The 57,671-nt window shown below is 38.8% G+C and carries 60 protein-coding genes (2 of these 60 running past the window's edge); 39 read left to right on the top strand and 21 right to left on the bottom strand.

The window, feature by feature from the left end:
• From AC27JP_RS06700 to AC27JP_RS06685, 4 genes are all read right to left on the bottom strand, one after another.
• Window positions 1–692 carry the 5' portion of an ABC transporter permease gene (locus tag AC27JP_RS06700; RefSeq protein WP_487113247.1) on the bottom strand. It extends 1,723 nt beyond the left edge of the window, so 692 of the gene's 2,415 nt are visible here — the first part of the coding sequence; its start codon is at window positions 690–692; the stop codon falls past the left edge of the window.
• A complete protein-coding gene (locus AC27JP_RS06695; RefSeq protein WP_487113245.1) occupies window positions 685–1,404 on the bottom strand; it encodes an ABC transporter ATP-binding protein in 720 nt (239 codons plus the stop codon). Before AC27JP_RS06695 ends, AC27JP_RS06700 begins: the two co-directional genes overlap by 8 nt.
• Before the next feature lie 49 nt (window positions 1,405–1,453).
• Window positions 1,454–2,725, bottom strand: a complete 1,272-nt coding sequence (locus tag AC27JP_RS06690; protein ID WP_487113244.1) for an efflux RND transporter periplasmic adaptor subunit — start codon at window positions 2,723–2,725, stop codon at window positions 1,454–1,456.
• Between the two features lie 189 nt (window positions 2,726–2,914).
• Window positions 2,915–5,104: a winged helix-turn-helix domain-containing protein gene (locus tag AC27JP_RS06685; protein WP_487113242.1), complete on the bottom strand. Its 2,190-nt coding sequence runs from the start codon at window positions 5,102–5,104 to the stop codon at window positions 2,915–2,917.
• Window positions 5,105–5,369: 265 nt separating this feature from the next.
• Here AC27JP_RS06685 and AC27JP_RS06680 point away from each other — a divergent pair, with 265 nt between their 5' ends.
• Complete coding sequence (locus tag AC27JP_RS06680; RefSeq protein ID WP_487113240.1) at window positions 5,370–6,125, top strand: type 1 glutamine amidotransferase domain-containing protein; 756 nt, start codon at window positions 5,370–5,372, stop codon at window positions 6,123–6,125.
• Between the two features lie 4 nt (window positions 6,126–6,129).
• Here AC27JP_RS06680 and AC27JP_RS06675 read toward each other — a convergent pair whose 3' ends face one another.
• Complete coding sequence (locus AC27JP_RS06675; RefSeq protein ID WP_487113238.1) at window positions 6,130–7,023, bottom strand: LysR family transcriptional regulator; 894 nt, start codon at window positions 7,021–7,023, stop codon at window positions 6,130–6,132.
• 95 nt (window positions 7,024–7,118) lie between these two features.
• Here AC27JP_RS06675 and AC27JP_RS06670 point away from each other — a divergent pair, with 95 nt between their 5' ends.
• The 3 genes from AC27JP_RS06670 to AC27JP_RS06660 all read left to right on the top strand — a co-directional run bounded on the left by AC27JP_RS06670 (window position 7,119) and on the right by AC27JP_RS06660 (window position 10,654).
• Entirely contained in the window at window positions 7,119–7,718 is a 600-nt protein-coding gene (locus AC27JP_RS06670) for a short chain dehydrogenase (protein WP_487113236.1), read from the top strand.
• Between the two features lie 279 nt (window positions 7,719–7,997).
• Complete coding sequence (locus tag AC27JP_RS06665; RefSeq protein WP_487113234.1) at window positions 7,998–8,456, top strand: (2Fe-2S)-binding protein; 459 nt, start codon at window positions 7,998–8,000, stop codon at window positions 8,454–8,456.
• On the top strand, window positions 8,453–10,654 hold the full coding sequence (locus AC27JP_RS06660) for a xanthine dehydrogenase family protein molybdopterin-binding subunit (RefSeq protein ID WP_487113232.1): 2,202 nt from the start codon (window positions 8,453–8,455) through the stop codon (window positions 10,652–10,654). The genes AC27JP_RS06665 and AC27JP_RS06660 overlap by 4 nt, the downstream gene beginning before the upstream one ends.
• Here AC27JP_RS06660 and AC27JP_RS06655 read toward each other — a convergent pair.
• Both AC27JP_RS06655 and AC27JP_RS06650 read right to left on the bottom strand, forming a co-directional pair.
• Window positions 10,646–11,125, bottom strand: a complete 480-nt coding sequence (locus tag AC27JP_RS06655; RefSeq protein ID WP_487113230.1) for an XdhC family protein — start codon at window positions 11,123–11,125, stop codon at window positions 10,646–10,648. The two genes, AC27JP_RS06660 and AC27JP_RS06655, sit on opposite strands and share 9 nt — an antisense overlap.
• A gap of 56 nt (window positions 11,126–11,181) precedes the next feature.
• Entirely contained in the window at window positions 11,182–11,685 is a 504-nt protein-coding gene (locus AC27JP_RS06650) for an XdhC family protein (RefSeq protein WP_487113228.1), read from the bottom strand.
• A gap of 165 nt (window positions 11,686–11,850) precedes the next feature.
• Here AC27JP_RS06650 and AC27JP_RS06645 point away from each other — a divergent pair, with 165 nt between their 5' ends.
• From AC27JP_RS06645 to AC27JP_RS06615, 7 genes are all read left to right on the top strand, one after another.
• The gene (locus AC27JP_RS06645; RefSeq protein ID WP_487113227.1) at window positions 11,851–11,967 is read left to right on the top strand and encodes a LysR family transcriptional regulator; all 117 of its coding nucleotides are present in this window, start codon (window positions 11,851–11,853) and stop codon (window positions 11,965–11,967) included.
• Between the two features lie 57 nt (window positions 11,968–12,024).
• On the top strand, window positions 12,025–12,741 hold the full coding sequence (locus AC27JP_RS06640; protein WP_487113225.1) for a substrate binding domain-containing protein: 717 nt from the start codon (window positions 12,025–12,027) through the stop codon (window positions 12,739–12,741).
• Between the two features lie 230 nt (window positions 12,742–12,971).
• Window positions 12,972–14,201, top strand: coding sequence for a hypothetical protein (locus AC27JP_RS06635; RefSeq protein WP_487113224.1), 1,230 nt, complete (start codon window positions 12,972–12,974; stop codon window positions 14,199–14,201).
• Window positions 14,202–14,272: 71 nt separating this feature from the next.
• Window positions 14,273–14,959 carry a response regulator transcription factor gene (locus tag AC27JP_RS06630; RefSeq protein ID WP_487113222.1) on the top strand — a complete coding sequence of 229 codons (687 nt, stop codon included), beginning with the start codon at window positions 14,273–14,275 and terminating at the stop codon, window positions 14,957–14,959.
• Entirely contained in the window at window positions 14,952–16,307 is a 1,356-nt protein-coding gene (locus AC27JP_RS06625) for a sensor histidine kinase (RefSeq protein WP_487113220.1), read from the top strand. The genes AC27JP_RS06630 and AC27JP_RS06625 overlap by 8 nt, the downstream gene beginning before the upstream one ends.
• A 96-nt stretch (window positions 16,308–16,403) precedes the next feature.
• Complete coding sequence (locus AC27JP_RS06620; protein WP_487113218.1) at window positions 16,404–17,006, top strand: hypothetical protein; 603 nt, start codon at window positions 16,404–16,406, stop codon at window positions 17,004–17,006.
• A 32-nt stretch (window positions 17,007–17,038) separates the two neighbouring features.
• The gene (locus AC27JP_RS06615; RefSeq protein ID WP_487113216.1) at window positions 17,039–17,431 is read left to right on the top strand and encodes a hypothetical protein; all 393 of its coding nucleotides are present in this window, start codon (window positions 17,039–17,041) and stop codon (window positions 17,429–17,431) included.
• A gap of 108 nt (window positions 17,432–17,539) precedes the next feature.
• Here the strand turns inward: AC27JP_RS06615 and AC27JP_RS06610 are convergent, their stop codons facing one another.
• Window positions 17,540–18,358 (bottom strand): hypothetical protein, encoded by an 819-nt coding sequence (locus tag AC27JP_RS06610; protein WP_487113214.1) that lies wholly within the window; start codon window positions 18,356–18,358, stop codon window positions 17,540–17,542.
• Complete coding sequence (locus tag AC27JP_RS06605) at window positions 18,351–19,070, bottom strand: 4'-phosphopantetheinyl transferase family protein (RefSeq protein WP_487113212.1); 720 nt, start codon at window positions 19,068–19,070, stop codon at window positions 18,351–18,353. Before AC27JP_RS06605 ends, AC27JP_RS06610 begins: the two co-directional genes overlap by 8 nt.
• Before the next feature lie 157 nt (window positions 19,071–19,227).
• Here AC27JP_RS06605 and AC27JP_RS06600 point away from each other — a divergent pair, with 157 nt between their 5' ends.
• Genes AC27JP_RS06600 through AC27JP_RS06510 form a run of 19 tightly spaced genes read left to right on the top strand, consistent with a single transcriptional unit; the run spans window position 19,228 to window position 35,698 of the window.
• Window positions 19,228–19,962 carry a beta-ketoacyl synthase chain length factor gene (locus AC27JP_RS06600; protein WP_487113210.1) on the top strand — a complete coding sequence of 245 codons (735 nt, stop codon included), beginning with the start codon at window positions 19,228–19,230 and terminating at the stop codon, window positions 19,960–19,962.
• Window positions 19,955–20,728, top strand: coding sequence for a lysophospholipid acyltransferase family protein (locus AC27JP_RS06595; protein WP_487113208.1), 774 nt, complete (start codon window positions 19,955–19,957; stop codon window positions 20,726–20,728). The genes AC27JP_RS06600 and AC27JP_RS06595 overlap by 8 nt, the downstream gene beginning before the upstream one ends.
• Window positions 20,721–20,978: a phosphopantetheine-binding protein gene (locus tag AC27JP_RS06590; RefSeq protein WP_487113206.1), complete on the top strand. Its 258-nt coding sequence runs from the start codon at window positions 20,721–20,723 to the stop codon at window positions 20,976–20,978. Before AC27JP_RS06595 ends, AC27JP_RS06590 begins: the two co-directional genes overlap by 8 nt.
• A gap of 22 nt (window positions 20,979–21,000) precedes the next feature.
• Window positions 21,001–21,249 carry an acyl carrier protein gene (locus tag AC27JP_RS06585; RefSeq protein ID WP_487113204.1) on the top strand — a complete coding sequence of 83 codons (249 nt, stop codon included), beginning with the start codon at window positions 21,001–21,003 and terminating at the stop codon, window positions 21,247–21,249.
• Window positions 21,249–21,860 carry a COG4648 family protein gene (locus AC27JP_RS06580; protein WP_487113203.1) on the top strand — a complete coding sequence of 204 codons (612 nt, stop codon included), beginning with the start codon at window positions 21,249–21,251 and terminating at the stop codon, window positions 21,858–21,860. The genes AC27JP_RS06585 and AC27JP_RS06580 overlap by 1 nt, the downstream gene beginning before the upstream one ends.
• The gene (locus tag AC27JP_RS06575) at window positions 21,853–23,217 is read left to right on the top strand and encodes an AMP-binding protein (RefSeq protein ID WP_487113201.1); all 1,365 of its coding nucleotides are present in this window, start codon (window positions 21,853–21,855) and stop codon (window positions 23,215–23,217) included. Before AC27JP_RS06580 ends, AC27JP_RS06575 begins: the two co-directional genes overlap by 8 nt.
• Window positions 23,210–23,593 (top strand): ApeI family dehydratase, encoded by a 384-nt coding sequence (locus AC27JP_RS06570; RefSeq protein ID WP_487113199.1) that lies wholly within the window; start codon window positions 23,210–23,212, stop codon window positions 23,591–23,593. Before AC27JP_RS06575 ends, AC27JP_RS06570 begins: the two co-directional genes overlap by 8 nt.
• Window positions 23,590–24,321: a glycosyltransferase family 2 protein gene (locus AC27JP_RS06565; protein ID WP_487113198.1), complete on the top strand. Its 732-nt coding sequence runs from the start codon at window positions 23,590–23,592 to the stop codon at window positions 24,319–24,321. Before AC27JP_RS06570 ends, AC27JP_RS06565 begins: the two co-directional genes overlap by 4 nt.
• A gap of 1 nt (window position 24,322) precedes the next feature.
• Complete coding sequence (locus tag AC27JP_RS06560; RefSeq protein ID WP_487113196.1) at window positions 24,323–25,300, top strand: lysophospholipid acyltransferase family protein; 978 nt, start codon at window positions 24,323–24,325, stop codon at window positions 25,298–25,300.
• A 5-nt stretch (window positions 25,301–25,305) separates the two neighbouring features.
• Window positions 25,306–26,853, top strand: coding sequence for an HAL/PAL/TAL family ammonia-lyase (locus tag AC27JP_RS06555; protein WP_487113195.1), 1,548 nt, complete (start codon window positions 25,306–25,308; stop codon window positions 26,851–26,853).
• Complete coding sequence (locus AC27JP_RS06550; protein ID WP_487113194.1) at window positions 26,846–27,289, top strand: acyl-CoA thioesterase; 444 nt, start codon at window positions 26,846–26,848, stop codon at window positions 27,287–27,289. The genes AC27JP_RS06555 and AC27JP_RS06550 overlap by 8 nt, the downstream gene beginning before the upstream one ends.
• Window positions 27,276–27,911: an outer membrane lipoprotein carrier protein LolA gene (locus AC27JP_RS06545; RefSeq protein WP_487113192.1), complete on the top strand. Its 636-nt coding sequence runs from the start codon at window positions 27,276–27,278 to the stop codon at window positions 27,909–27,911. Before AC27JP_RS06550 ends, AC27JP_RS06545 begins: the two co-directional genes overlap by 14 nt.
• The gene (locus AC27JP_RS06540) at window positions 27,898–30,189 is read left to right on the top strand and encodes an MMPL family transporter (RefSeq protein WP_487113191.1); all 2,292 of its coding nucleotides are present in this window, start codon (window positions 27,898–27,900) and stop codon (window positions 30,187–30,189) included. The genes AC27JP_RS06545 and AC27JP_RS06540 overlap by 14 nt, the downstream gene beginning before the upstream one ends.
• 16 nt (window positions 30,190–30,205) lie before the next feature.
• Complete coding sequence (locus AC27JP_RS06535) at window positions 30,206–31,471, top strand: NAD(P)/FAD-dependent oxidoreductase (RefSeq protein WP_487113189.1); 1,266 nt, start codon at window positions 30,206–30,208, stop codon at window positions 31,469–31,471.
• Complete coding sequence (locus AC27JP_RS06530; protein ID WP_487113187.1) at window positions 31,456–32,064, top strand: DUF3261 domain-containing protein; 609 nt, start codon at window positions 31,456–31,458, stop codon at window positions 32,062–32,064. Before AC27JP_RS06535 ends, AC27JP_RS06530 begins: the two co-directional genes overlap by 16 nt.
• Window positions 32,064–33,236 carry a beta-ketoacyl-ACP synthase gene (locus AC27JP_RS06525; RefSeq protein ID WP_487113185.1) on the top strand — a complete coding sequence of 391 codons (1,173 nt, stop codon included), beginning with the start codon at window positions 32,064–32,066 and terminating at the stop codon, window positions 33,234–33,236. Before AC27JP_RS06530 ends, AC27JP_RS06525 begins: the two co-directional genes overlap by 1 nt.
• On the top strand, window positions 33,229–33,690 hold the full coding sequence (locus AC27JP_RS06520) for a hotdog family protein (protein ID WP_487113183.1): 462 nt from the start codon (window positions 33,229–33,231) through the stop codon (window positions 33,688–33,690). Before AC27JP_RS06525 ends, AC27JP_RS06520 begins: the two co-directional genes overlap by 8 nt.
• A 47-nt stretch (window positions 33,691–33,737) precedes the next feature.
• A complete protein-coding gene (gene fabG, locus AC27JP_RS06515; protein WP_085300181.1) occupies window positions 33,738–34,472 on the top strand; it encodes a 3-oxoacyl-ACP reductase FabG in 735 nt (244 codons plus the stop codon).
• Window positions 34,472–35,698 (top strand): beta-ketoacyl-ACP synthase, encoded by a 1,227-nt coding sequence (locus tag AC27JP_RS06510; RefSeq protein WP_487113180.1) that lies wholly within the window; start codon window positions 34,472–34,474, stop codon window positions 35,696–35,698. The genes fabG and AC27JP_RS06510 overlap by 1 nt, the downstream gene beginning before the upstream one ends.
• Here AC27JP_RS06510 and AC27JP_RS06505 read toward each other — a convergent pair.
• From AC27JP_RS06505 to AC27JP_RS06470, 8 genes are all read right to left on the bottom strand, one after another.
• Window positions 35,695–36,222 (bottom strand): PepSY domain-containing protein, encoded by a 528-nt coding sequence (locus tag AC27JP_RS06505; RefSeq protein WP_487113178.1) that lies wholly within the window; start codon window positions 36,220–36,222, stop codon window positions 35,695–35,697. The genes AC27JP_RS06510 and AC27JP_RS06505 overlap by 4 nt on opposite strands.
• 41 nt (window positions 36,223–36,263) lie before the next feature.
• Window positions 36,264–38,219 carry a TonB-dependent receptor plug domain-containing protein gene (locus AC27JP_RS06500; protein WP_487113176.1) on the bottom strand — a complete coding sequence of 652 codons (1,956 nt, stop codon included), beginning with the start codon at window positions 38,217–38,219 and terminating at the stop codon, window positions 36,264–36,266.
• A gap of 10 nt (window positions 38,220–38,229) precedes the next feature.
• Window positions 38,230–38,628, bottom strand: a complete 399-nt coding sequence (locus AC27JP_RS06495) for a QcrA and Rieske domain-containing protein (RefSeq protein WP_487113174.1) — start codon at window positions 38,626–38,628, stop codon at window positions 38,230–38,232.
• The gene (locus AC27JP_RS06490; protein ID WP_487113172.1) at window positions 38,628–39,116 is read right to left on the bottom strand and encodes a hypothetical protein; all 489 of its coding nucleotides are present in this window, start codon (window positions 39,114–39,116) and stop codon (window positions 38,628–38,630) included. Before AC27JP_RS06490 ends, AC27JP_RS06495 begins: the two co-directional genes overlap by 1 nt.
• Before the next feature lie 10 nt (window positions 39,117–39,126).
• The gene (locus tag AC27JP_RS06485) at window positions 39,127–39,984 is read right to left on the bottom strand and encodes an FAD:protein FMN transferase (RefSeq protein ID WP_487113170.1); all 858 of its coding nucleotides are present in this window, start codon (window positions 39,982–39,984) and stop codon (window positions 39,127–39,129) included.
• An 8-nt stretch (window positions 39,985–39,992) separates the two neighbouring features.
• Entirely contained in the window at window positions 39,993–40,544 is a 552-nt protein-coding gene (locus AC27JP_RS06480; RefSeq protein ID WP_487113168.1) for an FMN-binding protein, read from the bottom strand.
• Between the two features lie 88 nt (window positions 40,545–40,632).
• Window positions 40,633–41,619: a DUF6662 family protein gene (locus AC27JP_RS06475; RefSeq protein ID WP_487113166.1), complete on the bottom strand. Its 987-nt coding sequence runs from the start codon at window positions 41,617–41,619 to the stop codon at window positions 40,633–40,635.
• Window positions 41,620–41,768: 149 nt separating this feature from the next.
• Window positions 41,769–42,089 carry a hypothetical protein gene (locus tag AC27JP_RS06470; protein ID WP_487113165.1) on the bottom strand — a complete coding sequence of 107 codons (321 nt, stop codon included), beginning with the start codon at window positions 42,087–42,089 and terminating at the stop codon, window positions 41,769–41,771.
• Between the two features lie 192 nt (window positions 42,090–42,281).
• On the opposite strand from AC27JP_RS06470, the gene AC27JP_RS06465 reads away from it, so the two are divergent.
• From AC27JP_RS06465 to AC27JP_RS06440, 6 genes are all read left to right on the top strand, one after another.
• Window positions 42,282–43,046, top strand: coding sequence for a SapC family protein (locus AC27JP_RS06465; protein ID WP_487113163.1), 765 nt, complete (start codon window positions 42,282–42,284; stop codon window positions 43,044–43,046).
• Window positions 43,047–43,227: 181 nt separating this feature from the next.
• Complete coding sequence (locus AC27JP_RS06460) at window positions 43,228–43,857, top strand: helix-turn-helix transcriptional regulator (protein WP_487113161.1); 630 nt, start codon at window positions 43,228–43,230, stop codon at window positions 43,855–43,857.
• Window positions 43,858–43,956: 99 nt separating this feature from the next.
• Window positions 43,957–45,618: a hypothetical protein gene (locus AC27JP_RS06455; RefSeq protein WP_487113159.1), complete on the top strand. Its 1,662-nt coding sequence runs from the start codon at window positions 43,957–43,959 to the stop codon at window positions 45,616–45,618.
• A 33-nt stretch (window positions 45,619–45,651) separates the two neighbouring features.
• Window positions 45,652–46,278, top strand: a complete 627-nt coding sequence (locus AC27JP_RS06450) for a YjaG family protein (protein WP_487113157.1) — start codon at window positions 45,652–45,654, stop codon at window positions 46,276–46,278.
• 38 nt (window positions 46,279–46,316) lie between these two features.
• On the top strand, window positions 46,317–47,564 hold the full coding sequence (locus AC27JP_RS06445; protein WP_487113155.1) for a sensor histidine kinase: 1,248 nt from the start codon (window positions 46,317–46,319) through the stop codon (window positions 47,562–47,564).
• 3 nt (window positions 47,565–47,567) lie between these two features.
• Window positions 47,568–48,098, top strand: coding sequence for a response regulator transcription factor (locus AC27JP_RS06440; RefSeq protein WP_487113497.1), 531 nt, complete (start codon window positions 47,568–47,570; stop codon window positions 48,096–48,098).
• 325 nt (window positions 48,099–48,423) lie between these two features.
• Here AC27JP_RS06440 and AC27JP_RS06435 read toward each other — a convergent pair whose 3' ends face one another.
• The 3 genes from AC27JP_RS06435 to speB form a co-directional block, all read right to left on the bottom strand.
• Window positions 48,424–50,481: a TonB-dependent receptor gene (locus tag AC27JP_RS06435; RefSeq protein ID WP_487113153.1), complete on the bottom strand. Its 2,058-nt coding sequence runs from the start codon at window positions 50,479–50,481 to the stop codon at window positions 48,424–48,426.
• Window positions 50,482–50,659: 178 nt separating this feature from the next.
• Window positions 50,660–52,588: a biosynthetic arginine decarboxylase gene (gene speA, locus AC27JP_RS06430; RefSeq protein WP_487113151.1), complete on the bottom strand. Its 1,929-nt coding sequence runs from the start codon at window positions 52,586–52,588 to the stop codon at window positions 50,660–50,662.
• Window positions 52,589–52,597: 9 nt separating this feature from the next.
• Window positions 52,598–53,557, bottom strand: coding sequence for an agmatinase (gene speB / locus AC27JP_RS06425; protein ID WP_487113149.1), 960 nt, complete (start codon window positions 53,555–53,557; stop codon window positions 52,598–52,600).
• A 250-nt stretch (window positions 53,558–53,807) separates the two neighbouring features.
• Here speB and AC27JP_RS06420 point away from each other — a divergent pair, with 250 nt between their 5' ends.
• From AC27JP_RS06420 to AC27JP_RS06410, 3 genes are all read left to right on the top strand, one after another.
• Window positions 53,808–54,770: an adenosylmethionine decarboxylase gene (locus AC27JP_RS06420; RefSeq protein WP_487113147.1), complete on the top strand. Its 963-nt coding sequence runs from the start codon at window positions 53,808–53,810 to the stop codon at window positions 54,768–54,770.
• Window positions 54,760–55,617, top strand: a complete 858-nt coding sequence (speE, locus tag AC27JP_RS06415; protein ID WP_487113145.1) for a polyamine aminopropyltransferase — start codon at window positions 54,760–54,762, stop codon at window positions 55,615–55,617. Before AC27JP_RS06420 ends, speE begins: the two co-directional genes overlap by 11 nt.
• Window positions 55,618–55,812: 195 nt before the next feature.
• Window positions 55,813–57,405 (top strand): serine hydrolase, encoded by a 1,593-nt coding sequence (locus tag AC27JP_RS06410; protein ID WP_487113143.1) that lies wholly within the window; start codon window positions 55,813–55,815, stop codon window positions 57,403–57,405.
• A gap of 78 nt (window positions 57,406–57,483) precedes the next feature.
• Here AC27JP_RS06410 and rsmD read toward each other — a convergent pair whose 3' ends face one another.
• Window positions 57,484–57,671 carry the 3' end of a 16S rRNA (guanine(966)-N(2))-methyltransferase RsmD gene (gene rsmD / locus AC27JP_RS06405; RefSeq protein ID WP_487113141.1) on the bottom strand. 403 nt of this gene lie beyond the right edge of the window, so 188 of the gene's 591 nt are visible here — the last part of the coding sequence; the start codon falls outside the window, past its right edge; the stop codon is at window positions 57,484–57,486.

The raw sequence follows: 57,671 nt of genomic DNA, 5'->3' as shown, positions 1-57,671 counted from the left end.
TCTAGTTGTGGAATGACAGTAGGGTTAGTAATTTTTGCAAAAGTAATGGATGCAGCGTAATTCCAACGCTCAGCCCAATCAGGTGCTGGTAACTGACGATAGAAATTTTCCATCGGCACCAGTAACGTTAAAGGCATGGTATTAGGTGTGTAGGTTTTTTTCACCACACCGGTTATTTGGTGCTCTTCACCATTGATTGTCAGTCGATTGCCAAGTACGCCAGTACGACGAGCAAAGTACTTGAACGCTAAATCTTCATGTAAAACCAAACCATCAGGAGAGTTTAAAGCGGTTAAGCTGTCTCCTTCAAGCAATTCAAAATCAAAAAAATTAAAATAGTTATTATCAGCATATAACGCGCGTTCTGAAAAAACATTTTCTTGATGCTTAACCGAAATGGTTGACCTAAAGACTCGTGTTGTTTCATCAATTTGCTTGAAGTTACTATCTAGCGCAGCGGCCAAGGCTAATGTTGTTGATGCTTGTGGTCTTCTATCATCTCGTTGAAGATTAATACGATAGATATCTTTTGCTGCGGTAAATTGACTGTTAAAACTGCTTTGATGATCAACATAAAGTTGAATTAAAATAAAACAAGCAATACCGATCACTAAACCAGATAGTTGAATAAAGCTAGTGAGTTTATCTCGACAAAAATTGCGCCAAGCGACAATAAATAATAATTTAACCACAAGCCACCTCCGTTAGATCTGCAGCTAATGTTTCTTGTTGAACGGCTTGATCTTTTAGTATTCTACCGTCCAGTAGTTCTAGTACTCGGGTGCCATAGCAAACATGCTCTGGAGCATGGGTTACCATGACAATAGTTGAACCTTCTTGGTTGAGTTCCTGCAAAAGCGCCATTACTTGTTCCGAATTTTTTGAATCTAAGTTACCTGTGGGTTCATCAGCCAGGATAAGATCAGGTTGGGTAACAATTGCCCGAGCAATGGCGACACGCTGTTGTTGCCCACCAGACAATTTGGCAGGTAAATGCTTGCGTCGATGCGCAATGTCTACCCGTTGCAATACTTGCTCGACCAAACGCTTGCGCTCTTCTTTTGGTACCTTGTGGTAATAAAGTGGCAGTTCAATATTTTGTTCTACGGTTAGCTCATCAATTAAGTTAAAGCTTTGAAAAATAAAACCTATGTGTTGCTTGCGTAGTTTGGCTCTTTGTTTTTCACTACATTGATCAACTTGATGCCCAATAAAAGTAAATCCGCCTTGGTCTATGCTATCAAGCATGCCTAAAACATTGAGTAAGGTTGATTTACCACAACCAGAAGGCCCTAATATTGATAAAAATTCGCCTTTATTGATGGTTAAGCTCATGTTGTCGATGGCGACAGTTTCTACTTCATCACCGATAAATGAACGGCTGATATTGTTAAATGTGATCATGTGAATTCCTTAATTTTTTTTAATTCTGTTATTTCTTACTTGGCAGAGATTAATCTGCCGCAGAAAGGTTGAGTTGTTCGGCATCAGCAAAGCTGGCGTAGGATGAGGTGATGACTTGCTCACCTGCTTGTAAGCCAGACAGTACTTCGATGGTTTGTGGGTTTTTTCGACCAAGGCGGATATTACGCTTAGTTGCTGTGCTACTAGAGGAGTCAACAACAAACACCCAACTACCGGCAGTGTTTTGCATAAAACCTCCGTTGGCGATTTGCAGTTTTGATTCACTAGCAGATAAGTTGAATTTCAGCTGTAGGCTTTGACCAAGCCTTAATTGCTTAACTAACTTGGTATCAGATAAGAAAAAGTCGACTTTGAATTTTCCGTTGTCGATGCCAGGGTAAACTTTGGCAACCGTTAATTGGTGGCTTTCTTGATTTAGTATAAAGCTTGCGGTTTGACCTTTATTAACGCGGCTAACATAAAACTCGTCAACTTGAGCACTGATTTTATATTGTTGAATTAAGTCGACTTGCCCTAAGCGCTCACCGTTACGTTTAGACTCACCCACTTTGGCATCCAAAAAAGTTAGTTGGCCAGCACTGGGGGCACGTATGACTAATTTATCTAAGCTGGCTCTAGAAATTGATAAATTACTTTCTAAGGTTTTGATACTTTGCGCCAGCTGCTCAAGTTGTTGTGTTTGTAGCAAAGCTTCTTTTTCTTGGCTTTCTTTTACGGTTTCACGGTACTTTAATTGAAAAGCCAATTCGTCTTGAACATCTTCAAATGCTTGCGTAGAAATGAGCTTTTTACCTATCAGGGTTTTGTTACGAGCAAATTCTTTTTCCAATCTCAGTACTTCAAAATCTAGTTCAATAACATCACGTTTTAGCTTTAGCTGATTTTGCTCTAATGCTAAGCGGGTATTGCGCATGTTATTTATTTGCTCAGAAACCTCAGCTTCACGCGCTAGTACATTGAGCTGTAAGTTGGTATTGCTTAGTTTTAGGATCTTTTGGTCTTGTTCAACAATGGCACCTTCCTGAACAAACACTTGCTCAACACGGCCACCATCAATAGCGTCAATAAAAATCGTGTCTTCTGGTTCAACAACACCACGCAGTGGCAGAAACTCAGCAAAATCGGCTTGTGCGACTTTGCTGATAACTAAGTTTTGTGTGGTTAAGTTATAAGTTTTGCCTGTAGAGTTTGTTGTATTACTTGCTGCGTAAACAGCACCAGCGACTCCACAGACAAATAATATTGCTAAGGCTTTTTTGTAGTTGTTTTTTGATGTTTTCTTGCTAATGGGTTTGTCCATGATGACACCTGCTGATTAAATGTTGAGTGCAGTGTCACGGATTTACTCTGGGAAAGAAGGAACAAAGCAGGATTTAAGCGTGATTGATAATGAAAAAGTTGTGACCATCAAGGCGGTCACAACTTTATATGTTTTAAATCATTGGCTTATTTGAATGTTTAGCGGTATGAAGTTTGAATTTTATAGCAATTAATTAGATGTGGTGCGCATGATATCAGCGACAGATTGCGTCATTTTGGTATAAACCATGCCTTGTTTGTTGGTGTCAAAATCAAGGTTGCGGGTATTATTAAGTAGAGTGCTATCAAATAGTGTGTTTTTACTCGTGCTTCCTTGTTCAATTGAATTAGGCCTAAGAAAGTCATGCTGAATAAAGCCAGCGTCATTAGCAGAGAGGCATGCAATTCCAGTTGCAGTTTCAATCAAGTTTAATTTTCTGTTTTTAAAGTTAGGCGCACAAACTAGTGCCGTTTTTTCTGGGCTTGAGTTTACGGTTTTTAGTTGCATGACTTGTGATGTTTCATCGGCAACCAAATAATAACTTTCCGTTGCTTGTGAGTATAGCCCTGCTTGATAACCTGACGGTAAAGGCGTTAACTGCTCACTCGTTATGTTGTATCGCATAAAATACCAAGCGTTGTTTTTAATAGTCGAAAACAATAAGTTTTGCTCATCTTGCCAGCTTGCACCTTGGATAGCGATATTATCGAGTGGTAATGGTTTGACAGATAAGGTACTGATATCGGCAATGTAGAGTTGGTTGTCGGCAACAATGAGTAACTGACTATCGTCTGGGGAAAAGGCTAAGTGATAGATTTTTACTGGGTTATTAAAAAAGGTTAATCGTTGAGTTTGTTTCGGGCTATTTGTTTTCTCGTCAATGGTAGATATATATACTTCAGCGGTTGTTGAGCGCTTAGAAACAAAAGCATATTGCTGTGAATGATTAGCTAGTGTCGGTAAATAATCCATCACGGACGAGTTATCAAGCGCATAAGAAATAAGTTCTCCAGCGTTATTTTCTTTATCTTGTTGGAAGAAAATATCTCGATTAAGTAGATAAGAAACAAAGGAAAAATCTTTACCGTTATTGATGCGTGCAAGATGCTTCACCCGAGAAGTATTACTGGCGAAGACAGCAAGCTTTTCACCTTTAAGATCACTTTGCCAAATATCATAGGCCGGATGAGGAGCAGGATGAATTATGGTGGAATTGTCATGGCCCCAGCGTACCGAACGCATTAAATACGGTAATTGCGCTGTTTGCGTTAATACTGAATCGGCAATATCTAGGGTATAAATACGAGTTTGTGGTGCAAATTCACTGTTAAGTAACACTAAACGTTCGCCGTCGGGTGAAATGTCAAAGGCATAATTGCCGAGACCACTAGTGATTGGTTGATTAACGATTTCTTTTTGCCCTGTTGATAAATTAACCCTAAAAACCTGATAACCATTGGTATTGGATTGTCGGTCATTAAAATAGAAATATTGGCCATTCGGAGAGAAAACAAATTGTGGGCTGCTGTCTGAGCCACATTCACTAATACTTTGCCAAGTGTCTTTATTTTTAATGTCAGCTATTGCTGCCGAAAATATCATGCAAACGTGATTGTGCTGATATAAAAAGGCGAGCTTATTCTCAGTGGGCGACCAAACAGGCTTAGACAACTTTCCTCTGGGATGAGCAATACTTTGTATCGCTTTTGATGTTAAATCTTCGATATTAATATAGTCGAGCTGGCCTTTTCGTTGTTTGGTGTAAGCTAATTTTGTCAGATCAGGGGAAACGGCAGGATAAATTTCATCAGCGATAGCACGGGTTAATGGCGTAATTTGCTTAGTTAAAATTTTCTCGGTTTGTTGAGAATCAATGGCATAGAACAGTGCGCTGATTGATAGTATCACTAAGGTTAATACTATAATTTTAAGTGCTGGGTCTTTCCCCCACAATTGGCCATTAGCTTGATTTTCCTGACGGTCAATTGGCGCTATTTCTGATGTTATATTTTTTTCAGCTTGATGGTTGGCTGATAACTCGTTGCTCTGAGTTAAACCTATCTGCTCAGTCTCTTCAAACGCAGCCGCCATACGGTAACCTTTGCGTGGCACGGTAATAATGAACTTTGGATTTTTAGGATCGTCGTCTAAGGCCTTTCTTACTTTTACTAAGGTGCGACTAATAGCGTTTTCAGTGACTATTGTCCCCGACCACACTTGCTCCATTAATTCATCTTTACTGATAACCCGTTGCTGATTTAAACAGAAAAAAACAAGTAGATCATAGACTTTAGGCGGTAATGCCTTTGATTCACCTGCCTTAATAAGTAATTGGTTGGCAGTGTCGATGTAAATGTCGTTAAATTTGAGATAACGCAATGATTTTCCTTGTGCTCTTTTTATGAATGCGCAACGGCACCTTACTTTATCCCGCATAGTTAGAAAAAAACATAGCTAAGAAAAAAGAAATGGTAACAAAGTAATAAATCGCTATTTTAATGACCTGATAAGCGAACAGAATGCTGCATTCATTGTTTGGTCACGAAATGTTCATGCGAAATCCGATGTTGTTCATTATTTTCTAGCAAGCTTTGATTAAGCTTGTTGGACATTATTTTACAGCAATAAATCGTGGAGATAAGAAATGAAAAAATTATTCAAATTATGTCTAGTATGGGGCATGGCTGTTCATTGGTTGCTAAGCGGTGCTGCGATGGCTTCGTCAACTAACAAGGAAGAGTTGGCTAACGTCTTAGTGGTTATTTCCAGTGATCAACATGGATATTGGCTACCAGAAGTGCTTGAGCCGTATCAAGTGTTAGAGAATGCTGGTTATGAAATTGATATTGCTAGTCCTGACGGCGGTGTAGGTAAAGCCAGCGGTACGTTTCGACTGACTAATGTGCAACAGCAATGGTTAAAACAATCATCATTATCAACAAAGTTAAGAAAACCTATAGCATTGAGTGACGTTAATGCTAAAAATTATGCGGCAATATATTTTGCTGGCGGTGCTGGCCCGATGTTTGATTTAGTTGATAATCAGGCGGCGCAAAATATTACCCGAGATATTTATGAAGCGGGCGGCATTGTCTCTGCTGATTGTCATGGCCCTGCCGCTTTAGTTAATGTTTTTCTATCTAATGGCAGCCGATTGATCAGCAATAAAAAGCTAACCGCTAAAGCCAATGTTGAAGAGGGGCGTTGGGCGAGAAAAAATTATCCCTTTTTATTGGAAGATAAATTCAAGGCGTTAAACGCAACATATATCGCCAAAGCTAAAAACCAGCCCAATGTTGTTGTTGACGGTCGGCTAATTACCGGACAAAATCCGGCTTCTGCCTTGCCAATGGCTCAGGTATTAGTTCAGCATCTTAATGCACAAAAAGTTGCTCATTAGTTACTCACGGTTTATGTTCAATGAGGTAGTTGATCAGAGCTTTTAGTGTTGAGTTCATTAACTTATTGGCTGGAAATACTAAGGAAACCGGTGAAGGTTTAAATTCAAAGTCACCCAATATTGGCACAAGTTCGCCACTATCTAAATATGATTGCATTAGGAATGTTGGCAGTTGTGCAATACCGTGCCCGTCAGCAGCAAGCCTTGCGGTGACATCGCCGTCATTGGCTTCTATAAAGGGAGTAACAGCAACAAGTTCTTCCTTTTGCTTTTCTAGATAGCGCCAACGGCCAGGTAGTCGATTAGAACTGTCGAGTATGCACTGATGATCTACCAATTCTTTTGGGTGCAAAGGTTTACCAAACTTTTCTAGGTACTCAGGGCTTGCAACAAAATGAACCTTAACCGTTGCATATTTTCGGGTGATTAAGTTTGAGTCGGGTAGCTCGCCAACTCTAATACTCAAATCAATGCCCTCTTCCACCATATTGACGAAGCGATTAATAAACATCCATGATACTTTCACCTCGGGATGTTGTTTTACAAACTCACTGGTACTTTGCAATACGCCAAGTTGTGTTGACCCTAGTGGCGCTGAAATACGAATATTGCCGGCAATTTTTTGTTGGCGTTCATGAGCAATGTTATCTAATTCATCAATACGTGACACTATGTCTTTAAAGCGCTCAATGTAAAACTCACCTTCGGCGGTTAAGTGCATTGATCTGGTAGTGCGGTATAACAGCTGGCAGTCGTAATGTGTCTCTATATCTGATACTTGCCGACTAATTGCAGAGGTAACAATGTTGAGCTCTCTTGCCACCTCACTGAAACTGCCTTTCTCAGCCACCAAAACAAAAGTATTCATGGCTTTGAGTAAATCTATTTTTCTTTTCATGAGAATAATCATTTCACATTGAGGTTATTTTTCTTATTTAACAAGTTAAATATACTTGTTTCAAGCTTAATTACTTAAAACATTTGGAGAGAGTTATGAAAATTTTACTTATCGGAGCAAGCGGTACAATTGGCCAAGCAGTAGCAAAAGCATTAACTAATGAACATGAAGTTGTTGCAGCTAACTATTCTGGCGGTGACGTTAACGTTGATATTGGTGATAAAGCCTCTATTGAAGCAATGTTTGAAAAAGTTGGCAAAGTTGATGTAATTGTTTCAACTGCTGGTTTAGCAAACTTTGCGGCATTGAATGAATTGACAGATGCCGACTACCAACTAGCTCTTAATAACAAACTAATGGGGCAAATTAACTTGATGCGTTTAGGGCAAAATTACCTTAACGACAATGGCTCAGTGACGGTAACTTCAGGGGTTTTAGCACAAGAACCTATGCAAGGCAGCAGTGTGATTAGTATGGCCAATGGTGCCTTAGAAAGTTTTGTCAAAGCCGCATCATTAGAATTAGCACACATACGCATTAATGCTGTTTCGCCTATTTTTGTCAAAGAAACGATGGCGATAATGGGCATGGATACTGAGGGTGGATTATCAGCCGAAGATACTGCCAAAGCCTATGTTGCAGCGATTACCGGTAGTATGAGCGGTGAAACCTTGGCAGCGACAAAATTTGTATAAAATTGGTTTTTAAACACAAACTCTTCACTGAGTTTGTGTTTTATTCTATTTCTACTTTCAAGAATTTTAGGCAATGCGTCGCTAATTTATAACCTCACCTTTCGTAATTTATAAAAAGTCTTTTCATATCAACATTATTTTTCTAAACCGTGCCCAAGCCTATGCTTAATGACAATAAAGATTTGCAATATAAAGGCGTTAACTGTCAGTAGCCATTTTATTAAGTTAGAAATTAGTCTGCACCTAACTGAGAGTTATTGAATATAAGGAATTATCAGGATGGTAAATTTTCAAGTTAACGGAGTCGATGTATCTTTTGATGAAGATCCGTCAATGCCGTTACTCTGGGTTATTAGAGAGAAAATTGGTCTCACAGGTACAAAGTTTGGCTGTGGTGCTGGGCTATGTGGTGCTTGTTCTGTGCACTTAAATGGCAATGTTGTTCGTTCATGTGTTCTGCCAGTTGCCGCTGTTGATAAGCAAAAAATAACAACTATTGAAGGTTTGTCGAATGACGCAAGTCACCCAGTGCAAATGGCGTGGCAAAAGGTGGATGTACCGCAATGTGGTTATTGCCAATCAGGTATGATCATGGCGGCAACTGCGTTACTTAATGAAAAGTCTGAAGCAACAGATGAAGATATTAAGGCAGCTATTACTAATCTATGTCGATGCGGCACCTATCAACGTGTTCGCGAAGCAATACACTTAGCGAAAAATATTGGGGGTGAAGCATGAGTGAATCACTGATTGATAAAAAGCTAAGTCGTCGAACATTTTTAGCTAATGGAATTAAGGTAATCGGCGGGCTGGCCATTGCAATTAATTTGCCTGTTATTGGGAAAGGAGGTGTCGCCTCTTTACAGAAGGCAACAAAACTTAGTCCTTGGATTCTAATTGCGTCTGATAACACGGTAACAATATTTTTGGGACAGTCTGAAATGGGGCAAGGCGTTTATACGGGCTTGCCACAGATTTTAGCGGATGAGTTAGATCTTGATTGGCAACAAATACGCGTAGAAACTGCTTATGGTGAGGAAGCCTATAAAACAGATCTAAATGGTTATGTTGCACAGTTTGTTGGTGGAAGTTTAAGCACTTCAACCTTTTATCTGCCGTTACGAAAATCTGGTGCGGCGGCGAAACAGGTATTGCTTCAGGCCGCGGCGAATATCTGGTCTGCCGATATTGAACAATGCTATAGCGAAGGCGGTTACGTCAAACTTACAGGAACCAATAAGTCTCTGAGTTATGGAAGGTTAGCTAAAGATGCAGCTAAGCTGCCATTGCCAGAAAACCCAACATTAAAACAAAGCACATCTTTCAATTTTATTGGCAAATCTATGCATAGATTAGACACTAAAATGAAAACCGATGGCAGTGCTATCTTTGGGGTTGATATTGATGTCGCGGAAATGTTGTATGCGACGGCGAAAGCAAGCCCAACACTTAATGGCAAAATTATTAAGTTTAATGAGGGCGAAATAAAAAGTATGACAGGCGTGAAAGCAGTTGTGCATGCACCGTTAAATTACGTTTTTGGAGTACCCGATAGCATTATTGTTGTTGCTGACGGATATTGGAACGCGAAAAAAGCTGTTGATGCATTAAAATTAACCATAGAAAAAGGTAGCAATAAAGGTGTTTCAACAGAGAGCTTAAGAAAAAAATACCATCAAGCATTAACTCAGCCCGGCGTGTCTGCACGACAAGAGGGTAATGTTGAAAATACCCTAGCTTTAGCAAAAACTATTCTAGAAGCAAAGTATGAAGTGCCTTACTTAGCGCACGCAACGATGGAGCCAATGAATGCTACAGCCAGCGTCAAAGATGGGGTAGCGACAATTTGGGCGCCTATTCAAAATCAATCGTATACTCACTGGGCATTATCTGAAACGTTGCAACTCCCTTATTCTGCAATTTCAATTAATACAACTTTTCTAGGTGGTGGCTTTGGCCGAAGAACTACCCCTGAATTTGTCGTGCAAGCTGCGTTAGCATCTAAAGCTGTTGGCAAGCCGGTTAAATTAATATGGTCGCGAGAAGAAGACATAAAACAAGATAATTATCGACAAGCCTACAGTGCTCAATTTAGTGCAGGCATAGATGACAATGGTAAACCTGTGGCACTAAAAGCCAAAATTGCTGCACAGTCATTATTTGGCCAAATTATGCCATCAGGAGTAGTTAATAATGTTGATGAGAGCTCTGTTGAAGGTATCGCAGATATGCCGTATACATTTGAAAATTTATCTGTCAATGTTGTTGATGTAAAAGCGAATATTCCTTTAGGTTGGATGCGCTCTGTTGGTCGAGGGCCAAATGGTTTTTTTCTAGAAAGCTTTATTGATGAGTTGGCTTTTACGGCAGAAAAAGATCCATATCTTTTTAGGCGAGAATTGTTGAGAAATGAGAAACGAGGTTTAGCGGTATTAGATGCAGTTGCTACGGCAGCAAATTGGGCTAAAGATGCGCCAAAAGGCAGGTTTAGAGGTATTGCTTATCATCCATATGTTGGCAGAACGGCAACTTGGACAACCCACGCCGCGGAAGTCGTTGAAATATCAGTAACCAAGTCAGGACAATTACATATCCATAAAATTTTCTGTGCGATGGATTGCGGTACTGTAGTTAATCCAGCACAAGTCGAAGCTATGGTGCAAAGTGCAATTGTTTTTGGCTTAACAGCGGCGTTAAAAGGTAATATCACTTTTGAGGATGGCCAGGTTAAGCAAAGCAATTTTCATGACTATCAATTATTAACTTTAGCTGAGATGCCGGAAATAGAAACCATACTTGTTCCAAGTGATGAACCTCCGGGTGGTACTGGCGAATCATCAATGCCTCCAGTCGCACCGGCGTTAACAAGTGCAATTTTTGCGGCAACTGGAAAACGAATCCGTTCTCTGCCTATTAATCAGCACTCATTAGTTTGATGACAATACATTGCTTAATGATTTTGCGCTGCCTTTATATAAGGCGGCGTGGCATTCAGCAATAATTGATAAAGCGATGCTTTCGGGCAACTCTGCGCCAATATTCAAACCTGCAGGGCCCGCTAATTTAAAAGCCAGCGCTTTTTTTGTCAGCTTTGCTTTATTCAGTATTTGCTCTTGTCGATGCAGGGGACCTAATAATGCACAATAGTTTAATTGTTGTTTTGCCAGTGTGAGTAATGCATCGGCATCAATTTCAATATTATGTGAGATAACAATGGCGGCATTGATGTCTTGCATCCAAGTTTCATTTGTTAGCTGACTTAACTTGTTTTTTCTTATTCGTGTTGCTAATGGAAAGTCTTCTCGTCGAGCATTTGCTGGTCTAGAGTCGACTAAGCTAGTTTCCCAGCCTAAGTGGTAGGCAAATGTGACTAAAGGTTTAACATCGATTCCGCCACCAATAATCAATAAATGAGGGGGTGGTGAAAGTGTTGAAACAAGCCATTGCTCATTATTAATATTTTTTATCTCGCTTTTATTTTTATCTCGCTTTTATTTTTTAAGAGCTTTGGCTTTTGTATCTCGACGAATTGATTTTCAATATCGCCCCACTTCTCTTGCGGTATCTTTTGGCGATATTCAACCAGATTTTGCATTTCTAATTGTTGATACACTTTGGTTAAATGAAGATAATTATTTGCCGCCGTGATGGGTTGCAAGAGAATATCGACTACTCCACCACAGCCTAACCCTAATGAAAAATTTATATCGTCTTCGTCGGAGGTGTCATACTTAACAGTAAGTGCGCGGTTTTCAAATAAAACTTGTCGTGCTTTTAGCTGTAAGTCAGCTTCTAGGCATCCACCACTTAATAAGCCAAACTTCTCTCCACAGGTATTAAAAAGCATATGGGCACCAGCTTTACGATATGACGAACCTTGGGTTTGGTAAATAGTGCCTAATACCCATTGATATTGATCTTTATTCGGATACCAATTATGTAATAAGTGTTTGATATGGCTACTCAAATTTTCTCTGCTTATTTTTTATTATCAAGTGCTTGCTAGTTTTTACTAATTAAATGGTCTTTGCCGATCACCTTATTATCAAAAAGCACTTGCCATCTTGTAAGGAATTCTAATAGCCTATGTATAGATGATAAATAACTAACAAACGAAAGGATTGTTCGTCATATGGGAAAGATAGACCTATTAAAAGCAATGCGAACGTTTAATGTTGTTGTTGATAAAGGTAGCTTTAGTGCAGCTTCTCGAGAGCTTAGCTTAGTGACGTCAGCAATTAGTAAGTAGGTATCAGATTTAGAGCAACATTTTTCCACGCAGCTGTTATATCGCACAACAAGAGCGATGCATTTAACTTCTGAAGGAGAGTTTTATGCCAAACGATTTCAAGAAATAATTTCACGGGTTGAAGAGCTCGAAAGTATATCAAGTAATCGTCAGCACACTATTTCTGGCAAGGTAACTATTTCAGCGCCTGTTGACTCTGAATCATTAGGAATTTTTAAAAGCACCAGTGATTTTATCAAAAATCACCCGTCCGTACGCATTTCGTGGCTGTTTGTTAATCGCTTTGTCAATATGGTTGAAGAAGGAATCGATTTAAGTGTTAGAGTAGGAGCCCTGCCTGACTCTAGTATGATTGCTCGGCATTACAGCACAACCCCGATATACTATGTCGCTTCACCTGAGTATCTCAAAAAAAATGGTTACCCTAAACACCCATTAGAATTAGCTAAGCATCAATGCATACTTGATACTTCTAATCGGTTACCTAGTCGCTGGCGCTACTGTGAGGACGGTGTGAAAAATCATATTCAACTAGATGCCTTTGTTGAAGCTAATGATGGTGTTGCTGCCGCAAAGCTTGCAGCCAATGGCCACGGTATTGCATTTTTACCCGCATTCTTAATGCAAGATTTTTTAGATAATAATAATTTAGTGCCGGTATTACGAAAATATGAGTTTGAACCGTCACCAGTGTCATTGGTTTTTCCCTCTTATCAATTATCTAATCCGACACTGAAAGCCTTAATTGAATATATTTTGCAAAATAAACCTTGATGAGGCGCATACTTGTCGACAAGAGGAAAGTTATCGCGCCATTAAGTAAGCAAATGTAAGCGCTATTTACTCGTTGATATCTAATAAAGTATAAGGGATTTTATTACTTGCACTTTGTTTAAAATTAGCAATAAGTTTGCGTTGGCGTTTTCTCTTACGTGCCCTTACAAACAACGGGAAATTGTTTTTATAAACTGGTTTTAGTTAATGCAATCTAAAGGCAGTTTATTATGAATTTTAAAAATTTTATGGCTTGTGTGCTATTGATGGCAACACTTGCTGCTTGTGGTGGTAGCTCGAATAAGTCTAATTCGGTACCAACACCAACACCAACACCAACACCTGTTCCAACTCCCGATTCAAATGAATTAGGTATATCAGCAGTGCCTGACGCACTTAAAAACACCTATACTACTGCGTTAAAGTTTGATCGCTATACTAAGGTAGATACACCTAATGGCGGTGCTATTCATATTGTTGCACAAGATGGCATTTTAACTAATCAAATAGTGCGCTCTCGGGCAATTTTGCAACACTTTCTAGCTGACTACCCTGGCTCATTGTATGGTGCAGATAAAAGCGCTGTCGCGAATAAAATGGCAGAAAACAATGCCACTTTGCTGTTATTAAACGGTGTTGACGATGGCACCAATGCAGCTGCTGAACTTGATGGACAACCACTTTATTATGGTGAAATGCAAGTTGAAGGGCATAGTTGGTATGTTAATCAGAACTATGAGCATCGAGATGCTTCATATGAAGAAATTCTTCATATGGTACATGATAATGGTATTGGCGTTGATCAAAACTCCTCTTTTGTTGGAGCGTTGCCGGAATATCAAGCAGAAATTCGTGCCGCACAAGTTACAGCTTTATCCGGTAAACTTTGGGCATGGCCAGCAGAACAAGCTAGCTGGATTGCTGAATTGACGGCTGAGAACAGCTTATCACAAGAATATTTAGCGTCGGTGATAGGTACTTACTACGGCCTTTGGGGGGCGTTTGATAGTCAGTACGGTATGTGGGGGATGTATATTGCTAAAGGTCGTTCTGATCTTGCAACAAAAGATCCCGAAGGTGCCGCGATAATGGATAACAAATTCTTTCACCCGTATCTGACTTACAATGCTCGCATTGATGAAAGCTTTAGCGGTGATTTTAGTTTGAGGTTTAATACCGCTTTAAAATATAGCCATCATGCTCAGTACCTAAAAGATATTACCTTAACAGGCAAGAATGATAGCAATGTTATTGTGAACCAATTCGATAATAATATTACAGGTAATGAAGGTAGCAACACGGTTACGTTTTCTGGGGCGTCCTCAGAATATACCGTCAGTAAAGCAAACGACGTCATCACAGTAACAGACATGCAAGATAACCGTGATGGAACTAATACCTTAACGGCTATCGAGAAAATAACATTCACTGATACAACAATAGTAACAAGTGATTTGTAGTGGTATTTTGTCAGTCTAGTTTTATTGTTGAGCTAGACTGACACGTTAACACTTAAGGGTAGTATGGTTTGATGAGCAAAGGCAGAATATTAATTGTTGAAGATGATGCTGAAATATCGCGTTTAACGGCAATGTATTTAGAAGCTGAAGGATATGAAAGTAGCATCATTCATGATGGTAGTGAGGCGTTAAAAGCTATCGAAAACTATCAACCAGATCTTGTTATTCTTGATTTGATGCTACCAGGATTAAGTGGGTTAGAGATTTGTAAACAAGCTCGGCTGTTTTACAACTCTCCTATTCTGGTTTTAACTGCAAGTGATGATGATGTAAGTGAAGTGAGTCTATTAAAGTTAGGTGCTGATGACTTTCTTAGTAAACCTTTAAAACCTCACATTTTAGTGGCAAGAATCGAAGCGTTAATTCGCCGCTCAAAGGCATCAAATATTGTAGTGTCTGGTCACAGGCACAGTAAATTATATCTTAACACGGCAATTCAACAGGCTTCTTTAGCAGGTGAAATTTTAAATTTAACTCATTCTGAATATGAAATGCTGAACTTGCTAGAGCAAAACATCGGTAATCCGGTATCGCGCGACGATTGTTGCAAAGCCTTACGTGGTATTGATTTTGAGTTTAACGATCGTTCTATTGATATGCGCATTTCAGCGTTAAGGAAGAAACTTCATGATGATAAACCACCATATAAACTGATATTAACCGTTAGAAATAAAGGATATATGTTGCTCAATGGCTAACTCGTTCAATCTATCACCATCATTTTTCACACGAATTTATTTAAGCATATTGAGCGCTATCATCCTAAGTTTTACGTTAACTCAATATGTTGTTGACGATATGATGACAAAAGATGCAATCGATGATTTTGTTAGAGACACTAAGCATATTTATAACAAAATCAACCACCAAATAGCTGAAAAAAAGTTGTTATTACCTCAAAGCGACATAGCAAGTCAGTTATTACACGAAGACTTTTCTGTGCGGTGGTTATCAGCAGCAAGCGATGAGCACTTATGTCAGCAATGCCAATCTTTAGCTAACGTTGACGGTGTAGAGGTTTTTGAAGGTGCAAATGGGCTGCTTGCCGTTTACCGTATAGAAAATATCGCTATGAGGTTAATCATTGCAGACAAAGTACGGCCTGATAATTTTGATGACGACATTGATCAAATAGAGCAGCTAGTTGGAGTTAGTGTCGAAGAAGCGGTTTTTATTTTATTTGTTTTAGTTTTACTTTTAATTATTTCACTTACTGTCTATTGGCCGATACGACAGCTACAAAAACAAATTAATAGTTTGGTTAATGTGACACAAGACTTTGGTGCAGGTCATTTAGAAACTCGAGCAAATGAGCAGCTAACTAAGCCCCTCAATAAATTGGCACAAAGCTTTAATGCAATGGCGAGTGCCATTTCAGATACAGTACAAGAAAATCAGATATTTGCCCAAGCGGTGCCTCATGAAGTACGTACTCCCTTAAGTCGAATTCAATTAGCAACAGGCTTGTTAAGGAAAGGAAGTACTAGTGAACTACATCTCGAATTACTTGATAATATAGATACTTATATTGACGATATTGATGAATTAATTAATCAAGTTGTCGCATTTTCAAAGCTTAACGCCGCATCTTATGATGAAAGTGATTTTTATGAAAGTATAGAGCTTTGCGCTTTTGTTGCATCTCGAATAGAAGCGTTTGCCCCCAAAAGTGAGCTTAACATTGTACTTGATATTGAACCCAGTATAGAAATCACCACCAACCCTGTTTATTTACGCTTGTTGCTTGATAACTTGATAAAAAATGCCATTAGCCACAGTAAAAACCTAGTTAAAATATCGGTGCAAAAAAAACAAAATAACATTGTACTTAGTGTTGAAGACGATGGCCCTGGTATTCCTGAAGCATTTCACGAGACGATATTTTTCCCATTTGCACGTTTAGATAAAAGTCGCAGTCGAAAAACGGGTGGTTTAGGGCTAGGTTTAGCAATCGCTAAATCTGCTACTAAGCGGATGTGTGGTGCTATTGCAGTAAAAAATAATTCTAACGGCGGAGCTTTATTTATTGTTGAGTTTTTATGTTGATATTTCTTTATAAAATTCAATAGGGTCAATGTAAATTTATGTAAAAAGTGTGGTATATTTCTTCACGGAAAAAATAATAAATTATTAGGGAAAATTATGATTAAAAATCTTTTTGTTAGCGCGATGTTTTTGTTGTTACTGAGTGGTTGTCAATCAACATTAATGGAGCCTGTTGCCGAACAAGCACAAACTAATGCTCAAGCCGGTAATGCACAAGTTATCTTTATGCGTTCAGCATTTGTCGGCCAAGCAATTCAAGCGTCAGTTTATGATGTTACTTCTGGCACTCCAAAGTTTATTGGTATTGTTTCGAATGACACTAAAGTAAGTCATATGGTATCGCCAGGTGAGCATATGTTTATGGTTGTTGGAGAAAGTGCTGATTTCTTAAAGGCTAACGTTGCTGAAGGGAAAACTTATTACTCGGTTGTAACACCGCGTATGGGATTTTGGAAAGCTCGTTTTTCTATGCACCCGGTAAGAAATGATGATACGGCTAAATTTAAATATGACTCGAAAGACTTCAAAGAAATGTTAGCTGATAGTAAGTTTGTTAAAAGTGGCCCAAAAGCTGAGCAATGGGCATTAAAAAATGCCAATAGTATTAGTTCTAAAATGAATGAATATCTTCCTGAATGGAAACAAAAAGCTTCAGAAAAGCAACAAGCTGCAACTATTGAAGTTATGGATCATATGTAAAACGGTGATGCCGGCATAAAAAGGAACAAAAAATGAAAAAAGTCTATATTTTAGCTCTCAGTTTGGTACTTGTGGTACTTACTGGCTGTAAATCTACAATTCCGGTACCACAATATGTTGATCAACCTGTTGCTCAATATGGCGATACAAAAAGTACGATTAAAGATGTTGAGCGCTCAATTGTTAGAGCGGCAGCATCTTTAGGTTGGAAAACTAAAGTAAAGTCTGAAGGTGAAATTCTTGCGACATTAGATATTCGTAAGCATCAACTCGTCGTGTTAATTAAACATGATGATAAGAATTTAACTGTAGAGTATCAAAGTTCATTAAACTTAAAATATGATGGTGAAAAGATCCACCGCCAATATGCGAATTGGGTAACGAACCTGTTAAGAGCTATTGACGTTCAAAACGTGACAAAGTAATTAATTTTTAGCTCTTAAATTTAAAGCCATAAATATTTATTTATGGCTTTTTTATGTTCAGGAGGAACTGTATATCGTGATCACATGGATGTGAAAGAATGACTATGTTTACCATTTGTTCAGGACGTTATCATCAAAGCGTTTATGTAAATCTCCGTGATGATTGAAATAGATAGGCACCTGCTCGTTTCTGTAGGCATCAATATAAAAATATGTTGGCCATGCGTGTGGCGCATAAGAAAGCTTGTTATTTATTCGAATGTCTGTGACATCAAATGTATAGGCATATTTTAAGTTTTGATTACTGCCAGGTACAGTATCTTTGGTATCAATATAACTATCGCTGAAATCTGCACAACTACCAAAATTATTTACGCCGTATTGCCAAAATATACCTGAATAAATTGAGACAGGATCAAGGTATGTTGTTTGAATATTTATCGATGGCTTTAGCTGTTTTAATTTTTCACATAAACCATAAATTACAAACGACCCACAGCTATGCCCAATAAGATGCACCGCTTTAAGGTTTGGTAATAAGACTATTTTTTCAGCAATATTTTCACCAATATTTTTACCAGTAACTGAACATACTAGGGCATTATCTGAATAGGGTTGCCAAGATAAACTTAGCTGACTTTTTTGGAACTCTGCAAGCTGCCCATTATTGGTTTCTTTAATCGTATTTTGTAGTTTATTACTCCAACTTTTAGGGGTATCTTTTACACCATGTACTGACAGCGACAGGTATTCTGTATGTGAGTCAATGGTGATAGAGATTATGTTGCTGTAGTCCCTCGGCCAATGAGCGTATAGCTGAAAGCCAACAGAAAATATAATAAATGGGATGCCAGGGATGATTACAGCCAGCCACCAAAACACTCTGAGCCAAATGTTCGTGCGATAAATTTTTAACAGTTTATTCATGGCGTAATTGTAATAGGTTGTCAGTGTGAATTAAATTTAGGTTCTGGAGTTCAATAGGATCAGTTTGTACAATCGATAGCGCAAACTGTTGATATTGCCCAATAGCATGATGATAGTGAAGTAATTGTTGTTTGGTATCTTGCTTAAGTACTTCTAAAACGGTTTTATTGGTAATTTTTGCAACAGCTTCTTTGAGTATCCAATATTGATAAAACTGACATTTTTCATTTTCAAGTAAAGCACTCACTTCAACTGGATGAAAGTAAGCCTCAATGAGCTGCTGAGTGTCTCGGTGCGGATTTTTAAATTCAATATCAACACCTACCTTTACTGTGCTCTTGGTGATAGCAAAGAAAATAATGCCTTTTGAATGGGCAAGAGATATATTGAGCGCTAAAGGCTTTGCGTTATAGATGGCTTTTAGTTGAGTTGCCTGTTCATCAAAGTCTAGGTGTAAATCTTGGTAAGGAATATTTAGGTATTTAGCAATATGTAATTTTATTAGTAACCTACTCGCAATATACTCTTTTTTAGCAATAATTTTTTTTCTTAGAGCAATAATTTTTTTTTCATTACAGTGAAGGAGTTCTGTAGTTAAAAGAGCAATGTCCTGCTCATTAATGTTGTTTGCGTCATATAAAGCATAGCTAGGTAGGGTTACATTTTTTATGCAACTGGTGCTTGTAATGGCATTGAAAAATTCATTAAACAAGTAGCGTATCCCCGTAAAGTAAGTAATGCCAAGTTATAGGTAAAAATATCGATATATTTTTATTAAAACAACTGTTTTAATTGCTTTGTTGGCCCCTATTGTATAACATTTCTTGCTACTTTTTACTGCTTAGTTATTTACGTTTCGGGAATTTACAATGAATATCAAAATACGCCACTTAAGTGTTTGGTATGCTCATTGTGAAGAACTTCCCATTGAGCAAGCGGTGAATTCAGATGAAAGAGAGGTAAATTGGCCTAAATTGGCTTTTGTGCCTGCTATGCAACGTCGCCGTTTGAGCCCTTTTGCCAAAATGGCGCTAAAAGTTGCTAATGACTCTATCACTGGTATTGAAAAAGACTTACCTATTATTTTTTCTAGTCGTCATGGTGATCTGCCAAAAACATCAACGTTATTAGCTGATTTAGCCGATAAGAATGCTATATCGCCAACCGCGTTTGGTTTATCTGTTCACAATGCCATTCCAAGTTTATTTAGCATTTTAACCAACAACAAACAGGCCATAAATGCGATTTCTGCCGGCCAAGATAGTTTTATGATGTCGTTAATAGATGCCTATGCACGGCTTAAGTCAGGCTTAGCTGATGAAATTCTTTTTATTCACGCGGATCAAAAACTGCCTGATACTTACCTTGGCTTTCAAGATGAGCAACAATTATCGCATGCGATCTCGATGGTGCTGTCTTTACCTGAAACTGAAAAAGCAACTGAGTGCGAGCAAAGCATTCATTTTTCCTTTAAGCAGTCTGCGAATACTGTGATAGATAGGATGCCGCTGTCTTTATTATTTTCGCAATGGTATGAAAGTAAGTACCAGCAAACACTGTTAGTGAGCAATAACTATCACTGGTCGTTAGAAAAAAATGTTTAAAAAGATTAATTATTTTTGGCGAGTGATTGCCACGGGGATCTGCTTTTCTCTGTTTGGTATTGGTGGCTTATTGCTTTCTCTGATTATTTTTCCGATTCAGCGATTGTTGATCAGCGATAAAAAATTACAAAAAAGAGTGGCTAGAAAAACTGTACATTACACCTTTAAGTTTTTTATTGGTTTTATGGGCTTTGTAGGCATATTTAAGTTTGATTTGCAGCAAGCTAAAAAATTAAAGTCACTTAATGGCCATTTAATTATGGCGAATCACCCTTCTTTAATTGACGTTGTTGTTTTAATCTCAATGATTCCTAATGCCGATTGTATTGTTAAAACTCACCTGTTTAAAAATGTGTTTTTAAAAGGGGTAGTTAATAATACCGGTTACATTAGTAATGCCGATCCCGAAGGACTTTTGGAAGATTGTGAGTCGTCACTAAAGGAAGGTAATAACTTAATTATCTTTCCACAAGGCACCAGAACTAAGTTAGACGATAAACTACAGTTTCAACGCGGTGCTGCAAATATTGCCATAAGGTGCCAGGCAAATGTTACGTCTGTTTTATTAAAGGTTGTGCCTTCAACATTAACAAAAAACGTCCCTTGGTATAGAATACCGGATACAAAAGCACATTTCTCTGCAATGGTCGTGGACCACTCGCCTATTTTGCCAGAAAATAATGTAATACAAACCTCCAAAGATGTTCGGCAATATAATCGAGACTTGGAAAATTTTTTTAGAGAGGAACTCAGTAAATATGGGTGATTTAAAAGTAGAATTAAAGCAATTAATTATTGAAACTTTAGACTTAGAAGATATTGAAATTGCCGATATTCAAGATGATGAAGCATTATTTATTGATGGCTTGGGGTTAGACAGCATAGATGCATTAGAGCTAGGTTTAGCGATTAAGAAAAATTATGATGTTAAAATTGATGCTAATTCGGAAGAGACTAAGCAGCATTTTTCATCAATAAATGCCCTTTGTGCATTCGTTAGTAAAGTAAAAGCGTAAATAGGTTGTAAAGGAAAGTAATATGCAATCAAAAGAAGAAATATTTTCAACGTTATTAGAAATTATTCGTGATGATTTTGAAGTTGATGAAGCGGATATCGAACTAGAAGCGAATCTATATGAAGATTTAGATCTTGATAGTATTGATGCGGTAGATTTAGTAGTTAAGCTAAGAGCGATCACCGGCAAGAAAATTGACCCAGAAGCATTTAAAAAGGTTCGTACGGTTGAAGATGTGGTTTTTGAGGTTGAAAAACTGGTTATCAGCTAGTGAAATTTTTTATAACTGCTGTAACTACGGGGATACTATTGATGTATCCCTTTGCTGTTTATATTGGCCTAAATAATTTAGCACCAGGCTACTTAGCCGTCATTCTAATTGCTTTAGTTTTAATACGAATTGTACTGGTTAGATCGCGCTTAAAAGCCTTACCTTGGGTATTACCTGCATCACTTTTGGGCATTTTAGCTATTGGTAGCAGTGTTATTACTGATAGCTCTCTCGGTTTTAAGCTTTATCCGTTAGCGATTAATTTTTCTATGTTAATTGTTTTCGCTTATTCATACTTTAAGCCACCTACGGTTATTGAAACCTTTGCGCGCTTAAGTGAAAAAGACATGCCGGCAGCAGCTATTCAATATACCGCAAAGGTTACCTTAGTTTGGTGTTTGTTCTTTATTGCAAATGGCTTAACCTCCTTGTATACCGCGCTCTTTACAACATTAGATACATGGATGATTTACAATGGTTTTCTATCATATATATTGATGGCGCTTTTAATGCTGGTTGAATACTTAGTGCGTTTGAAAGTTAAAAAACAACATGGTTTACCGGCTGATAATGCCGTGGAAAAGTTAAAGAGTTCAACAACTAATGAGTGATTTTTGTTTCTACCGCAATGGCCAGTTCATCACTTTTTCGACATTTTGTCAGCGAGTCTCATCAGCCAGAGCTGCAATTAGAAAAACTTCAGGTAAAAATGTTTTGCTTTTTGATGCCGATAGCTACCAGTTTTCAATATGGTTATTTGCGCTCATTCTTGAAAAAAAACATGTGTTATTGCCACCCAATGCTCAAGCTGGAACTTTAGCGCAACTTGCACATGAGTGCGATGCAACTGCAGGTGCGACCGAGCTAGCTGGTAAAAAACAAATCCACGTATCAGATGTTGTTGGTGATAGCGTTGAATATACCCGCGAGCAGTTTTTCAATTTATTTACTGGTGAAATAACATTTTATACCTCCGGTTCTACCGGCCAAGCAAAAGCTATTAATAAAAGTTGCTTGCAGCTGATGTTAGAAGTGGACACTCTAAAAAATGAATTTTCAAGCGTGTTCGAACCAGCAAGCTTTATCGTCAGCACCGTTTCGCACCAACATATTTATGGTTTGTTATTTAAGATTTTATTACCATTATCTTTAGGTAAAAATATCATTAATCAAACCTTTGAGTATCCCGAGCATATTAATCATTTATTGGGTGAACTAACCTCTTCAAATAACTTGAAGAAAAAAAGTGCGTTAATATTGATATCCAGCCCTGCACACTTGCAACGATTAGCACTAGATAATGTGTTAATGAATAGTGCTGAAAATTTTAGTGCTATTTTTAGTTCTGGTGGGTTATTACCGCTAGCAAGCAGTCAAGCTTTACAACAGCAAATGAATATTTCGCCAACGGAAGTGTATGGCAGTACAGAAACAGGTGGCATTGCGTGGCGCCGAGGGCAAAAGTCGGAAGAAGAGCCTTGGCAAGCCTTGCCAAATATTACAATTCAGCTTTGCGATGAGCACCAACGCTTAGAAATTTTTTCTCCCTTTGTCGATGAGCAACCCTACACCACAGATGATTGTGTTGAGTTACTTGATAATCAACACTTTCTTTTGAAAGGACGAGTTGATAGAACGGTTAAAATAGAAGAAAAAAGAGTCAACTTATCTCACATTGAACGGCAGTTAACTCAGCAGCCATTAGTGGCAGAAGCGCGAATTATTGTTATTAACAATAAATCTTCTAGTGTAAGAAAAATATTGGCGGCGATAATTATCTTGACTGATAAAGGACAAGCGTTGTTAAGTCACGAGGGTAAATTAGCGCTAAATAATGCGTTAAAATTGCATCTGCTAAGTGAAGTAGAGCGTATTTGCTTACCAAAAAAATGGCGATATTTATCTCAATATCCGTATAATTCGCAAGGAAAATTAGTGTTAAGTGATTTGGAGAAGCTGTTTGACTAATGTTATGCATGCGAATAATGATTTAGTAAATATTTGGCCTGAGCTGTTAACTGAAAATGTTACTGATGCTCAGGTTGAATTGCAGTTACATATTCCCTCCGATTTAGATTATTTCAATGGTCACTTTCCTAATGCGCCAATTTTAGCTGGTGTAGTTCAACTTCATTGGGCGGTAGAATATAGTAAGCAAAAATTTTCCTTAACTGAACTTGAAGTGAAAAATATTGAAGTTTTAAAGTTTCAAGTGGTGATTATTCCAGGACAAAAACTGAACTTATCGCTAACGCAAAAATCACCGAATAAAATCGTTTTCTCTTATACGTCAGATAAAGGCCAGCACGCTTCCGGTCGTATTGTCTTTGAGGAAAATTCGTGAGTTATTGTATTGTTATCCCAAATTACAATCACACTATTTTTTTGGGTGAGTTAATTAGCAAATTAGTGCCGTTTAATTTACCTATTATTATGGTTAATGATGCCAGCAATGCACAAGCTACAGAGTTATTCCGTGAGCTTGCGATAAAACATCAGCTATTAACTGTGATCGAACATCCAATAAATCAAGGTAAAGGTGGCGCGGTTCAAACGGGTTTACATGCGGCATTTAAACAAGGCTATAGCCATGCACTGCAAGTTGATGCTGATGGTCAGCATAATTTGAACGATGTTGAGAAGCTTCTTGCTGAGTCAAAGTGTTTCCCTAAAGCACTGATCAGTGGCAAGCCTGTGTACGATGAGTCTATTCCTAAATCTCGCTACTATGCGCGTAATATTACCCATTTCTGGGTTTGGATCGAAACCTTGTCTTTTAAAATAAAAGATACCATGTGTGGATATCGCGTATACCCTTTAGCTGCAACGATAGGTTTACTTCAGCAACAAAAGCTAGGTAAGCGGATGGATTTTGACATTGAAGTGATGGTAAGGCTTTTTTGGAAAAATATGGAATTCAGGTTTATAGACACTGCTGTCGATTACCCTGAACATGGCGTTTCACATTTTAGAGCGCTAGAAGATAACATATTGATTTCATGGATGCATACTCGCTTATTTTTCGGCATGTTGCCGCGCATACCGCAATTAATTTTTAGAAAGTTTAGATAACATGGCTGATGCTAAACATTGGTCAAAGATGCAAGAGCGTGGAACCTACTTAGGTATACAAGTGCTGCTTTTTGTTTATCGATTATTTGGTCGAAAAATACTGTCGTTTTTTCTTTATCCTGTAGTTGTTTATTTGTATTTCACTGGTGGCGCCAGTAAGCAGGCATCAAAAGAATATTGGCAACGAATTTTCACTATTAGAAAATCTGAAAAAGCATTTACACATAGAGTTGGTATTGCACATTTTTATAGCTTTGCACAAAGTGCCTTTGATAAAATTGATGCTTGGATGGGGCGAATAACGTCTGCTGATATTGTTTATAGTCAAGAGCACCCAATTGCAAAGCTACAAGAACAGCGACAAGGTGCTGTTTTTATTGGTTCTCATTTAGGTAATTTGGAAGTTTGTCGTGCGCTTGGCCATGGCAGATATCAAACCCGTATTAATGTATTAGTTTTTACTCATCACGCGGTTGAATTTAATAAAGTGATGAAAAAAATTAATGCTGACTCTAATGTCGACTTGATTCAAGCAACACATGTTGGCGCTGACTTAGCTATTTTGCTCAAAGAACGTATCGATAATGGTGAAATATTGGTGATTGCCGGTGATCGCACTAGCGTAACTTCGCAAGGCCGCGTTATATACAGTCCATTTTTAGGAAAACCAGCGCCCTTCTCTCAGGGGGCTTTTATTTTGGCGTCAATCTTAGATTGTCCGGTATATTTTTTATTTTGCCTTAAAGAAAAAGCGCATTACCGGGTAATATTCGAACACGTTGCCGATACTTTAAAATTTTCTCGTAAAAACCGGCAAGAATCGCTTAATGCCGTTGTTGCTCAATATGCACAACGACTAGAGTATTATTGTTTAGCATACCCTTTGCAATGGTTTAATTTTTTCGACTTCTGGCAGAATGATCAAGATGTTATTCGCAATGAAAAAGAAGCTAACTCAACAAATGAAAAACTGGAGTAGTCACAGTGCCAATAAGTAACAGCACTATTAAATTTGGTGAAGCACGCCTTAAAATAGAAGACATAGTTGATATTGCCAAAGACGATATTGATGTTGAGTTAAGTCAATCAGTCGATTTTAGTCATAAAATTGATTCAGGGGTGAAGTTTCTTGATACTTTATTAAAAGAAGACGGTGTCATTTATGGTGTAACAACAGGCTACGGTGATTCTGTTACGGTTAATGTCCCCTTGAGTTTAGTGCCTGAATTACCACTACATTTAACGCGATTTCATGGTTGTGGTTTGGGTGAAATGTTTAGCTCTTTTGAAGGAAGAGCTATTTTAGCCACGCGCTTAGCATCTCTTTCACAAGGCTATTCTGGTGTCAGCTGGCCTTTATTAGAACTGCTAAAAGCATTTTTACAGCATGATATTGTACCGGTTATTCCTCAAGAGGGCTCTGTTGGCGCTAGTGGAGACTTAACTCCATTATCTTATGTTGCGGGTGCTTTGGTTGGTGAGCGTGATGTTTACTATCGCGGCGAAATAAAAAATAGCCTTGAAGTAATGCAAAGTTTAGGTTTAACGCCGATAGTGCTTAGACCTAAAGAAGGTTTAGCTATTATGAATGGCACAGCGGTAATGACGGCTATCGCCTGTTTAGCGTATGACCGATCACAATATTTAGCTAAACTGGCAACGCGAATTACCGCATTATCTAGTTTAGCGTTGAAAGGAAATAGTCATCATTTTGATGATATTTTATTTTCAGTTAAGCCTCACCCCGGGCAACAACAAATTGCTTCGTGGATCCGTAATGATTTAAACCATGTAGATCACCCTCGCAATGCAGATCGCTTACAAGACAGATATTCAATTCGTTGTGCCCCACATGTTATTGGGGTACTACAAGACTCATTGCCTTGGTTTCGCCAAATGATCGAAAATGAATTAAATTCTGCCAATGATAACCCCATTATTGATGGCCCTGGTGAGCATGTTTTACATGGTGGCCACTTTTACGGTGGTCATATTGCCATGGTGATGGACTCATTAAAAACTGCAGTCGCGAACTTGGCTGATTTAGCGGATCGACAAATTGCATCACTTGTTGATACCCGTTACAACAATGGCTTACCGTCGAATTTATCAATGAGTGACGGTGCGCGACGTTATATTAATCACGGCTTTAAAGCGGTACAAATTGGTGCATCAGCTTACACGGCAGAAGCATTAAAGCAGACCATGCCTGCGAGTGTGTTTTCGCGCTCTACGGAATGTCATAATCAAGACAAAGTCAGTATGGGCACTATTGCTGCACGTGACGCAATGCGAGTCTTGCAGCTAACAGAGCAAGTGCTGGCGAGTACTTTACTCGCTGCTGTGCAAGGTGTTCGTATTCGCATTGCCAATAATGAGCTTGATCATGACACCTTACCAGCACCTGTGATGGAAATGTACGATGATATTTGTCAATTTTTTGAGCCCTTACTAGACGACCGACCTTTAGATAAATTGTTACGGTATACCGTTGATGCGATTCAAACACAACGCTGGAGTTTATATGACTAAGCAGGTGTTTTTATCAGCAGAGGTTATTATTGATGTGCCATTTCATGATTGCGACCCCATGCAAGTGGTATGGCATGGCAATTATGCCCGTTATTTTGAAGTGGCACGTTGTGAATTGTTACGTAAAATATCTTATGATTATTTAGATATGCAAGCGTCCGGTTATATGTGGCCAATTGTTGATATGCGCACTAAATATATTGGCTCTGCTGTTTTTACACAAAAAATCATCGTTACAGCAGAGCTTGTTGAATATGAATCACGATTGAAAATTAATTATGTTATTTGTTGTGCGAAAACAGGTAATAAATTAACTAAAGGCAATACGGTGCAAGTGGCTGTTGATATTGAGACATTAGAAATGCAGTATGTTTCGCCAGAAATTTTACTCAATAAAATTAAAAAACTTAATGCAGATAATCATGAAACTAGCTAGCCATCAATTTTCTGCCTTGCGAGCATTGCTATTTTTAGCTGCTTTGTTTAGCCAAAATGCTTTTGCCGAAAAGCATGATGTTGCGCCGGTTGAAATGATGGCGCTTAGTCATGTTGCTATTGCTTCAGGTAGCTTTGAACAACGTAAATATTTTACGGTATTAAAACAGCCAATTAAGTCTCAAGGTGAACTGTATTTTGATGTTGATAAGGGCTTGTTATGGCAAACCAATAAGCCGGTATATTCGGCATTAATATTAAAGAACAACAGTGTTTTTACTGAAGATGGAGTCAACCCTGCGAAAGAGCTCAAAGGTGCTAGCAGCTTGAGTTTGATGCTATTAAGCATAATGTCGGGTGACCGCGCTAAAATTACTGAAAATTTTGTTATCACTCAAAGTAAAGCTGTTGAGTGTAGAATATTAACGCCTAAATTAGCGCAACTGGCTAAAGTTATGCAAAGTATCGAATTATGTGTTGAAAATCTTCAAGTTGATAATGAACTTGGTTTAAAGCACATTAATCGTATTGTGTTACGGGAGCATAGCGGAAACAGAACGGAAATCGATGTTAAACTAGCAGCAATATCAGTATTGCCAGAGTCAGTTCGTGCGCGTCTGTAATAAGCTTCATATACTGTACTGGTTGCAGTTACTCGCCGTTTTATTGCTAGGTTTTTATCTGCTATTTTTTGGTCAGTGGCATGTTGAAACTAATTTACTGTCCATTCTGCCGAACTCTTCCCAACACGAAAGCTTCAAGTCTGCAGAAACGGCATTATTTCAACAAAAAACACAGCAGTTGGTTGTTTTAGTTACAGGCGATGATGCTCTTCCTGCGTATAAGGCACTCGCAACAAGCATAGGTAAAACAGCTCAAATTGAGTTTTTACCAACGCCAGAGCCTGCAATGTCTGATATAGCTGCATTTTATTTACCTTATCGTCATAACGTTCTCTCACAAAATTATGTAGAAAATATTGCTGATAGCCAGGCGTTGAGCCAACTCGCCAGTAACCAAGTTATTCAACTTGCTAACCCTTTTGTTAGTGAAACGATAGCAACTGCCCCACGGTTAAATTTAGCGGACTATTTGCAGGGTTCACTGTTAAACCTTAGTGATATTGAATTTTACCAAGGTGTTGCTGCTATCAACGTGCAACAACAGCGATATTTGATTATGCACTTGCAACTATCACTTGATGGCTTTGATCTAAACGCCAGCCAACTAATGGCGGTAAGGCTGAAGCAGCTATTTTCCGATATTCGTGATGATTTTGATGTTGAATTAAATTACTCAGGTATATTGTTTCATACCGCAGAATCAACCGCTCAAGCTAAAGCCGAAATATCAAGTTTTGGTGTATTTTCTGTCATCGCCGTTATCTTGCTTATTGTGGTTGTTTTTCGGTCTTTGCTGCCATTAACCGCCGCATTAGTTGTGCTATCAATTGCATGTCTTTATGGTTTTGTTGGAATTTTGCTGTTTTTTGACAATTTGCATTTACTAACGCTAGTTTTTGCCGTTACTTTGGTGGGAGTTGTTGTCGATTACTGTTTTCATGCTTTTGTTTATGCAGGCACACAAAATGATCATTTAGCTCAAAAAGATAATAGGACTATTGCGAAGCCTTTAATACTCGGCTTTATAACCACTGCAATGGGTTATATTGTGTTAATTTTTTCCCCGTTATCATTATTGAGCCAAGTTGCGGTATTTATGATTTTTGGCCTTTTGGGTGCCCTGATTACAGTATTAACTTTGCTCCCTTACCTTGCTCGATTAGTTAACATTAAACCAGCACCACGAGCGATGCTTTTTAGTCAGCGCGGTGTAACATTTTTTAATAAAGTACAACACTATAAATCAGTCGTTATAACACTATTATTACTTTTATTATCAGTTGCTTATTTTTTCTCGCCAATACAGTTTAATGATGATGTTCGGTTATTAAATTCAAGTCCAAAGTGGTTACTTGAGCAAGAAGCTAAGGCTGCACAAATTCTAGCTTATAACGACTCACAGCGCGTTATTATTAAAGCAGAATCACCTCAACAGCTTTTAGAAATACAAGAACAATTTATTGCAAGGTTTCGCGCAACTCAGCCAGCGTTGAAGGTAAAAGGTATTTACGAACTTTTACCTTCAATCAAGCAACAACAGCAATATTATGACCTGTTGGCTGATGCCGATAAGTTAGGCCACTTTCAAAGCGTATTGGCAATAACGGGTTTGTCTGATCCTATTGGAACGTTTACACCATTAACTTACGATGAATTTGCTCAAAGTCCTTTAGCATTTATCGGAGAGTTTTATATGGCAAGTTATAAGCCTGCAAGTAGTTTGATAGCAGGTAGTGAAAAGTATGCTTTATGGCTTGAGTTGTCGAAAGAGCCTTTATCTGACGAAAATTTATTATGGCTAGAACAAAATATTCATACAGCGTTATACGATCCAGCTAGTGAAGTGAGTTATGCCCTTTCAGAGTATCGACAAGGGATTTTGATATTACTAATGAGCGCGTTTGTCGTGGTCATGATTATTTTAATTGTTAAATATGGTTTAACCGCAGGCACTTTATCTGCTATTGCAACTATAGGTAGTGCATTGTTAGCATTAACGATAAGTCAGCTTATTTCTAACCATTTGAATATATTTAACTTACTGGCAGTTTTACTCATTATTGCCCTTGCAATAGATTACGTTATTTTTTATCAAGAACAAGGCTTACAAGCTAAGACATTTCTTGCGATAAGTTTATCTGCCTTATCATCTGCCGCTGTTTTTGGCATTCTTGTATTTAGTGCCACACCAGCAGTGAGTAGCTTTGGTTTAACTGTCATGATTGGCATCATCAGTATTTTTATTTTAGCGCCTATGTCTGTCGTCAGACGTAAATAAATTTTAGGGAAAATTCATGGATATTAAGTCGCCAGCACAGAATACTACTGAGCAATATGATGTAGTCATTATTGGTGCTGGACCGTCTGGCAGTGTTGCTGCGTCTTTACTTGCTGCTGATGGAATGTCAGTGTTGATACTAGAAAAACAGTATTTTCCACGCTTTTCTATTGGCGAAAGCTTGTTACCTCAATGTATGGAGTTTTTAAAAGAGGCTGGACTTGAACAGGCATTAGATAAATACGCGAAAGAATTCGGCTTTCAATATAAAAATGGTGCGGCGTTTCACAAAAAAGGCAAAGACTCATCGTTTGATTTTACTGAAAAGTTTAGTGAAGGACGTGGCACAACATATCAAGTAAAAAGAGGGCTTTTTGACAAGCTACTTGCTGACGAAACAGAAAAAAAAGGTGTGAGTATTTGCTACGGTCATCAGGTCAATTCAGTTGCCAACCTTGAGCCGGACGTCTGCCTTGATGTTAGTGATGACAATGAACAACCTTATCAAGTTAAAGCAAAGTTTCTGCTAGATGCCAGTGGCTTTGGTCGTGTGCTACCTAGGTTGCTTGATTTGGAATTACCATCAGATTTTCCAATAAGGCACAGTTATTTTAGTCATTTTAAAGATGGCATTAACTGTCCTGAGTTTGATCGCGATAAAATTCTAATTACTGTTAATCCAAACCATAGTGATGTTTGGTACTGGTTAATCCCATTTTCTGATGGCAGTGCAAGTGTTGGTGTTGTTGGCCTACCTGAACGTTTTGATGAAACATTACCGGCAATTGATACGCTACAGGCTTTTATTGCGCAAGATGCGAACCTTCAGCGATTATTGAAAAATGCTACGCCGTTGCAAGATGCTAGAGTTATTAAAGGCTATTCTGCGGATGTAACTAAGCTATGGGGCAAAAACTTTGCTTTATTAGGCAATGCCGGTGAATTCCTTGATCCGGTATTTTCTTCGGGCGTTACCATTGCGATGAAATCTGCATCTTTAGCTGCGCCATTAGTTAAAAAGCAAATACAAGGCTCAAAAGTTGATTGGGAAAGTGAATACGCCGAGCCATTAAAATTTGGCGTTGATACTTTTAGGTGCTTTGTTGAAGCTTGGTACAATGAGAGTTTTCAAAATGTTGTTTATCATGATCAACATGATGATTCGGTGCGCCGTATGATCAGTTCCATTTTAGCGGGCTATGCCTGGGATGAAAAAAACCCATACGTAGCGAAAAGCGTTAGACGATTAAATGTATTGGCTGAAGTATGCCAAGCTGGATAGTTAAATTGAATTATTTCACCAACAAGCTATTACTCGTTTCCTTGATGTTTTTGTTATCAGGTTGTGCGCTAACATCGAATAATAACTCGATACACTTGACGGAAAACTTGGCCTTAGTGTTAACGCCACCACCGAGTGAAAAAGTTGGGGAAATTAATAGTCATTTAGTCGAGATAACTAATAAAGGTAAAAGTCACCGCTTTATTGCACAAGTAGAATACAGCAATAATGAAATTGCTATGGCAGCTGTTTCATCTGCTGGCGTGCCGTTATTCGATTTTCGCTGGTTTGATAAAAAAGAAACTGAAGTTAATCAGTATGTGCCATTACCTTTTGCTGATATAGGTTTTATTATTGCCGATATGCAGTTATGCCATTGGCCCTTAAGTATGATTGAAACATCATTGTTAGGCACCAATGTTAGTGTCAGTCAGCATGATAACCTAAGCCAGAATCAAATTATTTGGCAGCGAACCATTTTAGATAATAATCAAGTTATTATTAAAATTGAAAAGTTTGATGATGGCTATGAATTAGAAAATATTATCAGAGGTTATCGCATTCGCTTAACCAACCTAGATAAGGAAAGTTAGTGACTATTTGTTTGAAAGAGTTTGGCGTTGTTTGTGCGCTTGGTAATGATAAGCAACAAGTATTAAAAGCGTTAATTAGTGAAGATAAAAAATATTTGTCACTCGACAGTGAGTTGCCGATTGATGCGCCTCAGTATGTTGGACGTGTAGGCTTGCCTGCAGATCTAGACGTTCAGCAAATATCGACTAATAACAATAAACTGGCTTATATTGCTTACCAACAAATTGCTGACGCTTTACAGCCGCTCATTAGCCAATACGGAGAGCACCGAGTTGCCGTGGTTATAGGCACCAGTACTGCAAGTATTCATGAAGGTGAGTTAGCGAGAAAAGAATTAGCAACACAAGGGCAATTTCCGAGTGACTTTAAATATGAAGTACAAGAAATGTCAGCGCCTGCGACTTACATTGCAAAGTTAGCAAATGCGAAAGGCCCAGTGTACGGAATTTCAACCGCCTGTTCTTCAAGTGGTAAAGCGTTAGTGAGTGCAAGCACCTTACTTGATAATGACTTAGCAGACGTCGTTATTGCTGGCGGCGTGGATAGCCTAACGCAATTAACTCTCAATGGTTTTCAATCATTGGAGTCGATAAGTAAAAATATATGCCAGCCTTTTCAACGTGACCGCGACGGCATTAATATTGGTGAAGCTGCAGCATTGTTCATTATGACAAAAGATAATGACGGCATTCAATTACTAGGTGCTGGCGAAACATCAGATGCTTATCATATATCTGCGCCTTCACCTGACGGTAGCGGTGCTGCAAGTGCAATGGCATTAGCGATTGAAAATGCCAACATTAGCGCGAAGCAAATTAATTATGTAAATTTACACGGCACAGGCACGATTAAGAACGATGAAATGGAAGCCTTAGCAATGGCCTCTGTTTGTGGTGAAACAGTTCATTGTAGTTCAACCAAGCATTTGACTGGTCACACACTTGGCGCTGCGGGCGCGCTAGAGCTAGGACTTTGTTGGTTACTACTAAGTGATGATAATACCGCTCGTAAGCTGCCGGCAAATTGTAAAGGCAATGCTATTGATGAACGTATGCCAACAATAAAGCTGAGCGAAGGTGAAAAGCTAGATAAACTGCAATATTGCCTGAGTAATTCTTTTGCCTTTGGTGGTAATAATTTCAGCGCAGTTATTGGGAAAAATTATGAATAACTACGATATAACCGAGGTTTTACCTCATCAAGCACCAATGATTTTAATTGATTCGCTAGAATATTATGATGTTGACTCTTGTCGATGTACTGTTGCTATTACGCAACAGAGCCCATTTTATAACGAATTAAAAACAGGCGTACCCAGTTATATTGGTAGTGAATATATGGCACAAGCTATTGCTGCATTTGCTGGTGCTCACGCTTTAGATGATAAAGACTCGGTACAAATTGGCTTTTTACTAGGCTCGCGAAAATATAAAACCATGCGCTCACATTTTGCGCTTGATGAAATTTTAACGGTAACGATTAAAGAACTATATCGAGAAGATTCAGGATTAAGAGTGTTTGAGTGTGAAATATTAAGCGCTGAAAGTGAAGTGCTAGCTCAGGCGAATATTAATGTGTTTCAGCCGAAAGATCCTGATGCATTTATACAAGAAAGTTACGCATAAAATATCTTTGAATAAAACAAAATAAATAAGAAAAGTGAAGAATGATAATGACAGGCGATATTAAAAGAATTCTAGTAACCGGCTCTAGCCGAGGTTTAGGTAAAGCAATTGCGATTAAGCTTGCTGAAGATGGTTTTGATATTGCCGTACATTGCCGAAATGGACTTGAGGCTGCTAAAGACACTCAAGAACAAATAATAGCCCTTGGCCGTAAAGCGACCCTTTTACAATTTGATGTTTGTGACCAAAAATCAGCAAAACACGCGATAGAAAAAGACATGGAAGAGCACGGTGTTTACTACGGTGTTGTTTGTAATGCCGGTATTACTAAAGATATGGCATTCCCTGCCATGGAAAGTGATGACTGGAGCAGCGTTGTTAATACCGCATTAGATGGTTTTTATAATGTTATTCATCCGGTCGTTATGCCAATGGTAAGAGCTAAAAATGGCGGTAGAATTGTTACTATGGCTTCTGTTTCTGGCATTGCCGGCAATAGAGGACAAGTAAATTATAGCGCTGCTAAAGGTGGTGTTATCGCGGCAACTAAAGCCTTATCTTTAGAATTAGCTAAGCGAAAAATCACCGTGAACTGTGTTGCCCCAGGGCTAATTGATACCGATATGACACAAGACTTACCGTTAGATGAAGTGAAAAAAATGATCCCACTTAGACGCGTTGGTAAACCAGAAGAAGTTGCTGCGACAGTGTCATTTTTAGTTTCAGACGGTGCTGCCTATATCACTCGGCAAGTCATTTCAGTAAACGGTGGAATAGTGTAATGAAAAGAGTCGTAGTTACTGGAATGTCGGCGATAACGGCATTGGGCGATGATTGGTCAACTTTCAGAGCGGCACTAGAAAAAGGTGAAAATGCTGTTGAGGTGATGCCAGAGTGGCTGAAATTAGACGGCCTGAATACTTGCTTAGGTGCACCGGTTAAGCTCTTTGAAAAACCAGCACATTATAAACGTAAAATGGTTCGTTCAATGGGGCGGGTTTCATTAATGGCAACGCGTGCAACAGAGCTGGCACTAGAGCAAGCGAACCTTTTAAATGACGCCGCATTAACTGATGGTCGCACTGGTGTTTCGTATGGTTCATCAATAGGTTCGACAGCGCCATTGGTTGCTTTTGGAAATATGATGGAAAACCATACGATGGATGGTGTAACGGCGACGAGTTATATACAGATGATGTCGCATACTGCACCAGTTAATATTGGTGTTTTTTTCGGAGCTAAAGGCCGAGTAATTACCACGAGCTCAGCCTGTACTTCTGGCTCTCAAGGAATTGGTTATGCCTACGAAGCCATTAAATTTGGTAAGCAAAAAGCGATGATTGCTGGTGGTGCAGAAGAGCTTTGTGTCACAGAAGCTGCTGTATTTGACACCTTATATGCCACCAGTACTAAAAATGATCAACCAAAACTAACGCCAAAACCGTTCGACAAAGACCGAGATGGCTTGGTCATTGGTGAAGGCGCTTGTACCTTAATTTTAGAAGAGCTTGAACATGCTAAAGCGCGAGGCGCCAATATACTTGCAGAGATTGTAGGTTTTGGCTCAAATTCTGACGGTAAACATGTCACTCAGCCTACCGCTGAAACCATGCAAGTCGCGATAGAGTTATCGCTTGAAGATGCCGACTTAAATGCCGATGTCATTGGTTACGTAAATGCGCATGGCACTGCGACCGAAAAAGGTGATATTGCTGAATCAAATGCAACAGCTAATGTCTTTGGTAAAGTGCCGATGAGCTCATTAAAAAGCTATTTAGGCCATACCTTAGGTGCCTGTGGAAGTATTGAAGCATGGGCTTGTATTAACATGATGCAAGACAACTGGTTTGCCCCAACGCTGAATTTAGACAATGTAGACGAGCAATGTGGCGATCTAGACTATATTGTTGAGCAAGGTCGAGATATCGAAACAGACTATGTGATGAGCAATAACTTTGCTTTTGGCGGTATTAATACCTCATTAATATTTAAGCGCTGGCAAGGCTAGTTATAGTCTTTAATACGCTGGCGGTTTTTATAACGCTTGTAATACGGTAGAAAGAATAAAATAACGCCAGTTATTGAAATGAGCAATAGCACAATTGACAGTGGCAGTGTGAACCATAGGTTTGCGCTGTCTTGCCAATAAGTAAAGTCATGTAGCTGTTCGATAAAGTCTGAGCGGCGATAAGCGGTTTTAAGTATTTCACCTGTCGTTGCGTCAATCTGAATTTCCCATTCTGATTTTGCTCTTATTTTTATAATCCCTTTTCCTGGGCGAACATCTAACCTGTCGATGGCTTGCCACGAATCAATTTTTGCTTCGGGAACTGATTTGGCAATCGTTAATACTTGCTCAAAGCTGATACTTGGTTGGTTTTTTACGCTGCCTTTAGCACTTGCTGGTTGAATATATTCCACATCTTTTTTAAGTAACAATAGAATACCGCTGATCAATATGATCAAAAATGGTATCGCAATAACGATACTGGCCCATTTGTGGGTGCTGCGGTTAATTCTATTAAAGTTCATTGTTACTCATAGTTAAAAATTGTCTGTTGTTACATGTACACTTAAAACTGCCAAACACCTTTGAAACTCAAGGTTCTTTCTGGTTGATAAGCAGCATCTTCATCGCTTGAGCTTTTGTATAAGTTGTCGGTTAAGTTAATCACCGAAAGGTTTAGCTGCAAGTTGTTATTTACCTGATAATTGAGCTCAGTATGCCAAATAAGCTCACTTTCTCGTGCGAATTCAGAGGCGCCGACATCTTGTTGTGAAAATTGATAACTTAACTGCTGGCGAATATTGATACTATCATTTTGCCAGTTTAACGACCATTTAAATGCTTTTGGAATACCGTCATCGACAATATTATTATCGTCATCTTGACCTTGCTGCCATTGAAAGCCAAAGCTAGATAGCCAATGCTGGCTGATCTGCCAACTATTGGTTAACTCAAAACCTTGTATTTTTACTTGTTGATTATTTCGGTAATATCGCACGTTATCTAACGTATATCGCTCGATAAAGTCATCAATAACGTAGTGATAACCATTGAATGCTGTTTTGAAGTTCGGGCTGAAATTGTGTGCTAACGAAAACTGTAGGCCGAAACTTTTTTCTGGGCTTAATGCGCTATTGCCTTGGGTATTACCCCTTGGCGTTTCACCAGAAAAAAATAGTTCACTCACAGTTGGAAATCGAAAAGCATTAGCCACTTGTAAGCTCACTGAAGTGCTTTGTGAAAATTGATAACTGGCATTGGCCGATAATGATAAAAAATTATCTTGTTTAGTTTGTTGAAGTTGACTGAGTTTTATCCTGTCATATCTGGCACCAGTAGCGAGTGTAATATCATTAAAATGCCAATCATGAAGGGCATAAATAGCAAAAGTATCTTCGTCGGCATCAATCATGTCTTTTTGCCAAGCTAACTCATTCGTCGCGGTAAACTCTCGTTCGCCAATTTTAATATTGTGGCGACCAAGCCATTCTGCTCCCATCACAGTATTGTTAACAAGCCAAGAGCCATAAATACCAAAGGTATCTGACTGGTAATCAGTTAGATTTCTACGAGAAATGCTACCACCGTCATTAAGTCGCGTTATGTCGGTTTGCCATTGTTGACTGTGTTGATAAAGCTTTACTTGCCATTTTTCGGCAACAGAAAACTCTATTTGTGACAAGATATGATCATCTTGCGGATAATTGCTAATACGCTCATTAGGAAAAGTAATTGAGCTTTTGCCAATATCATCTCCTTGACTGACAATGGCAGATGCAAAAATATCAATGTCGTACCAACTAAATTCACTTGAAAGTGTTGCCGCTTGCTGTTGGTAAGAGGTATTGAGTTCATTGTGGGCATTTGTTGGCGCTTTTGCATTATCGGCTTTTCGATGCACTAAGCTTGCGTTAATACTGTCACCAACAAAATTGGCCGAAATATGCTGCGCATTGTCTTGTGCCTGGGTTGCAAACTTAATAGCTGAAGTGTTATGAGTTTGAGTTGAAATACTGACCACACCACCCATAGCATCAGAGCCATAAAGTGTAGATTGGGGACCCTTTTGAATATAGACCTCTGAAATTAATTCTGCAGGAATAAAAGAAATAGAGTTACCAGCCCTTCTATCAGAAATAATCGGAATGCCATTAACTTCGGTTTTAATTCTCGCACGACTAAAACCTCTAATATTGTAACTTTGAAATAATCCACCTTGACCATTGAGATTTACACCTGCGCTTTGGGAAATTAAATCGGCAACTGTGTGTTGTGCGCTAATAATTTGTTCTGGATAGATGAGAATATTATCGCTGGTACGGGTGTCGTTGAGTGACTTTATTGCTTTTGAATATGAAATCACCATGATCTCGGTTTGCGGCTGATTATCTAATGCCGCGTTTTTCCCTACTACGTTTGAGTCCGCTTTGTCTGAGCCTGCTAAAATTTGAGTTGCTGATACAGGTAAAGCCGAGCAAATAAGTAATAAGCCGCAGGATAATTTTGTTGAGTTATTGAGCACAGTATCTTACTTATTCTGATAAGTGTATGTAGACGAATTGATGATCAGCGCTCGTCACATAGCGAGCTAAGTCTTCTTCTGCTGGGCCTTTAGTCACGCGTCCTAAACTGTCGAAACGTGCGCCATGACAAGGACAAATAAAACCATTTTTTTCTACAGAAACAGCACAACCTTGATGAGTACAAGTGAGTAATGATGCGACAAAGGTATTGTCATCTAATTTAGTAATACCAATACCATGTTGATTATAAGCGATGGTGACAATACTGTTTGCTAAAAATAAGCTTTTATCGACCACGAGCTTATTTCCTTGTTGTATCGCATCAGCATATTTTACTGTGCTTTTGCAGGCAGGAAGTATACAGGCAGTGGCTAAACAGGCCGTTTTTAAAAATTCTCGACGTTTCATTACGATGAATGTACTCGTTTTTTGGTTTTATGATGGTAATGCGCTTTCTTTTTCCGCGATTTACGGGCAATTTTAATATGAACAAGCAATAATGTTGGCAGCAGTAATCCAACAATAGCGTGAGAATTGCCAAGTAAGGTATGCCAATCTTCGCCAACTAAATAGTAAAGGCTGTAGGCCGATAGTAGTGAAAAAACAATAAAACTCATCAGGGTGACACCTGACTTTTTGGCTTTGCCCAGTGTCCAAGTTTTTGAAACATGTGAAGTAAAAATACTCCCCAGTGCCATTAACATCATAAATGCGGCAAAACCGTGTAGTTGCAAAAAAGGATATTGTAGAAAATGTGATTCTGGGCCGAAGTCTCCTTCCACCATGGCAAAGTTTCTTAGTAGCCAAAAGCCTGAACCGCTAAATACACTTAAGCTTAAAAATCCATAAAATAAATAGCGATACTTTTTGGCTATTTTTCGACTAATGTTGGACATAACATATTCTCTAGTTTACTTGGCGGCTAAAGCCGAATCTATTGGTGGTTATGGCTTTAGCACAATAATGATTTAATAATTTTTTTGCATCCTTGCGTTTCATTAGTGCGACAATTTTGGTCAGTGCATCGGCTTGCATGGCGCTATCAGCAAAAACAGAAATACAGCCTTTAATGGCGTTATATTGTCGTGTTTTTGGATTGAAATACTGTGAGCCTTGTTGTTGGTAATAACTGCCACTACTTGCCAAGGCGGTATTGAGCAATGTTAATTGCTTTAATGCGCCTGAGCGGCGCGCATACTTTATTGCCACTTGCTCTTCAAACCAGTCAATTACTCGCATATCGCCGCCGGCGTTAATATAGCCTGAAACACTACTCGGTATTTTAGAAATGGCTTGATCGACGGCATACCCTTTAGCAATACCACCTAAATCAAAGAAAACAGGCTTAGCACTGCAAATGCTATTGTTTGTTAGTGTTACGTCACTAAAGTTACCGTACGGCGGCTGATTTTTATGCCTGATAAGATGATCAGGCAAGTATTTGTCGACAACTAAATTTGCTGCTACCGAAATATCATAAATACCGGTAGATTTTTGATGCAAGTCACTGGCGAACGAGAGTACCTTTATCAGATCGTTAGAAATCTTTTTAACCGAAGTTGGCGCAGATATTAATGCCAAATTAAGTTGTGATAATTCACTGCTTTGCTGATGAAAGCTTAAAACCTGTTGTACTCTCTCAATCTCTGCAAAGGCTAAATTTGAATATTCAATCAGCGCTTTTTCAGGCAAGTCAGCTTGCAAATTCACTTCAACAAAAGTGCCTAATAGTGGCCGGCAGCGAGTAACTTGGCGTACGGTCATAATAAAACTTACAGTGCGATTTTACTAAGCACACTCGACCACGTATGGTTAAGTCGATTGATACCATCTGTTACATGACGACACGATAAGGTAGCGCCGGAAATATTCTTAATTTGTTTATCGAGTTTAAGAAATTCACTGCTGTCTTTGCCGTGAAATTGTGCACGCCATTTCGGGTGCATAATTTGGTCGCCGTATGTTTCTCGGTAGGTCATTACTTCAATGCCCATTACTTTACCATCAGCACTAATCGCGACGGCCAAATCAATGTTTTCATGTTTACCGATAACCTGATCAACAATAAACCAGCCGCCATCTTCCGAGCGCCAGCTATTAATATGATGGTTGCGAACGCGAATATCAGATAAGTCTTCAATTAAGTCAGCTTGCTCTTCTGTCAAATCCACAGGTGCAGGTGTCAGCTTTTGTTCTGGCCACAATATTTTTTGTGCCTGCGCTATGGTTAAGTAACTTTTAGCAAAAGCGACTTGAATGGGTAGTGCTAAACTAGCTGCCGTGGCAACTAAACCTTTTAAAAATCGTCTACGTAACATACTCATGATAGTGATTAACTTGTGATTATTAAAAATGCAAAAGGCTTACAGGTAAGTGTAAGCCTTATCGAATTAAGCTAAGTGCATAAAATTTCTAGAATTCGTAACCATAAGATAAACCGATGTGCATTTTTTCATGCTCATCCCAGTTACGACCGTTACGAACATCAGCGTGCTCAGAACCGCCGCCACTAATTTGCCATAGTACGCCAGCAGTCACCCACCATTTTTGTTCAGCAAAGTGTAATGTTGGTCCGAAATAGTTACCACGTTGATGTTGGCTACCAATGCGGAAGTCACTTAAGTCAAAATTAGATTTCTTTAAGCCAATCGTGTAACCGTCTTCATCAAAGCCATCTTCAGTGTTACCTTTTTCCGCTTTATCTTGCGGATTTAAGTAATCTGATTGATGTCTAAATTCTAAACCAACAAACCATTGTGGCGCGAAACGGTAAGAAATTGCGGCAGCAATATCAACCGCGAATTCATCTTCAACAACCGTACCTGATTTTCTGCGTTCAAATTCAGTTTTAATGTTTAGTACAGTAACAACTGTGTCATCTAAAAAGTCTTTTTGGAAAAATAAGGTACCAACAAATGAATCTTGATCGATATCTGCACCATCTAAACGATATTTGTCACGACGTTCATAAGCTAAACCATATGAAAAACCAAACGCATCTTTGTACGGGCTTAGTACGTTATATTTCATGGCAAGTTCATAACCAGCAAATTGCGTGTCGCTAAATTTACCAGTACCGTCGCCTGCTTCACACATAGGACATGGAGCGCCTTCGTCTTCTGAGCCGACATCGTAATCGTGATCAAAAATAATGGCTTCAACAGCAACGGTTAAGCTATCGGTGACACCATATTCAACTTCAGGACGAATATCGTGGAAAGTATAGTGATCGCCTGCATTTTTATCTAAACGAATAGTGTCAGCAATTTTAAACTCGTAGCTACCTGCCGGGCGTGTATCGGTGCCTTTTGCGTAAACCCACAGGTTTTCGCCAGCAGATGCAGTAAAGGTTGCAGCAGAAATTGCCGCAGCCATGATGGTATTAAAATTTAGTTTCATGTTAATAAAGCCCAAATATATCAAAGAGAGAGGTCGTTTTTGTTATGCGGGCATTATAATTAGTTACAAAACGTAACGCAACTGATAACTGTTATCATTTGTATTTGTTGTTGGGAATATTGATTTTTCTTAATAGGAGGTTTCAATAGTTAGTAAGCAGGAAATATCGGGTAATTATTGTATTTTGGGTGCAGCTCTAAATAATCACACCAAGTACTGAAATTTTGGTAGTTGTAGCGTGTATCTGTTGCTGTTATCCATTGTGAAGTTGTTTTAGCGCGCAAACGAAACTTCTTCTTGAAGCCGTCAATAGCAACATAACAGGCCAAAACAACCAGCGTATCATTTGTAATTCTTACTTGGGTAAAGCCTGCAGCATTAACATTGAAGGTACTGACTGTTTTTGGTTTTGCCCAACTAAGAGGGCTTATAATAAATAAAACCAAACAAAAAATTTTAATCATGTTCATAAAGTAACTTATTGTTTTATAGGTGGTTATATTTAACTATTTATTGTATTAGTTAAAATCCTATAATTATTATAGAGATTATTTTAATTATACCATTGAAAGCCCTAATGTCTGTCTCCATAACTATTATCAACAACAGAAAAGTGTCATAAAACGACAACTATTAAAGACGCAGTAAAAGAGAACTTATTCATGGCTAACATTACTCCAATTAAAAAAGAAACACATCAAAACATTAAAATTGCCGCAAAACGTGACTTATCCCATGTCGCTAATCAACATATTGCGCCTGTTACCGCACCTGAATATTCACAAGCGGCAACTAGCTACCCAATTGTATTAGTGAAAGATAATGATTCTGAACGCTACCGCAGTGTTGCTATGCTTGGCCTAGAGGCGGGCGAAAACCTTTACCATAAAGAAGATTCTTGGAATGCAGTATATATTCCTCAAAGCATTGCAATGGCACCATTTTCTTTAGGTTTAGACCCAGAGAAAGAAAAAACCTTAACAGCGTGTGTTGACTTAGATAACAAGTTTGTTGGTGAAGATAAAGAGAATGAGTTATTTGATGCTGATGGCAATGACACTGAATTCTTTAAAGGTGTGCAAGACTCATTAGGTCGTTTATATGACAATGAAGTCATGAACGAAAAATTCATTAAAGAATTATTAGACAATGATTTATTAATGGAGCTTGAGCTAAATGTAAGTTTTGCAGCTGGCGAAACTAAGAAGCTTGTTGGTCTTTACGGTGTTGATGAAAAGAAAGTACAAGCCCTAAGTGATGATAAAGTTCTTGATTTTCACAAGCGTGGTTTATTCATCCCAATTCACGCGATGTTAGGTTCAATTGGCCAAGTTAACCGTTTAGCGCAGTTGCGTAACCAAAGTGAATCACCGGCAAAAGTTAATGCTATCCGCTTTACGCCAGTAACAGCAACAGAAGAAAAATAACCAAACTTAATTATATTAAGATTGAAAAAGGGCCTTACGGCCCTTTTTGCGTTATTGGACAAATTATTATCAATAACTTGTTATAGAATCCAAAAATGAATTTTAATTTACCTTTTTAAACCTTTATGTTTATTATCTAGTCAGTGTTTTAGCAGATATTGATTTAGAAAACTGAGTAACCATGGAACAGATGAAAAATGTCGATACCATATTGGCGAAATTAAAAAACCAAGGTGCAATGACTTCTGGTGAATTAGCTAAAGTACTGGCAATGACCAGTATGGGCGCTCGGCAGCATTTATTGCGCTTAGAAGAAAAAAAGCTCGTTAGCCACTTTCTGCAAAAAGCGGACGTAGGCCGACCAAAACAAATGTGGCAACTTACCGAATTAGGCCATAAACGTTTTCCAGACCGTCATGCGGATCTCACTTTGCACTTAATTGAATCAGTCAGCAATATATTTGGGGAACAAGGTTTAGAGCAAGTTATTGCCATGCGCGAAAAGCAAATGCTTGAGAAGTATAAAGCCGCTTTAAGTGTGTGTACTAGTCTAAATAGTAAAATTGAAACTTTGGCTTTACTTCGCTCACAAGAGGGCTATATGGCCAGTGTTGAAAAGGTATCGACAAATGAGTACCTATTGATTGAAAGCCATTGCCCTATTTGCGCGGCGGCAACACAATGTCAAAATTTTTGTCGTTCTGAGTTGGTTATTTTCCAGCAATGCTTCGGTGACGGCTTTTCTGTCGAGAGAAGTGAGTACCTGCTTACCGGTGATCGTCGGTGTAGCTATCGTATTCAGCAGTGCTGATCAGTGATACTAAATAATGGTGAATAAAAACTAAACCTCTGCTAGGATGATTTTCGTACCATGATGTATATTTGACCTAGGGTTAGGGACTAATACCGTATGACTGAACAGAAAAAATTACCGAGTGATGTTGAAGAAAATATTCAAAACTTAGCGGGCGAAATCTACGTCCAAATTGAAGATAAAATTACTGCGCTTTTAACGGATTACAGTAAAAATATACCACTAACCCCGCAAGTTATTAATCAGCACCCGAGCTTCCAAGCGCTCAGTAAACAGCATAATGAATTATCTCAGCAAAAAGATGCCGCACAACAATTACACCGTAATGAAATTGATAGCCTTAATGTTGAAGTCCGAAAATTGCAGCAGCAACTTAGCCAACAAAGCCAAGAGTTAGAAAATCATGCCAAATTAAACACGGCAAAACTCACCGATACCGAACAAGTGTTAAAAGAAAAGTTACAAGAAAATTCAACACTTACGCAACAAGTTAATCAGCTAAAAATAAGTTCGACTAAAAGCCAACAGGCGCTTAGTCAGGCGCAACAGCAATCAGAAGAATTAGCATTAACCGTCGCTAAGCTAAAGCAGCAATATGACAGCCTTGAAAAGAGTGACAAAGCAAAAGCTGCGGCTATGTCGGTACAGAATCAACAGGTATCTGAGTCGCAATTAAAATATGAACAAGCTGCCAGCGAACTTGAATATTTAAAAGCCAAACAAGAGCAAGCGCTAAAATCGAGCAATGATTTACTTTCAAATGAGCAAAAGCAAGCCGCAGAACTGATTAAGCAAAGACAAGCTCTGGAAGAAAAAGCGCTAAAACAAAACCAAAAAGTGGCTCAGTTACAAGCTGAAAATGATGCCTTAATGCTTGATATTGAACAAGGCCGCAAGTTACAAGCTAAGCAAGTGAAAGAAGCGGCAGATTTAACAAAACAACATCAGCAATTAACGAGTGAAAGTAAAAATCAACAGCAGAAAGTAGGGCAACTTGAAAAAGAAAATGCGCTGTTGAATAGTGAAATTAGCAACAACAATCAGCAAACTAAGCAAGATAAAAGTGAAATAGTTAGGTTACAAAAAAGCCTTGAAGCACTTGAAGATAATATCGTTAAAAGTAATGAAAATAATCAAAAGCTAAAGCAAGAGTTACGGATGTTTGAGCAAAAAATTGCTGAACATAAAGTTGAACAAGAAAAACTCAAAACTAGTAATCAGCAATTAAAAGAACAGCAGCAGCGAGAGATAGAAAAGTTAGCATCGCATCAACAGCAAGCAGTTAATAAACTAGAAAAAAACCTCGAAGATAAAGAAAAAGCGCTCAGTGAATTACAAAAAAATGCTGATAACACAGAGAAGTCGTTTGAAGCAAAAATTGCTCAGCAAACGCAAGAAATTTCCAACCACATTGAAAAACTAAAACAAGAACAACAAGCTCAGCAAGCGTTGAGTGATAAAAATACTGAGCTGGCCAATGCGGTGCAAGAGCTTGAACAACAAGTCAGCCAACTAGAACAAAACTTGCAAACAGAAAAATCTGCGGCAATTAAAAACCGAGAAATGGTACGAGAAAGCAAAAGTAAACAGGAATTGGAGTATAACAAAGCACGAGAAACCATTAAGTATTTACGTGATGAGAATACAGATTTAAATCATAAACTTGAACAGCAAGTTAATGAATTGGAAGATAAGCTCACTGAGTATCGTTTACGCTTTGAATATGCACAGAAGCAGTTAACGAAAATGTCTAAATAGGGTTATACTAGCGCCCTACTTTTTAGATTGATAATGAGACATAACGTGGTGATTCACCTCCCTTTTAAAAAATTAAGTCAATGGCAGCAAGTAGCATTTTGTGCGGCATTATTGGAGCGCATGTTGCCGAATTATCAAATGTTTGCTGAGCACGCGGAGTTTGGTGAATACAAAGTGTTGCGAAACCAGCTTGATCTTGTTTGGCAATGGCTGGACAAAGATAGCCGCTGTAAAATAAATTATGATGCGCAAATTGCTAAACTAGAAGAGCAAGTGCCAGATCCAGAGGCTTTTGACTTTTTTGGTGTTTTTCCTGCCTTAGACAGCGCAATGGCACTTATGTCGTTGTTTCAATCTATGCAAGACACACAAAATAGTGCTTTTGAAAACATCGGCAAGTTATCGGAAAACAGTGTTAGTTACTATGTTGAATTGAGCCTAGCACAGGAAATGGACGAGCAAACGCCTGATGAAGAAGAGCTTATTATTTCTCCGCAACAAATTAACGCGCACCCATTAATGGAATGGGAAAAAGCAACGCAAAATGAGCTATTTGATTTCCTAAAAAATGCCAGTGAAAACAAAGCTACTTGCCAGCAAGCTAAAGCCTTAGTATTAGAAGAAGGCTTGTCAAATTTGGGCATAGAAATTAATCACTAGTGTAGAAGCCCGTTACGTTTTAACTTTTATGAGTCGCTATGCCGTCAGTTAATTACCAAACCATGACCATAATTCAGCGTTTGTTCTTATTAAGAACCATCGCTATCGTCATTCAACTATTTACGGTACTAATCGTCTATTTTGTTATGTCATTGCAAATAGCGTTGATGCCGTTAGTGATTGTTATCATTGTTGAAAGTGTTTTTCATGCGTTTAGCATATTAGCCTTTCGAAAACGCAGCGCTGGCAATTTAGCGATTGTTTTTCAATTGGTGGCGGATGTTGTTTTTTTAACAGTTTTACTGTCATTAAGTGGTGGTGCTACCAATGCCTTTGTTTCGTTGTTGCTATTGCCGATAGTCATTGCCGCGGTAAGCTTACCAGCACGCTATTTGTTGTTTATTTCGCTATCGGCTGTGGCGTCATACAGTGTGCTGTTGTTAACCATGCCAGAACATACCATGCATCACATGGATATGAGCAATCATTTTATTGGTATGTGGGCAAACTTCTTGTTATCTGTGCTGGTAGTGACTTTTGTTGTTGGTGCAATGGCACGGGTGATCACCAACCGCGAGCGAGCTATCGCTTTGCAGCGTGAAGATCAGTTAAAGAGTGAGCAGTTATTGGCGCTGGGAGTCGCATCGGCGCAAGTTACCCATCAAGTAGCAACACCGCTAGCGAACCTGCAATTATTGTATGAAGAGTTGGCGGAAGATTATCCTGAGCATGAAGCGGTAATAGCCATGGCAGAGCCGCTTCATCAGTGTACTAGTCAACTGGGGTATTTTCGTTCTTTAGCCACTTCTATTCGAGAAAATAAAAAAGCCCGATTGTCGATTGATGAGCTAATAGAGCAGCTGGTTGATCAAATGCACTTTCATTTCCCAGAGCAACAACTCGATATTATTCAGGCAGAGCCCATTGACGCAACAATAGAGTCTGATGCCATGTTATTACCGGCGCTGTTGAACTTAGTACAAAATGCTATTCGAGCAAACCAAGAAAATAAGCAAAATAAAATTACCTTAACGGTGGGCGTGAAAGAAAAATCCTTGTCGTTAAAGTTACGCGATTTTGGTTTAGGCATTGAAGCGAACATGAATCAAGCCCAGCGTGCTGTGCTTGGTGAGCAAATGGTTAATAGCGAATCAGGTTTAGGTATGGCGGTATTTTTATCAAACTCGACCTTTCATCGACTCGGTGGCAAACTTAAACTGCTAAATCACCCTGAACAAGGCTGTATTGCTTTAGTCAATTTACCGCTATTGGAAGAGAAACTATAAATGATGAAGAAATTGTTAATCATTGAAGATGATGTTTCATTTGCCGCCACGCTAGCTAGGCGCATGGCAAAGCATGACTTTAACTGTCAACAGGTTCATCAGGCTGATCAAGCTTTACATGCATGTTTGCAAACTAAACCGGATTACATTTTATTGGATATGAAGCTCGCTTCTGAAAATGGCTTAATGCTAATAAAACCAATTCGGGCTGCTTTACCTAAGGTACGTTTAGTCTTACTCACAGGCTTCGCTAGTGTTGCTACTGCGGTGCAAGCGATGCGCTTAGGCGCAGATGACTATTTGGCAAAGCCGGTCAATACGCAAATGTTACTGACTGCTTTAAACTCTGAGCAAGAGCAGATCAAATCCGTAGCATTTGATGTTGATACCATGTCGGCTGAACGTGTGGAATGGGAACATATTAACCAAGTGCTAAACAGCAATGATGGCAATGTCTCGGCAACAGCTCGGCAATTGGGTATGCATCGTCGAACGTTACAAAGAAAATTACAAAAAAAACCAGTATCAAGATGATACTGGCTCTACTATACCCGCTCTACTTCAAAATATACTTTCAGAACTAAGCTAGGAATTCAGTTCAAGGCGCAATATGTAGATAATGGTTATTCCCTTATCAAATATTGCAACGCTGGCCTGATTTTCTAGCTTATGTTCCCTACGGGCAAGCCGATAAAGGGTCATCTCCTGCGTTATTGATTTTGACAATAGAATACTTTTCTCTTCAATCAATGTCTTGTAGCTACCCCTTTTTCGACTTGCTGAAATGCGTATTTTGAAATAGAGCGGGTATCACACCAAAATATAGTTAATGGCAGGGTGGCGCCATCAAAAATAGCGGTTAAAACTGGTAATCCACAGCCAGATATACATTTCTTCCCATAGCACTAATTTTGTCTCCAACGGCAATTTCACTGCCATTGGCGCGATTAACTCCGCCAAGGTGATCGCTGTACTGCTTGTCCAATAAATTGTTGGCACCCACTCGAACTACTAAACCACTGCTAACAAAATAATCTACTTGCCAGTCAACAACAGCATAACCAGCTGATGCTTTTTCATTGTTGAGCTCAGAGATTTTATTTTGTGAACTGTAAGCATGAATTGCTAAGTTACTTTGCCAATTTTTATATTGGTAATTTAAATTGATACGGGTATTGAATGGCGAAATACGGTAAAGATCGTCATTTATATCGTCACGTTCTCCACGCACATAGCTAACAATCCCCGACAATTTAAATTGCTCGTTTAAACGATAATGCCAGTTCATATCGGCGCCGTATAAGGTTGCGTCAATATTGGTGAAGGTTAGTGGGCTGTCATCACCCATCATACCTGCAACCATTTTCACTCGCATATCGGTCGATGGTGTGCCTTGAATGTAGTTATCAACTTTTTGGTAAAACACTTGTGGAGCGATGGCAAAGTCACCTTCGTCATATGAAATACCAGCATTAATTTGATAAGCCGTTTCGTTGTCTAAATTGATATTACCAACATAAGTTTTGCCATCAGCCAAACCTCCAGTTGCTTGCATAGGCACCCATAAGTAACGTTCTTGGTAACTTGCTGCACGTTGTTTAACAGCCACAGAGTAGTTAACTGCTGTAGTATTGGTCCATTGATATTCGCTACTGAAGGCTAAGTCAAATGTGGTATCTGATACGCTGCGGTCAGCATCGTTAAATTCGTCTTGTAGGGCTTTGATATTCGGATTCATCATCGCCATTGAATGAGATATTTCACCCGCGTCAGCGCTATTGCTTTTTACTCTAAGCCCTATGGTATGTGAAAATTTGCCACTACTTGGTGTCCATTCAGCAAAAATTGAATGGCGCGCATCTTTAACATCATTAAAGTTTTTAATTTCAAACATCATATTTTCTGGGTTGGTGATCACAGAATTATGTTCGGCGTCAAAACCCTCAAGGCCAAATAACCAATCACCTTGGCTTAGCAATAACTTGTAGTCTAATGATTGTGCATCGGCGGTATTATAGCGGTACATACTGGCGTCCATACTTTGACGTTGACTAAAGTTATCCATGCCATGTGTGGCATCTTGGTAACCTAACTGCCAGCTTAATTGCCAGTCATTTAATTGTAATTCACCATCAAGGTTGTAGCGGTCAGAATCGATGTAATCGATATCCATCGGCAATGCTGGTGTACCAGAATCGTCGGTTTTTGCGTGGTGCCAAGTTGCGCCAATTTGCCAATCTTTACCTTGATGACGTACATCTATACCGTACTGCTTCTTATCGTATTTTGTTGAAGATATAACGTTACCTGCACCATCTTCATAGTCATCACCACTTTGGTCGGTTAAATACAACAAAATGCCGGTGTTTTCATTGCTAATATTAATGTCGCCAGCAATCGTTGATGCATCATTAATGTCGTTGTAGCTAAGGGCTAAATCACCACTTAAAGCCGAACTAGTATCTACTTCTGCTTTTTTAAGATTAACTTCAACAGCACCGCCAAGGGTATCAATACCAATGCGCACTGGCGCAATTCCGCGGTAAACAGACACGGACTCAACCATAATCGGATTAATATAAGTTAACGGTGCATCCATAGCGTTTGGTCCAGCGCTAACAATTTTTTGGCCTCCGATAGTTTTGGCAATGCGATCACCGAACATGCCACGATATTGAGCAATACCTGTGATTGGGCCGTTTTTATTAATGTTTGCCCCAGGTACGGTTTTTAGCCAATCAGCCACATCAGGCATCACTAAATTACCTTCTGCTAGCGCTGTTTCAGAATGCGTTAATTTGGGGGCTTCTATGGTGATCACTTCAATACTGTTGTCGTTAACATCTTCAGCGAAAACATTTACTGAGCCGACGGACAAAACGAGAGCAAGTGTTTGGGAAATTTTTGAGAGTTGCATTACTACATCCTGATAATAAAAATGGGCTAACAGAATGATTTTTACTGAAGTTTTTCTTAAAAACAAAACAAGTTAGGCAGAGTGCGACATTATGTCGCATCTGGGTTTGACGCAGATCAAGTTACAGCGTTTTCCGAGGGATTAGGCGTGATAAAGATTAATTTATCGCGCCTGATAGCTATTTTAAATAGGTGTAACCTAGCAAGCATTCATCATAAAAGTCGATCAAATTAACCCCTTCTCGAGGTTTGATTTTTCCACGGGCGATTTGCTTATCAATCTCTTTTTTTACCACCTGTGCCATTATTGCGGGGGTATATTGCATTGTTGATAACACGTTTTCTACCGACGAACCTTTCACCACTTCTTCAATGTAAAAGTCTTTTGGGTCATCATCGTAGCTGACAATATGCACTTCATTTAAGCGACCAAAAAGGTTGTGCATGTCACCCATCACATCTTGATAAGCTCCAGTTAAAAATATACCAATAAAGTAGTCTTCATCAGCGTTTAATTGGTGTAACGGAATATGTTTTGCAACTACGTCTTCACCAATAAATTTGTCAATTTTGCCATCACTGTCGCAAGTAATATCCACTAAACTACACAGTTTGCTTGGTTTTTCGTGCAAACGAGAAATAGGCATAATGGGCAGTACTTGGTCGATAGCCCAAGAGTCGGCAGCAGATTGAAATACCGAAAAATTGGCTAGATATTGCGAAGAAAGCATTTCTGAAATAGAGTCTAACTCTTCAGGTACAAACTCATTGTTTTTCAGTTGTTGCTCTATGGTGTTGAGAATGCGCCAATACATGGTTTCAACCTTGGCTAATTCATCTAAAGAGAAAATACCTAATTTGAAAGCATGCATTGCTTGTGATTTTAACTGTGCAGCATCGTTGTAAACTTCTTGATGATTATTCTCTTTGTCAGTATCAGTAAGGCTTTGTTCTAATTCACGAAAGTTTGTAACAATAATATGTTCGCCGGTTAACTTTCGGGTGTTATATTGTGTGCCGCTGGGATGAATTTCACCAATCACTTTTGTTACCACGCAAGAGTGGTGTGCCGTCATGGCGCGGCCACTTTCACTAACTAAGTGTGGATGTGGAACAGCTTCCAATTCACAGTTTTGTTTAAAGCCGTAAACAATATCTGCAATGTATTCTGATAAGTTGTAATTGCACGAAGAGTCATTGGTTGATTGCGAGCCGTCATAATCAACCGCTAAACCACCACCAACATCAACATATTCAAGAGGAACTCCCTGTTTTACCAGCTTACAGTAGATTAGTGACGCTTCTTGAACGGCTTCTTTTATCGCTCTAATGTCGGTTAATTGGCTGCCAATGTGAAAATGTAATAGTTGAACGCAGTCACTTAATCCTGCGGTTTCCAACATATTAATGGCATTTAAAATTTCCGCGATACTTAAACCAAACTTTGCTCGTTCACCACTTGAGTTTTCCCATTTCCCGCGGCCTTTCACCATCATTTTTACCCGTAAGCCAATTATAGGTTTTACGTTTAATTCTTGTGAAAGCTTTATTAGCTTTGTCAGCTCACTGAATTTTTCGATAACGATAATGATTTTTCGATCAATTTTTAAACCGAGTAAGGCTAAACGTAGATATTCTTCATCTTTATAGCCGTTTAAGATGGTTAGTGAGTTTTTGTTGGTATTGTAGGCCAAGGCGGCAATAAGCTCAGGCTTAGAGCCCGCTTCTAGCCCGTAACTGAAGCGACTGCCGGCATCAACAATCTCTTCGATCACTTCGCGCATTTGGTTTACTTTTACGGGAAATACGCCGAAATATTGCCCTTCGTACTGTGCTTCTTCGATGGTATTTCTAAAGGTTTTGTTAAGTACTTCAACTTGCGAACGTAAAATATCATGGAAACGGATAACGGCAGGAAACTGAATGCCAGTATTTTGCATTTCTTCAATAATTTCGCGCATATTGATTTTTAAATTGGGCTGGTCATAACGTGGAGTAACATTAATGTCGCCACTATCGCCAATATCAAAATAGCCATTGCCCCAACGATTTACTCGATAGGTTTTTTTTGCATCTTCTATGGTCCAGTGATTAGGTAAGTTTTTCAAGGCAGGCTCCTAATTTGGTTGTAAACAAAGGATTAATTCACGTACAACTTTAGCTGCGAATACGTCGCTGTTGCCGGTACGATCAATATTGGGTGCTAACTCAACAACGTCGCAGCCAACAAAGTTTTTAGCTGTTAGTATTTTGCAAAGACTAATAAATGAATGAAAGTCTTCACCACCTGGCTCTGGTGTGCCAGTTCCAGGGAAGAAGCTGGGATCGAAATAATCTAAATCGAGAGTTAAATATATTGGTCGCTGATCATCAATACTTTCAATGCTCTGTAAAAACTCAGCGCGAGATTTGCATAGGGTGTTATTGGTCTTCATCCACTGGTATTCTGCTTTGGTACCTGAGCGAATGCCGTATTGTATTAAGCTATGTGCAGGGCCAAACTGCTCGTGAACGCGGTGAATTATCGCCGCGTGTGAATGATGAAAACCAAGATAGCCGTCGCGTAAATCGGCATGGGCATCTAAATGAATTAATACTAAGTCATCATATTGCGCTAAATAGGTGGTAATAGGTGCGAATGATATTGAATGCTCGCCACCTAAGGTCAGAACTTTGATATTATTTTCGCGTAAGTTTTGTTTGCCAAATAGGGCAGTAAAATCATCACTTGCGGTTTGCCATTGTTGTTCGATATTCTTATGTTGGTCATCGCTAGGGGTAATGCGAGTAGACAGATTACCTAAATCAAAAAATGTTATTTCTTCAAGATCTGCTTCTAGATAAGGTGAAAATGACTCAATGCCATCTGACACCTTACGTAGGGCATTTGGTCCGTCTTTAGTGCCTTTGCGAAAGCAAGCGGTGCCATCAAATTCAAAGCCAATTAAGTGAACACTATTACTAAATATTCCTTGTGCCGGTTGAGCAAAATCAAACAAGGTATCGGGTGGCGTTAATGTGATATTAATCGTGGATATTTTGTCTTGCGCTGCTAATGACATGTTGTGATTGCTCATTAGAATATACCTAACTAAAGACTAACTATTTAAAAATCGCAATTATGCTGAAAAGTGAAATAAAGTATAGTTTTTTTTAAATATATCGTATCGTGTTGTTTGATGTTAAATAGCGACTATTTTTATTGAAATTGGTCTTTTTTTTTGTAAAATAGCGCGCACTTTTTTGCTGGTATTTTCAGCGCGTTGTTAGCTCCTTTGATATTAATACCCGGGGACAAAATGTTACCCCTGTATAGAGGATAGATTATTGTTTTTTGAAGGCTCAGAAAAAAAAGCAGAGATTATGGTAAACCCCGCTCAGCTTTCTTTAATTGATGATATTGCCGATGACTTTTGGACCGCTATGGTCGAACGTTGTCATGCCCATATTTTATCGTCCATCAATAACGGTGAATGTAAGGCATTTTTACTGTCTGAATCTAGTTTATTTGTTTGGCATGACCGATTACTTATTTTGACGTGTGGTAATACGCACTTAGTTCATGCGGTTGAATTTTTTATTCAGCAAATAGGCATGGATCAAATCAGGCAAGTGATCTATCAACGAAAAAATGAATATTTTGCTCATGCTCAGCCGAGTACCTTTGGTGATGATATTAAGCTATTAAGCCAATATATGCCGAGCAAAGCTTATCGCTTTGGTGAGCTAGACAGCCACCACAATTATATTTTTCATCAAGACAATGAATTTAAAGCTGAGGTTAAAGATAAAACTTACGAGCTTTTAGCATATCAAATTAGTCAACAAGCGTCTGATAAGTTGACCACCGTTGGTTTAAAAGCCGAGGAAATTCGTCAATTTCTGCAGCTTGATGCACTATTTAGTGATTTCATGCTGGATGATTTTGTTTTTGAACCATTTGGCTACTCGATTAATGCCATTCGTGGTGAAGAATACTTAACCATTCATGTTACGCCACAAGCCAATAGTAGCTATGTCAGTATTGAATCTAATATTAACTTAATTACGCTTGCGGCAACTTTTTTGAAAATTCTTGCCCCTAAGTCATTTGATTTATTAAGTTTTAATGAGCTTGAATTTGCTGAATTAACTGAACAGTTTGTACCAAAGCATTATGTCATTAAGTCAGCGGTAACTGAGCGTTTAGTAAATAGTTATACCGTTCACTTTGCCAATTATATTTTACCGCAAGAAACCTTTACGCAAGCTACAGAGCTTGATATTGCAGGAGAAAACCATGCACTCTGATTTATGGGTTGAAGAAAAATTCCAAGACTTTTTAGGTTTAAAATTCAAGGTTGAGCAAGTGCTTTTTTCAGGAAAAAGCGAGTTTCAAACTGTTGATGTGGTTGAAACTAAAGGTCATGGCAAAATGTTGCTCAATGACGGGTTAATTATGGTGACCGAGCGTGATGAATTTGCTTATCACGATATGATAGCTCACGTGCCATTGTTTGTTCATCCGGCACCTAAAAATGTACTGGTTATTGGCGGTGGTGACGGCGGTACCGCACGAGAAGTGTTGCGTCATCAAGGTGTTGAAAAGTGTACTATGGTTGAAATTGATGCCATGGTAGTTGAAGCATGTCGTCAACATATTCCGCAAACCTCAAAAGACTTAGATCATGAGAAAATGCAATTGATCATAGGTGACGGTGTGGAATTTGTAAAAAATACAACAGAAAAATTCGACGTAATTATTGTTGATAGCACTGATCCAATTGGCCCGGCACAGCCGTTATTTGGTGAAGCTTTCTATCAAGATGTTTTCAATTGCTTGTCTGATGACGGTATTGTTGTCTCTCAAGGTGAATCTTCTTGGTATGCCATGGATATTCAGCAGTCGTTATTGAAAGTGTTAAATGCTGTATTCCCAGCCAGTTATTTATATTCTTTCAGTAACTTAACTTACCCAGGCGGCTTATGGAGTTTTACTTTTGCCAGTAAAAAATATCACCCAACTGTAGATTTTAATCCACAACGTGTGATTGAGAGCGGTTTAGACTTTCAATATTATAATGAAGCACTGCATAGTGCTGCGTTCGCTTTGCCGACATTTGCTAAACAAGGGTTAGCGGGTTTAATTAATAATTAGCTTTTCCTGATTGAGTCACGGTAACCCTGCTGTGGCTCAATTTATTTTGCAACACTTCCCATACCGATATTTTCTTTATTGCTTGAACTTCATTTTAAATCTGTGCGTCCTAGCGCTGGTCAAAATAACTGACATCAGTTACGGTATCGGCGAAAAATAAAAATAAAGCTCTTATTGGAGCATTAAGGAATTGTAATGAAATTAGGCTATTCATGGCTTTTAATAAGCGCACTGTTTGTTTCCACCCTAACCTTTGCGAAAACTAATGCTGAAAACGCAGCGAGTGAAGTTGCTCGTATTGAGCAGTCGGTAGTTCAAGCAATGAAAGCTTTTCAAGTACCGGGCATTGCCGTCGCTATTGTTAAAGATGATCAAGTGGTTTTAAGTAAAGGCTTTGGCGTACTTAAACATGGCAGCGAGCAAAAGGTTACTGCCGATACCTTGTTTGGCGTAGCATCAAATACTAAAGCCATGACCGCGGCTTTGTTAGCGCAACTTGTCGATGAAGGTAAGTTAACCTGGCAAACAAAAGTTATTGATATTATTCCTGAGTTTCAGATGCCTGATGCTTATGTTACTCGTGAATTTACCATTATAGATTTATTGTCTCACAACAGTGGTCTGGGCCTTGGCGCTGGCGATTTAATGATTTGGCCGGAAACAACTTTAACGAATCAAGATGTTATTAAAGGCTTAAAGCACTTACCACAAGTGTCGAGTTTTCGAAGTGAATTTGCTTACGATAATTTAATGTATGTTATTGCTGGTGAAATTATTGCCAAAATTACGGGCAAGCTTTGGCATGAAAATATACAAGAAAATATTTTCAATAAGTTAGGCATGAAGAACACTCGAGCAAAGTTTTCACTCATTCCACCGGCAAATAAAAATGTCGCCCGTGCCCATGTGCCGCTTGACGGAAAACTGCATGTGGTTGGCGGAAACTTCCTAGAAAAATTCTCTTCGGCAGGTTCGGTAGCATCCAGCGTTAACGATATGTCGCTTTGGTTAAAAGCCCAGTTAAAGCGCGGAAAATACGGCCAAAATGGCGACCAAGAATTAAGACTATTTAGTGAAAAACAAAGTCGTGCTATGTGGCAAGCTCGGACACTATTGCCGGTACCACAAAGCGCTACCGATCAAGATAAAACCCACTTTACTGCGTATGCTTTGGGTTGGTTTGTGAAAGATTATCACGGTGTTAAGGTGATTCAGCATACCGGTGGCATTTTAGGCATGGTGTCAAAAGTGGTGATGGTGCCTGAAGAAAACTTAGCCATGGTGATTTTAACCAACCAGCAATCAGGTTCTGCATTTAACGCCATATCGCAACAGATATTGAATGAATATTTAAAATTACCTGAGAAAGACTGGGTTGAGCATTACGCAGCAAAAATGAAAGCTTACGAAGCAGACAAAAAAGCACAATTAGCTGAAGCTGCCGCCAGTGTAGATAAAAATTCAAAACCATCATTACCGTTAACAGGTTATGCGCAAACTTATGTTGATAATTGGTATGGTGAAATAACGATTAGTGCTGAAAATAACAACTTAGTGATGCAATTTGGCAATACGCCAGCACTACGCGGCTCTTTAGAGCATTATCAACACAATACTTTTATTGTTCGTTGGAATGATCGAACATTGGAAGCCGATGCTTATGTAAATTTTAATTTGAACCCAGATGGCAGTATTAATTATGTCACGATGAAAGCTGTTTCGTGGGCGACAGATTTCAGCTTTGATTTTCATGATTTAAAGTTAAAATCTAAAGCGACTAAAAACTAAGCTAGAATTAGTTCTGTTAATGGATGATAAAAAAAAGAGGCCTAGGCCTCTTTTTTTATCACAAGGTTTTATTAACTCTTACGGTTGAGTATTTTGGTAAAGTCGATAGACAACTTGTCCAGCGACTTTCTCTTTTAGTAGTTGCCAATGACTTGGCATCACTTGGCTATTATTATCGACTTCCATTTCAACATATATTAAGGCATTTTCCGATAAGCCCTGTTGTGATAATACTTCTGCCGCTTGTTGTGCTAAATCCTTTCTAA

This window comes from Colwellia sp. SU-HH01172, assembly GCF_057553355.1.
The sequence above is the reverse complement of the archived record's forward strand: the minus strand, read 5'-3'. Positions and strand labels throughout refer to the sequence as shown.

Coding starts and splice junctions, on each gene's coding strand:
- AC27JP_RS06695 (WP_487113245.1), bottom strand. CDS start 1,404: ATGATCACATTTAACAATATCAGCCGTTCATTTATCGGTGATGAAGTA.
- AC27JP_RS06690 (WP_487113244.1), bottom strand. CDS start 2,725: ATGGACAAACCCATTAGCAAGAAAACATCAAAAAACAACTACAAAAAA.
- AC27JP_RS06680 (WP_487113240.1), top strand. CDS start 5,370: ATGAAAAAATTATTCAAATTATGTCTAGTATGGGGCATGGCTGTTCAT.
- AC27JP_RS06675 (WP_487113238.1), bottom strand. CDS start 7,023: ATGAAAAGAAAAATAGATTTACTCAAAGCCATGAATACTTTTGTTTTG.
- AC27JP_RS06670 (WP_487113236.1), top strand. CDS start 7,119: ATGAAAATTTTACTTATCGGAGCAAGCGGTACAATTGGCCAAGCAGTA.
- AC27JP_RS06665 (WP_487113234.1), top strand. CDS start 7,998: ATGGTAAATTTTCAAGTTAACGGAGTCGATGTATCTTTTGATGAAGAT.
- AC27JP_RS06660 (WP_487113232.1), top strand. CDS start 8,453: ATGAGTGAATCACTGATTGATAAAAAGCTAAGTCGTCGAACATTTTTA.
- AC27JP_RS06645 (WP_487113227.1), top strand. CDS start 11,851: ATGGGAAAGATAGACCTATTAAAAGCAATGCGAACGTTTAATGTTGTT.
- AC27JP_RS06640 (WP_487113225.1), top strand. CDS start 12,025: ATGCATTTAACTTCTGAAGGAGAGTTTTATGCCAAACGATTTCAAGAA.
- AC27JP_RS06635 (WP_487113224.1), top strand. CDS start 12,972: ATGAATTTTAAAAATTTTATGGCTTGTGTGCTATTGATGGCAACACTT.
- AC27JP_RS06630 (WP_487113222.1), top strand. CDS start 14,273: ATGAGCAAAGGCAGAATATTAATTGTTGAAGATGATGCTGAAATATCG.
- AC27JP_RS06625 (WP_487113220.1), top strand. CDS start 14,952: ATGGCTAACTCGTTCAATCTATCACCATCATTTTTCACACGAATTTAT.
- AC27JP_RS06620 (WP_487113218.1), top strand. CDS start 16,404: ATGATTAAAAATCTTTTTGTTAGCGCGATGTTTTTGTTGTTACTGAGT.
- AC27JP_RS06615 (WP_487113216.1), top strand. CDS start 17,039: ATGAAAAAAGTCTATATTTTAGCTCTCAGTTTGGTACTTGTGGTACTT.
- AC27JP_RS06610 (WP_487113214.1), bottom strand. CDS start 18,358: ATGAATAAACTGTTAAAAATTTATCGCACGAACATTTGGCTCAGAGTG.
- AC27JP_RS06600 (WP_487113210.1), top strand. CDS start 19,228: ATGAATATCAAAATACGCCACTTAAGTGTTTGGTATGCTCATTGTGAA.
- AC27JP_RS06595 (WP_487113208.1), top strand. CDS start 19,955: ATGTTTAAAAAGATTAATTATTTTTGGCGAGTGATTGCCACGGGGATC.
- AC27JP_RS06590 (WP_487113206.1), top strand. CDS start 20,721: ATGGGTGATTTAAAAGTAGAATTAAAGCAATTAATTATTGAAACTTTA.
- AC27JP_RS06585 (WP_487113204.1), top strand. CDS start 21,001: ATGCAATCAAAAGAAGAAATATTTTCAACGTTATTAGAAATTATTCGT.
- AC27JP_RS06575 (WP_487113201.1), top strand. CDS start 21,853: ATGAGTGATTTTTGTTTCTACCGCAATGGCCAGTTCATCACTTTTTCG.
- AC27JP_RS06560 (WP_487113196.1), top strand. CDS start 24,323: ATGGCTGATGCTAAACATTGGTCAAAGATGCAAGAGCGTGGAACCTAC.
- AC27JP_RS06550 (WP_487113194.1), top strand. CDS start 26,846: ATGACTAAGCAGGTGTTTTTATCAGCAGAGGTTATTATTGATGTGCCA.
- AC27JP_RS06545 (WP_487113192.1), top strand. CDS start 27,276: ATGAAACTAGCTAGCCATCAATTTTCTGCCTTGCGAGCATTGCTATTT.
- AC27JP_RS06535 (WP_487113189.1), top strand. CDS start 30,206: ATGGATATTAAGTCGCCAGCACAGAATACTACTGAGCAATATGATGTA.
- AC27JP_RS06530 (WP_487113187.1), top strand. CDS start 31,456: ATGCCAAGCTGGATAGTTAAATTGAATTATTTCACCAACAAGCTATTA.
- AC27JP_RS06520 (WP_487113183.1), top strand. CDS start 33,229: ATGAATAACTACGATATAACCGAGGTTTTACCTCATCAAGCACCAATG.
- fabG (WP_085300181.1), top strand. CDS start 33,738: ATGACAGGCGATATTAAAAGAATTCTAGTAACCGGCTCTAGCCGAGGT.
- AC27JP_RS06510 (WP_487113180.1), top strand. CDS start 34,472: ATGAAAAGAGTCGTAGTTACTGGAATGTCGGCGATAACGGCATTGGGC.
- AC27JP_RS06505 (WP_487113178.1), bottom strand. CDS start 36,222: ATGAACTTTAATAGAATTAACCGCAGCACCCACAAATGGGCCAGTATC.
- AC27JP_RS06495 (WP_487113174.1), bottom strand. CDS start 38,628: ATGAAACGTCGAGAATTTTTAAAAACGGCCTGTTTAGCCACTGCCTGT.
- AC27JP_RS06490 (WP_487113172.1), bottom strand. CDS start 39,116: ATGTCCAACATTAGTCGAAAAATAGCCAAAAAGTATCGCTATTTATTT.
- AC27JP_RS06485 (WP_487113170.1), bottom strand. CDS start 39,984: ATGACCGTACGCCAAGTTACTCGCTGCCGGCCACTATTAGGCACTTTT.
- AC27JP_RS06480 (WP_487113168.1), bottom strand. CDS start 40,544: ATGAGTATGTTACGTAGACGATTTTTAAAAGGTTTAGTTGCCACGGCA.
- AC27JP_RS06475 (WP_487113166.1), bottom strand. CDS start 41,619: ATGAAACTAAATTTTAATACCATCATGGCTGCGGCAATTTCTGCTGCA.
- AC27JP_RS06470 (WP_487113165.1), bottom strand. CDS start 42,089: ATGAACATGATTAAAATTTTTTGTTTGGTTTTATTTATTATAAGCCCT.
- AC27JP_RS06465 (WP_487113163.1), top strand. CDS start 42,282: ATGGCTAACATTACTCCAATTAAAAAAGAAACACATCAAAACATTAAA.
- AC27JP_RS06460 (WP_487113161.1), top strand. CDS start 43,228: ATGGAACAGATGAAAAATGTCGATACCATATTGGCGAAATTAAAAAAC.
- AC27JP_RS06455 (WP_487113159.1), top strand. CDS start 43,957: ATGACTGAACAGAAAAAATTACCGAGTGATGTTGAAGAAAATATTCAA.
- AC27JP_RS06450 (WP_487113157.1), top strand. CDS start 45,652: ATGAGACATAACGTGGTGATTCACCTCCCTTTTAAAAAATTAAGTCAA.
- AC27JP_RS06445 (WP_487113155.1), top strand. CDS start 46,317: ATGCCGTCAGTTAATTACCAAACCATGACCATAATTCAGCGTTTGTTC.
- AC27JP_RS06440 (WP_487113497.1), top strand. CDS start 47,568: ATGAAGAAATTGTTAATCATTGAAGATGATGTTTCATTTGCCGCCACG.
- AC27JP_RS06435 (WP_487113153.1), bottom strand. CDS start 50,481: ATGCAACTCTCAAAAATTTCCCAAACACTTGCTCTCGTTTTGTCCGTC.
- speB (WP_487113149.1), bottom strand. CDS start 53,557: ATGAGCAATCACAACATGTCATTAGCAGCGCAAGACAAAATATCCACG.
- speE (WP_487113145.1), top strand. CDS start 54,760: ATGCACTCTGATTTATGGGTTGAAGAAAAATTCCAAGACTTTTTAGGT.
- AC27JP_RS06410 (WP_487113143.1), top strand. CDS start 55,813: ATGAAATTAGGCTATTCATGGCTTTTAATAAGCGCACTGTTTGTTTCC.